Raw genomic sequence first — 57,671 nt, 5'->3', positions numbered from 1 at the left:
TTTGAAGAAAGAGGCTATTAGCATGAAGAAAATACTTGTTCTTGTCAATATTCATACAACTCCAGATAAAGAAGAGCAATACGCCTATGATACATTATTTCACAAAAAAGAGGGAAAGATAGGATATTATATTGGGGTGATTAATTATCCAGCCGATTTCCCTAAGATAATTATGTGGGGCACTTTTGGGGTTCAAAAAGCAACTGACATCTAAACTTGGAGTAGCTGTACTTTCAGGATAACATAGCCATCAAATGCATTCTTGTTGTTCAAGCGCACAAACTACATGGGACGTATTTCGACAAGGAATTGAATATAGCCTACGGTAAAACAATACTTATATGAGTAAGACTATAATGTAGAGGCCTAGATTTGAATGTTATATATTTCAGTAGTGTTATTCTAGGATGTCTGAGAAATATATTATAGAAAAACTAGTGAGCAAATATTAGAAGAATGTTATCTTCTGAGCAGCAAAGAATAGCAAGGAATGCAATTGCAACTGCAAACATTGGCTGGCACTAAGGTAGTAATAATGTATATAGAAGTAGTAGAGGCTGTTTATAACTGATAGATAAACTAAAGTATAACATATTCTATGAATAAGAAACTTTTGATGCTTGGTGGAGGATTCCTCCAGAACTTTGTAATTGAGAAGGCAAAATCAATGGACTATTATGTCTATTGTTTGGATGCAGATCCTAATGCTCCAGGTTTTCAGATTGCCGATGAGTATGCAGTGGTCAACATCGTTGATGAGGAAGCTTGTTTGGCATACGCAAGAGATAAACAAGTGAATGGTGTGTTGACAGCTGCTACCGATTTTGGTGTGCTTACCATGAGTCGTATAGCAGAGGCAATGTATCTGCCAGGTATTAATTATCGTTCTGCTAAAATTATCAAAAACAAGGCTTCTGTTCGCAAGCTCCTGTTCGAAGCTCATGCTGATGATACTGGTTATGCATACGAGATTGGTTCAATGGACGAAATTGCTGAGATACTGCCTAAGATGAAGTTCCCTATCATGATGAAACCTGTGGATGGTAGTGGTAGCCGTGGAGCGTCGAAGGTAGAAAAGGCTGAGGATTTTGCTAAAGCTGTTGAATTTGCCATGAGTGGAAGCATTACCCATCGTGCTGTTGCAGAACCATTTGTTGATGGTAGGGAGTATGGTGTAGAGTCGTTTGTGGATAATGGCGAGATTCATGTGCTAGCTGTTATGCAGAAGGATATGACACTTCCTCCATATTATGCAGAATTGGGACACGCTATTCCCTCGGGGTTGAAAGAGGAACTGGAGATAAAGGTGAAGACTTGCGTATATCGTGCCGTTTGTGCTTTGGGTGTGAACCATGGTTCGGTGAATATGGACTTGCTCATCACAAATGGTGGTAATGTACACATTATAGATATTGGTGCACGTATGGGCGGTAATCTAATAGGCTCACATATTGTTCCTATAGGTACAGGTATTGACTATATGGGTAACATGATACGTGCTGCTGTAAGTGATCCTACTTGCTGGAAGCCGGAGTGTCAACCAAGAACTGTGGCTACAAAGCTGTTGGCTCTTACTCCTGGGAAAGTGAAAGAATTGCCTGACTTTGATCTGATTTCCTCTAAGTATGATGTACAGATAGAGCATCACTTGCATGTGGGTGATGTCATCACACCGTATCGTACTAATCTGGACGGATGTGGTTATGTGGTAGCATGTGGCTATGATGTTGACAACTGTATTGTGTTGGCTACCGATGTTAGAAAGGTTATTGATGAATCAATTGTAAGAGAATAATGAAAAAGATTCTGATTATAGGTGCCGCAGTCTATCAGTTACCTGCAATTCAAAGAGTCGTAGAATTGGGGTATGAGGTTTATTGCGTGGATTATAAAGAAGGACAACCCGGATTTGAGTTTGCCACTGGATATCGTGTGGTAGATGTTAAAGATAAGGAGAATTGCTTGAAATATGCTCAGGAACTTGATGTGGATGGAGTTATGTCATGGGGATCTACTCTTACATTACCTACAGTGAGTTATATTGGAGAGAGGATGAATCTCCCTTGTATGCCAATATCAACAGCTGAGATTTCTACTAGTAAATATTTGATACGTAAGAAACTGACTGATTGCGGATTGAATTCTGGAGGCGAAGTGTTTGATCTTCATTCTTGGGAAGAGGTTGACTCAAAACAGTATGTGGTTCCTTTTGTTGTCAAACCATGTGATGGTTCTGGCAGCAGGGGGGTGTATATTGTGAAGGATGAAGCTGAAATCAAGAAAGCTATCCAATATGCATTTGATGGAGCTCGCGACAAACAGATATATGTGGAACCATATATTGAAGGTGTAGAGTATAGTGCAGAAGCATACGCCAGCAACGGAGAGATACATGTGTATTCGATAGTCAAGACGGAGTTCAACTGGACAAAGGATTATCCTGTATATAAGCAAACCACCTACCTTGGCATTTCTAAAGAGACAGAGGCTCTCATTACCGAGGAAGTACGAAAAGCTACATCGGCATTAGGCTTGAATTTCGGTCCTATTAATTTTGATATTATTATTTCGGATGCTGACGGTAAGCCATATATTATAGATGTGGGTATTAGGAACGGTCAGAACTTGATAGCTTCTCATATTGTGCCTTATTCAAGAGGGGTGGATGAACTGAACAATAGTATCAATATTTGCATAGGCAATAATATGGAAATTAAACCTAAGCGAAAGGAGTATATTTCGTCAAGACTTCTGATTTACATTCCTGGAACGATTGAAGAGATCAAGTCCTATCAGAATCTAATAGGAAAAGATCATATAGTGGACATTATTATGCGTAAGAAAGTTGGTGATGTGCTGCCTCATTATCAGACCAAGTCTGATATATGTGGTTGGGTACTTTCTAAAGGAGAAACTCCAGAGGAGGCAAGCATGTATGCGGACAAAGCTTGGGAGCGTTTAAAAGAGTATATAATTATTAAATAATTTCAACAGTTGTATGTATGTTCATTTCATCAAACCAGTATGTGATTGGCTAATTGCATTGATTGCGTTTCCTTTCTTTTGCATTATTTGGTTATGTGTAGCTACCGCTATTAAGTTGGAAGATGGTGGTCCGGTATTCTATATGGCAGAACGAATCGGTAAAGACAGCAAGAAACTGATGATGTATAAGTTCCGTAGTATGAAGGTGAATGCAGAAAATATCACGAATCCTGATGGTAGTACATATAATGCTAAGGATGATTCACGTGTAACCAAAGTGGGCAAATTCCTTCGCGAAACGAGTCTTGATGAAACCGCTCAAATTTTAAACATGCTCAAGGGGGAGATGTCGTTGATTGGTCCTCGCGCCAGTGGTTGGTCTGCATTAGAAAGTTATCAGCCTGATGAAGTTCATAAGATGAATGTTCGTCCAGGGCTTTCTGGATATACTCAGGCTTATTACAGAAACAGTATTGGGGTTCGCGAAAAGCGATTAAAGGACGCATGGTATGCTGATAATATCTCGTTTTGCCTTGATGTAAAGATTTTCTTTAAGACCATTGTGACCGTTTTGAAACACGATAACGTTTATACTAACTAATATGAAAGTCTTATTATTACCATCCTATTTCCTACCTGAAGGTATTTCTAGCCCCTATATTAGTTGGAATAGAAATCAGGCCTTTGTTGAAGAGGGATGGGATGTCGTGGTTTATACTCCAGTTCCTTGTAGAGGTATTTCGGATGATGTAAGGAAAGAATATAAACACAAAAAGTTAGAAATGATGTTAGATGGAAAAATGACCGTCCACAGATTTAGTCTCATTCCAGAAAAGAAGAATCCTTTGTTGAGGGCTTTCAGATATTTTGTCCAGAATATTAAACAGTTTGATAGAGGTGTGTTCTTTAAGGATGCAAGAAGTTGCGATGTAATGCTGATTGCAAGTACTCCTCCTACTCAGGGTGCTATGGCTGCTCTGATTAAGAAGTGTACAGGAAGACCATTTGTTTATAATCTTCAAGACATCTTCCCGGACTCGCTTGTTGGTGCCGGTTTCAGTAATGAGGGTTCGATATTATGGAAGATTGGTAGAGTGATAGAGAATTTTACCTATAAAAATGCTGACAAGATAGTGGTAATTTCGGAAGCCTTCAAGCAGAATATTATGGCGAAAGGGGTGCCTGAAAATAAGATAGAAGTAGTCTATAACTGGGTAGATCAGAAAGCTGTGGTGCCAGTGGAAAAGGAGTATAATCCTCTCTTTGAGGAGCTTGGCATTAACAAGAAGAAGTTCCATGTGGTGTATGCTGGTAACCTCGGTAATGCGCAGAATATTGATGTGATTATTGATTCTGCTAAGGAGATGGTAGGAGACAAGGAGGTGGAGTTTCTCATCTTTGGTACAGGTGGATTGAAGGAGCAGTTTGTGGAAAAGGTGAAGAACTACGGCATTAATAATGTAAAGTTCTTTCCGTTGCAGCCTATGGAGCGTGTGTCACAAGTGTATGGATTGGGCGATGCATGTGTAGTAAGTTGCAAACCTGGATTGGGAGGAGCAGCAATGCCAAGTAAGATGTTGTCCATTATGTCGGCAGGTAGAGCTGTAGTAGCCAGCTTTGATGAAGGTGAACTGACCTATATTCTTAACCACTATAACTGTGGTAGGTATGCACCAGCTGGTGATATGCAGGCCTTTGTAAAGATAATTCGCGAGATGGTTGCCGACCGTAAGGCTTGTGAGGAGATGGGGCGTAATGCCCGTCAGTTGATTTTGGACCAATTCACCCGTGAGTACGGTACTTCAAGATATGTAGATATTATCCGTAAAGTAATTGAGAATGGCAGGAACTGACAATCTGTTTTTTCGCACAAATTAATGTTTTACGATATGGCGGATAAGTTGGTTCTCTTGAGTATCTGCTTTAATGATGTGTGGAAGGTTTATAAAGGATAATCCGAAGTGGCATCTAAATTACCGATGCAGAACTAGTCGCTATTCGTTCTTTTAATATGGAGCGATTTACTAAAGGCGTTATGTGGATTATGCAGGAGGTGTTTGGTCTTGGCGAGGAACATCTTTTTAGTGAGTCTAGTGTGGGTGCAGGAGAGTATATGTCCTTTCGTATTATATCTTATGAAAGTCGCCTGATGGCATGCTATTCATCTAATGTTATTTTATCACTTGTTTGGATGGTATAGTATTGGGAATGGAAGAAAAGATAAATTCATTTATTGGATAATAGATAATCGAGATTATAATAAACATTTTTTATATGAGTACAGATTTGAAAAGAAGAAGCATTCCTTTCAGTCCCCCAGATATGACCGAGGCTGAAGCAAATGAAGTACGTGATGCAATAGTTTCAGGTTGGATTACTACTGGTCCTCGTACAAAGAAGCTGGAATCAATCATTTCTGAATATGTGCATACAGAGAAGGCGATTTGCCTGAACTCTGCTACTGCTGCTATGGAGATGGTTCTTCATGTGTTAGGCGTAGGTCCAGGTGATGAAGTGATTATACCGGCTTATACTTATACTGCATCGGCTTCGGTGGTACAGCATATTGGGGCTACTATTGTGATGGTGGATTCGCAGAAGGGCAATGTGGAGATGGATTACGAACAGCTATTGAAAGTTATTACTGAGCGTACTAAGGTGATTGTGCCTGTGGATCTAGCTGGTATTTGTGCGGATGTGGACAAAATCAAGGAGATTGTGACTCGCCCGGAGATTCTCGCTAAGTTCCGTCCTGCTAATGATATTCAGAAGTTGATGGGGCGAATCATTGTCTCTAGCGACTGTGCGCACTCATTTGGTGCTGTTCGTCATGGTAAGATGGCTGGTGAGATTGCTGATTTCTCTTCATTTAGTTTTCATGCCGTTAAAAATTTCACAACTGCTGAAGGTGGAGCGATGACTTGGAACTTGCCTTTTGGTAACGAGAAGGTAGAGCGTCAGCAGGTGTACTATGGGAGCCCTGTACCGTTCATTGAAGGTGAAACTTGGAATGAATTTATTTATCGTATTTCGCAGCTCTTCTCGCTTCATGGTCAGAACAAGGATGCGTTGGCAAAAACGAAGTTAGGTGCTTGGGAGTACGACATCATTGGACCTTGGTACAAATGTAACATGACCGACATTATGGCAGCCATTGGTCTTGTACAGTTTGAGCGTTATTCAGAGATGCTGAAGAAGCGTGAGGGATACGTTGCTATTTATAATAAGGCTATTGATGCCTTGAATACGTGTCTTGATACAGAATATCAGGTAGCTTATCTTGACCATAAGAGTGATAACCATTGTTCTTCCCATCACCTTTATCTCGTTCGTCTGCAGGGACGTACCCGCAAGGAGGCTAACAAGGTGATTGAGAATATGGCTGAAAGGGGTATTGCTACCAATGTACACTACAAGCCACTGCCTATGATGACCGCTTATAAAGCTCTTGGTTTCGATATTGCCAACTATCCTAATGCATATCATCTCTTTGAGAATGAAATAACTTTGCCTCTCAACACTTGCATGACGATGGAGGATGTGGAGTATGTAATTGAGAACTTTATTGAGATTGTAAAGTCACTATAAAATCATTAGCTCTAGTTTAAAAAATGAGACACTTCTTTAACGATATTTACTAATTTTGTGCATATATCTTTAGAGCGCATGCGCAGAAAACAGACAAATCACGTTACAACAATACTAATTGATGAAAAACTAATATCCAACTTGTTAACAAGCATCGGTTAATCTTCGTCTTCGTCAGAATTATGACTTGCGAACTTTATCTGATGAGGGTGGTTAATATATGTTCAATGCGCTCATACCAAGAACTATTGTACTGATTCATTGATATCCAAAGGGTAATGAAAGCATTATCTTGCTTGTGAGGAAATAGTTGCGATAATGTGTGGCTTCATCGGCATAGTCTTTATCATGTTGCTTCTGTTTGGCAATGTGATAATCAAGACCATAGATGTAATATTGTTGCATATGGTTATGCAACTAGTGATTTCTCTTAGATTTATCCATTTCTGTCCAAATACAATGTTTGTTTATTGGCTGTATTTGCTTACTGCATTGGTTGTATTGGCTATTGCCTACATCTTGTTTATGAAAAAGTACTATCATTTACATGAAGCATATCTTGCATTATTGAAAAAACATGGAATTTGATAAAGAATTTTTGGGAAAATTATTGGAACAGGCTATGGAGAATTCACGTTTACGTCAGAACTTCGACTTGCGTACTTCATCTGCTGACACCAGCCAACGTATGCTCAATGCTTTGCAACCACAAACAGAAGTGCCTATTCATCGACATGAAAAAACATCAGAAACTGTAATATGTCTTGTCGGTAAATTAGAAGAAATAATCTATGAAGAAGTGAATGAATACGTTCATGAGGCAACTTCCTGTTGTGATGATGTGATAAGACAAAAAAGCTTTAAAGAAGTTTCACGTCAGATACTATCTCCTGCAGAAGGTAAATTCGGTATCCAAATACCTGCAGGGGCATGGCATACAATAAATGTTATAGAACCTTCTGTTATATTTGAAGCAAAAGATGGGGCATATAGGAGAGATGATTGATAAAAATGATTGAGTTTTAATGAAGATAGAATAAAAAACAATAGAAAGAAATATATGAAGAGAATGAAACAACTAGGATATTACGTATTGGCAGCATTTTTGTTGACAGCTTGTCAGTCCTACAAAAAAGTACCTTACCTGCAGGATGCGGAAGTCGTACTGTATAGTACTCAGAACGAACAGTTGTATGATGCAAAAATTATGCCAAAAGACTTATTGACTATTGTAGTGTCATGTACCAGTCCTGAATTGGCGGCACCTTTCAACTTAACAGTGGCCACACAGAACAATGCCGCTTTGAACTATACAACTAGCCAGCCTGTCCTTCAACAGTACCTAGTTGATAACGACGGTAATATCAATTTCCCCGTATTGGGTGAACTCCATGTTGGTGGCCTAACCAAGAAGGCAACCGAACAAATGATCGTTGAAAAGCTGAAACCTTATATTACTGAAACTCCTATTGTAACAGTACGTATGGTAAATTATAAGATTTCTGTGATCGGAGAAGTTGCCCGTCCCGGTACATTCACGATTTCCAATGAAAAAGTGAATATCCTGGAAGCTTTGGCTATGGCAGGTGATATGACCGTCTATGGTTTGCGTGATGATGTAAAACTAATACGGGAGAATGCTAATGGCAAGCAGGAAATAATTCCATTGGATCTGAATAAGGCGGAGACTATTCTTTCCCCTTACTATTATCTGCAGCAGAATGATATTCTTTACGTAACTCCCAATAAAGCGAAAGCTCGAAATTCGGATATCGGAACTAGTACGAGCCTATGGTTTTCTGCTACTTCCATCCTTGTTTCCATTGCCAGTTTGTTATTTAATATCCTGAAATAAAAAGAAAGAGTTATGAAAGAAGAAAAGCAATATGAGAAAAGTCATGCTACTAATGAAGAACAGATAGATTTTCAAGCATTACTTTTTAAATATATTATCCATTGGCCTTGGTTTGTAGGGGCAGTGTTACTATGCCTTGTTGGTGCGTGGTTTTATCTGCATTGGGCTACACCTATCTATAATATTTCAGCTACTGTCTTGATAAAAGATGAGAAGAAGGGTGGAGGTGCAGGGCTTTCTTCGGAATTGGAGGATATGGGATTAAGTGGTCTGATGACTTCTTCCAAGAATATTGATAATGAGTTGGAAGTTTTGCGTTCGAAAACGCTCGTTAAAGAGGTGGTTAATCAATTGGGGCTGTATATAACTTATGCAGATGAGGATGAATTTCCTGCTAAAGGTTTATACAAGACGTCTCCGGTGCAGGTGAGTTTGACACCTCAGGAGGCTGAGAAACTAAGCTCTCCGATGGTAGTGGAAATGACACTACAGCCTAAAGGTAGTATGGATGTGAACGTGACTGTAGGTGAGAAGGGATATCAGAAGCATTTTGAGAAACTACCTGCTATCTTTCCGACTGATGAGGGTACTTTGGCTTTCTTTCAGGAAGTTGATTCGGTAACTCTGCAGGATGGAACGAAAGTACCTCGGATGGAGAAGAACGTACGTCATATAACTGCGACTATCAACAAACCAATGAGAGTGGCAAAGGGGTATTGTAACAGCCTGTCTATTGCTCCGACTTCTAAAACTACTTCTGTGGCCGTGATTTCGTTAAAAAATTCTAGTTTGCAACGTGGGCAGGATTTTATCAACCAATTACTAGAGATGTATAATCGCAATACGAATAATGATAAAAACGAAATTGCTCAGAAAACAGCAGAGTTTATTGATGAACGTATTAGTATTATTTCAAAAGAATTGGGAAGTACAGAAGCGGATTTAGAGTCTTTTAAGCGTGATGCCGGTATCACGGATTTGTCGAGTGAAGCTCAGATCGCCTTGGCTGGTAATGCTGAATATGAAAAGAAAAGTGTGGAGAACCGTACTCAAATCAGTTTGGTGAATGACTTACGCAAGTATCTGAGAGGCAATGAATACGAAGTATTGCCGAGCAATGTGGGTTTACAGGATGCTGCTTTGATCGGAGCAATTGAACGTTATAATGAAATGTTGGTGGAACGTAAACGTCTGTTACGTACATCAACAGAGAATAACCCTGCTATTGTGAATTTGGATACAAGTATCCGTGCTATGAAAGCCAATGTACAGGCTACTCTTGAAGGAACTTTGCAAGGGTTGATGATCACTAAATCCAACCTTGACCGTGAAGCAAGTCGCTACTCTCGTCGTATCAGTAATGCTCCGGGGCAGGAACGGGCTTATGTAAGCATCGCCCGCCAGCAAGAAATCAAAGCTGGTTTGTATCTGATGCTGTTACAGAAACGCGAAGAGAACGCGATCGCACTAGCTGCTACAGCGAATAATGCAAAAATTATTGATGAAGCAATAGCTGACGATACTCCGGTATCTCCTAAAGGCAAAATGATTTATCTGATTGCATTGGTGTTAGGTATTGGAATCCCTGTTGGCATCATCTACCTGATTGACCTGACGAAATTCAAGATCGAAGGTCGTGCCGATGTAGAGAAACTAACGACTGTCCCTGTTGTCGGTGATATTCCATTGACAGACGAAAAGAATGATAAGAATGGCTCTATTGCCGTATTTGAGAATAAGAACAATCTGATGAGTGAGGTTTTCCGTAATGTTCGAACCAATCTTCAGTTTATGCTCAATAATGACCAGAAGGTAATCCTTGTGACCTCAACCGTTAGTGGAGAAGGAAAATCGTTTGTTTCGGCAAACCTGGCTATCAGTCTTTCTCTTTTGGGAAAGAAAGTGGTGATTGTCGGTCTTGATATTCGTAAGCCGGGACTTAATAAGGTATTCCAGCTTTCGAACAGGGAAAAAGGTATTACCCAATATCTTTCCAATCCTGAAACGGATCTGATGGAACTGGTACAACCTTCGGATATCAATAAGAACCTATATATCCTTTTGGGTGGCACTGTTCCTCCTAATCCGACCGAACTGCTGGCTCGTAACGGACTGGACAAGGCCATAGAAACCTTAAAGAAGCACTTCGACTATGTAATAATGGATACTGCCCCTATCGGTATGGTAACCGATACCTTATTGATAGGCCGTGTAGCTGACTTGTCCGTCTACGTATGCCGTGCCGACTATACTCATAAAGCCGAATATACATTGATCAATGAGTTGTCTATTGAGAAGAAACTTCCTAATCTTTGTACCGTAATCAACGGTGTGGACTTGAAAAAGAGAAAATACGGTTATTACTACGGCTACGGCAAGTACGGTAAGCACTACGGCTATGGCAAACGCTATGGTTACGGCTATGGATATGGAGAATAGTGATAGATAAATCTGTGATATATGAAAAAGACGGTAGTCGAATATATCACCAATACGCTTGAAGATATTCCCAAGCAATCTCTTCAAACCAATAAAAGGCGTTTACATGCTTTTTTCTCAGAACAGGAAACAATAGAGAAGCGGGGAACCCATTATGTATTCAGGTATGCTTTCTATTCTGTTGAAAAATTACGAAGATCTACGAAACAAAGTCTCTTTAAAGAATATAATATGTTGTGTTCTGACTTGAAAAGCGCTCCTTCTGGGGAAATATCGGATATGGAATATAAAGATGTTGTATTATATGGTAATACTTCCTCTCCTGTAGTACAAGGACGATTGACAGAATATTTAGAACGGAATAATTCGTTAAAGATTCAATTGTCTTTTTGTGATGAAAAAAACTCAGAATGTAAAACAGGAGAAAATATTGCCTATGCAGAACTGCAGAAAGCATTGTTTTATTGTAAAAGGAAGAAGTATTTGCTTCTGTTCATTTCAGTTCGTGAGTTGATACAGGATATTCGTTTTTATGATCTGCTTGATGAATATCGTGTTGATTTCCGTTGTATTGACTTTCCTTGGTTTTGCAGGGAGAATCTACGGTTGATAAAAGCAGTTATGTTATATGAGAAGCTATCTTCTTAAATAGCATATTGATTTGAATATTAGTATTATATGTTACATTTTATATTGAATTGCTATATGTAGGTCCCTAACTTCATGCTACAGGATGAAGAACCCTACATCTTTCGTTGGTTAAGAAGGGCACAGCGGTGTATCTTAACCGGCACTTTCATATCGGTTGATTTCCGATATGCTTTTTTTTACCCCATATATCAACTGTCTGTGAAGATCGTTGATATATATTTTCATAGATAATTCGAAATAGACTTTACAGGGGAATTTTTGTTGTTGAATAGGAGAAGGTGAGATATGGATGCCTATGAAGAGAATCAATCTTGTAATTTCTAGTACCTCTATAAAACAAAAAAGCAGAGAAGACAGCTATCTCTAACTATCTTCTCTCTTGCTTTAAAATGTCAATCTCATCACTACTTTCTCCGGTTGTGCTGTGATCTTAACTCTCTCTATCTGATCCGTCCCAAGTAGTACAGCCGAATTCTTATAACACCTCGTGAATTCTCTCTTCGGCATGAAAAACGTGTACCCGAAAGGAACGCCTCCCCAGTAATCCGGTATCCTGAAACCATTAAAACTATGCCCTGTGATTATGTTAGCATCAATATTATAGATCAACTTTGGATCATAATTTAGCCAATCTATTTCACCAACCTTGTACTTACGGAAAAATGTCAATTCCAATGTTTTCCCCGATACTTCCTTTAACCGGAATCTGACTCCACCGGCATTAAAGACCTTATCCAGATCCGCCTGAACAGCATTTTCAACTTCATTGACTCCCAGTGTACCCAAATCATACACGTTGCCCATAACGAATATTTTCTTTTTCATATTACTCCAGGTCTCTTTCAATTAATATTTTAACTTTCCCCGTTCCCCTAGTCTGTATATAGATGACACTCGATATCCCCAAAGTAGCCAGAGCATCATTATACCAGTCCCCAATCCACCGGACCGGTACAAACAGGTTCTTGTCTTCGTCCGAATACAACTTATTATCCCTTCTTGCCTCTTCTATGATATCCTCCTCCTCTACATTCAATATGTCGGCTGCAATAAGAATGGACAGATATTTGGGATCGTCCGCTTGTGGTATCTCCTCTGAATAGGTATAAAGCAGATACAATGCATCCTCAAAACTGCTGACTTTGTGTCTGCTCAAATTTCTGGTTTGTATTCTTGTATCAAGCATCAGTTCTACAACGGAATATGAAAAGTACTCCTCATTGCCGGTATAGTATTTCTTCAGTTCGTTCTCACTGGTGAAACTTAGGATAGCGAGGTCTCGTAATGGCATCTGCGCTAATTTAGGCAGTACCGTTTTTCCGTCCGGAGTTACATAGTTCTCGCTGTCTATGTCTTTCACACGGTTATAGTCATTCTCTTCTATTGTACCTTTATAAATTATCTTCTTCATGATCGTTTGGTTTAGTTTTTTGTGAATAAATGGTTAGTATAATTCCATACTCTTCTTGCAGATATCTGGCCAGCCCGTCATATGCGTCAACCCTTTTTCGGTTACGTGGCATCATCCCTAGTGCTTCCTTCAGTGTGATCCTGATACAGAGTCCGGTTATAAAAGAGTTTCCGAACTTCTCCCTAAGTGCTGTAATATCCTGTTCGTACTTCTCGTTATGCCTGCTTCCCGTTTTTTCGCTAACATCAGGACCGGAAGCCTTTTCTCCAACCTGACGCTTCAGTGATTCCTCCGGGGGACCACCAAAGAATAAATTCATAATATTCCACATTTTAGATATGTTGTTTGCCGTTTTTTCATCATTAGTTAGGAATTGGCGGGATACTAAGAGTGTTTTGTCATTTTTTGAGTGAGAAGAAAAAAAGAAAAACGCACCAAGATTTTTTATCTCTTAGTACGTTATTATAATATTATCCTGATGAATAACGCAATTCATATATCAGACATGAAATGGTATTTTGATTTGATTCTTTGTTCTATTTTTTATAGACCTTTTTGAAATCATTTATGAATTTTGCAAATTTACCAGTCCCGCATATAACTTCTTTACGTTGATATTTACCAGGAATAGAAATAACATAGTAGCTACTGTATTTACCACATTCGGATAATGTACTTAATATATTGAATGTGCTACTCAAAACATTAAAGCTAAAATAAATGTCGGCTCTCCAATTTTTCTTTTTGGGTACATTATAATAATCTTCATGTACCATGATTAAGGTGCTACATTCAGAATCCTCATCAAAAATAGAAGAGTCAAATGTACTCTCTACTATAACAGTTATTATATCAGGACTATTATAATTACAATCCACTTTCCTCTTTAAATCTATCAAATAATCATTTCTATTCTTGTTCCGATTTCTATAATAATGAGGATCATAATAAAGAGCCTTATTGTCTCTTCCTGTAAGACCTAATTTTTCTTCCAGTTCATGAATTTTTAGATCTCGTTCTTTCTTTTCTTTAGCTTTTTGAGGAGTATGATTATAAATCCATTTGGCACCATAATAAACACCCAAAAATGGACTGCATATTATCAAACCACTTATAAGACCATATATATAAAGATCATCCTTGTCTATATTCATAATTGTTTTTATTAAAATTCCGGTTATAATAATCCAGTTTTTTACCAATCATGTTTCCAGTACATTCTTAACGATATTCTTCAATTCACACTTCTTCCGATAGAGTAATTGTATTCCCGCTCCTCCATAGTTCATGAGAGTATCTATGATTCTGGATTATGTCTGAAAATAAAAATGAAAAATGCACGTAACCATTTCTATAAAAGCCATCCAATACCCCAAATGAGAGTTATACCTAAAATAATAGAGAGTATCATTTTAAAAAGGCCGGCATATGTGTCTATCCACCAATTGCTGAAAGCATTCCAGGATATAAGATATTCCGGTTTAAAATCATGAAATGCCAGTTTAAGCACAACAATCCATACGATAAGAATTATACCATATTTAATTATCTTATAAATCATTTTTTTTCTGACCATTGTTTCCTTTTTGTTAGTTTTTAATAGTATGGCATTATGAATATCTCAATAATGTGTATCTAATCATTTTTTCCATATTTTTCCATTTCTTTTTATAAACAGAAGTGAATATGCTATGCAAAACCGGTAAAGTTCTTATACCACCACAACGTTTACGAGGCTGAGGGAAAGAATAGATAGTAGCATCATATTCAATATCTGTTGCTACGAAAATTCGACCACATAAAAAATGTTTTTCCTCTGAACATGATTGATATTGATTGTAATTTGTCTTTTCATAACAATACTCTGTAATTATCGTATTATTTCTCTCCTTTTTCATGGGGTGAGAACTTTTCCGGTCTATATATTTTGTTTTTCAGTCTGCATCTTACGTCGCATATAGATGATTAATACAACCCCTGGAATCGTTACCCTATATGCCGCTCCCGTTAGGTCTTTTAACAGCCATGCTCCCATAATGATATTTATGGCAGGAACAAGTATCCCTCCGATTCTGCTTACCAGTCCCAATCCCACCGCTATATCTAGTGCCACTCTGGGCACCAGCACGCTTGTTAACAATGTCAGAATCTGTGAAACGAATGCCGGGGACATGCAAGCCATCAGGACAGCGTTTTTCATAGCATCCTTGCTTTGATATGTATTGGCATCCAGTTGCAAATCCTTAACCAATTCCTGCAATTGCTCATCATCCATTTCTTCCAGTACATCATCCATTAACTTTTGAATCAGATACATCTCAATCCGTTCCGTAGATGAATTTTTGTTATAATTGACTTTCTTCTTATCGCAGACATCCATCAGGATTTCACGATACGGCACTCCGTATCCCCGAAAGAAGTTGGCAAAACTATCCCCGCCATAGAGTTGAAATTCATGTGCAATCTCTGCCCATGCTTTCTGTAATTGGTTAGGGTATGACTCTTTATACAGGCGTGTTCTGGATAATGTTTCCGAATATCTCGGATTATTGTCCTTGTCATATACCAGTAAATCAGCCAGTACTTTTAAATCTTCATTGGAGCATTCTTCCAAGAATTCCAAATCTTTGTCCTTCAAAAATTTCTTTTCAAACATAATTGAATTATTTTATGATGTTAATAAATATTTGATTCATATCCTCTTCTGACATATCTATCCGATCAAGTTCGTTTATAAGTTGCTTTTCGGTTGGAATGATAATCTGTTCTCTTTTATTGATGACATAGAGGAAGCAACCTTTTAATCGTGTATACACATAAGATTTCTGTGCTTTATCTGTTTCTCTAGCTTTGATATGTGTGATAAAGTCCTCATTAATAATATCACGTTTTTGAATTTCTTCCATACAAATGTCAAATTCTCCTTCGTCAATTATCATGTAGTCATTACATAAGTCCTGTATGGCTTCTTGTATGATATTGTATTCTTTCCTTTCCTTATCGGTTTTAAGTAATCGGAAAACAATATCACTGGCAGCAAGGGAAGACAAGATTCCAGAGAGAGTGGGAATAATTATTTTCATGGGTACAGGCAGCGGAAATCTGGATGCCACGCTGAATCCTGCTGTAAATGCGGCAAATCCGACTATGGATTTAGTTATAGAAGCAGTCAGCTCTTTCCATGACATTCTATTATCCATGAATTTAATGAAATCAGGCACAGTATTGATCAATATAAGTGTGGTATTCACTATGACATTTGTTCTGAAAAATTTGATTACTACATTCTTGGCGGCAGCTCCTGTTACATGTTTTTCACAAATTACCGCTGCAAACTTATGGATCGTGTCCTTCCCCAAAGCATAGTTGTATACCGAATTAACAGCTGATTTTGACGCTTGGGTGGACGTGGTTAATAATCCTCTCCCCATAGCTGTTTTAAAGAACTGACGTACTAACACACTACTAATAAAAACAGAACCTCCGGTTTTAATGCTTTCTACAAAAGAAATCTTCAAAGCGTCCCCTGTATCTATCTTCTTGTATTTAAGTATTGCAAAGTTGATAATGAAAGAAATGCCTAATGATGATGCGGTAGATACCACTGATTGTTTGGCATCAAACAGTAATGAGTCTATATTGCCTGCCTTGGCTATATTTCTTGCCTGTTTAAATGTTACACATCCGGCTTTTACTAATGTTTGGGCTTCCTTGGGATCGGTGACTCCGGCAACTTTCCCTTTTTTTATTTTCTCTCTCATCAGGTTTACCGCTTGCTCATACTGATCTTTGGGAACTTCCAAGAGCATCGGTTTACCGTCTGTCTTTTGATAATAGCGGTACATTCCGGTCTCCACATCAAATGCAGAATTTATGGTTTTAGCTGCCGTATCATAATATTTAGTTTGGATATACACTCCATCCACGATTCGGTCCGCACCATTCTTTTCGTTGTTCCGTCCTATGTCTTCTACCTGTTTATGCCGCCAACGATCGTGAAGTGAATTGGCATCCTCAGCCATGAATCCCAATCCTCCTTTTGTATGAGCTTTCATGAGCTGGGTATCAAATTCTATATTCTGCGTAATTTTGACAGCTCCGACAGGATCTATAATATGACTATCGACAGGGATATTTGATTCTTTGGGGTCTTTCATGAGGCTTTGTTCTCCTATACGCCTATAAGCTCTCTCGAATTCAGCAATCTTTGAAAGATTAACTTAGGTATGGACATAAAAAGAGAGGCTTTGCATTTGATCCTACTACTAAGGGCTACCACACCCCTGCAAAGAGAACCAAAGCATCACCTCTCATCTTGAATATGTCTGATAAGTATATAAACAGCAAAATGCCGTATATACTTGGGCATATACAGAAACAAAAAAGTGAGTGCATGTTATTGGCGTTCTCTTTGCTTCTTAATGTGGTAGTTTAAGTAGTAGAACTTTTAACGCACTTCTTATGTCTGCCAGAATTTTTCCAGCGTTACAAAGATAAACGTTTTCCAATATTTAGCACTCACTTATGAGTATTTATTTTTCTTGTTTCCTTTCCAAATATAAGGCTATTAAAGTTTTTAGGACGGTAAAGATACACGTAAAATGGTATTAAAACGGAGAAAACGGTTCCTTATTTTTTATTTTTATTCCCCTTTCAGCTTCTGGTTCCTATAATTCCTACCGGATTCTTTTTTCAGGTACAACCTCATTCTGTCCTTTCCGAAGTCTCCTCTGTTGGCGTTATAGTTATTGATAACCATTCCTTTTATATCAGCTTTATCAATCCCATGTAACCCGAATGTCCCGGTGAGATATGCCAATGCATTTTCATAGAGCACACCATACCTGCATAACCTTTTAGCTCTGGCCAGGATAGACTGATGCCTGTGACCGTCCTCATAAGATTCAGGATATTCCAGGCGCCACTTCTTATCTATGTAATTGATCAGTGTCTTGTCCTTCCATTGTGCCTGAAAACAATTATTCTGGATTATTTCTGCCGAGGTGTGAGTAAAACTATTGCTTACGTAACCCTGATTGTAACTTTTCATGGGAGTTGCCCTCACTGACGGGGAATGCTCAAAGTGGTAAGGAGTAAGAGAATCCCGTTGCGGATTGATATAGATCTCCGGATCCGAACTTAGGAAAAATGTCCGGCTAAGATTACCGCATTTATCATCAAACTGTGCTACTCCTGGGTAGAGTTGTTCTCTAATACATCTGAAGAGTTCATTATGATACATCGGGGTTGTGTTATCATGGAGCATTACCACTTTTACTCCTAATCCACTTGGTGAGAACCAAAGTGCATAGATATGAAGACGGTCTGCATTGTCGATCAGGTTTCTCTTGAATTCTCCGGCATCAAGGTGGCTTTGGAAATGGTCAAAATCCAGAACCAACACATTGGAATACTCCTTGAGATTTTCCGGAGCATCATTCCGGTAATCAAATACGCCAGAGGGAGCAATCATTGGTAACAACTTCTTCGCCTGCTTGTATTCTTCTTCTGTCGGCATAGATCTAAGTCTTACCGTTTGCTGGAATAGTTCCTGATTATTCCTAATCATCCCCAGGACATAATCAAGGTTATAACGGATTTTACTCCTGGAATCATCCGCATTATTGTAGTAACTGACTGTTTTGTTAATCATCATATTTAGGATTTTTATTATTGTTATTCTCTCTACACATAACCACTCTTTTTCATTGGAGGTGCTATGTTCAGTATTTATGGTAATAGAATGGAATAAAAGTAATATGGATAAATAACAAGATCAACAAGAGAGAGACCACTTCGTGCTCTTCCTTTAGTGATAAGAGAAGGGAGATAAAATGTTTTAAGTTTTTCTCTGTATCACTTTGAGAGACAGCGTAGCATGTCTTCTCTCTTTATACTATATACATTTGCCATAATTTGCATATACACTTTTATCTGTTTATCTATCTCAATCTATTATATGTTTTTATTTATATCTACCCGCTTTTTTTTACTTCTCATATATATAGCTAGACCATCAAAAAAAGGCGGGTAAGGTATAGTATGGTTTTAGAGAAGAGTGGGCAGGCTAAAACACCATACCCAATCCTTCTTATTTTATTATCAGGGTTATTTTTATCTTACCTAATGTCTCTATCAGTTTATTATATTTACGCCTTTCCCTCACATATCTCTTTACCCCCAAATTTTCCAGATAATCAAAACTGACCTCTTTAGTGTATTCCCGATCCATACCGATAGCATTCCTCATATCCTCATCATCCATAGCCAATAGCACAATTTCATTTTTAAGGTTCCCCCGTATACTCATTGTATCCAGCCTGTTTTTCCAATCCGGCAGTTTCTTGTTGTATGGCTTTAATATCCTGCTTTCATTCAGGTATACTTTCATTCTTTCTATAAAGTCATCATCAAAATCTTCCGTGTAATATACCGTATATGTACCCGGCTGATGCTTTCTTATGCCAATTCTTGTGATCAGTTGACTGAAGAACCAGTCCTTATGTTTCTGCGGGTCAGTCGTTGTACCATAAGCCCGTCTTATTTTGGCTGCTTCGGTATTAGGCAAGGACCAATTCCCACATAATATAATCTGCTCGATATCCCTGTAGTCATTGGTACTCTTGTTATCCGAAGAACCATAATAGGTAACATATGGTAACTCTTGGGCAATACCTTTCTTTAATAACGCTTCCTTAATTTTATCTGCATATTCCGATTGTCCGGCAACACCATTCTCCCCATTTATGCCTTTCCAGCATACGATCAGTGTCTTTTTATTGATCACCCCGGCTATGGCGTTTATAAAATCTGTGAATCTGTTTTCATCAAACTCCTCCTTACGTGACAGGTTGAACCCCATCTTCTTGAACTCAGTCACGGAATTGTATTTCTGTCCGACATCAAGAAGGGTGAAGTGTTTAGATTCTCTGAGTAGAATATCTCCTGCCCCTTCGAAGACAAGAATATGGGTACCTATGGTTACTCCAAGAGGACACAGATCGACGGGGTAGAATGTAATACCCGATTTTTCGTTATCATCCAACATCCATGAGTCATAATACTTCGGAATCAGATTTAGCACAACATCCCTTTTTATTCTGTTGATCTTGTACGCCTGATTGAAAAGATCATTCCTGGTATTTCTCATAAAACGGTTGTAATACCGGGTTATCTCTTCCGGTGACATACAAATGATATTACCCGTATCATCGGTTTTACTGAATACTCCCAGAATTGTTTTATCAAATTCCACGAAAGGTCTGATAAAGGTGGGAGTCTCGTCAAACAGGATATACCGTCTAAGATCCGGCCTTACCATTAGTTTCCTGAAATCCCCGTCAAATGAATCTACGGGTGACTTTGGACGGTAAATGAGGAAATAATTGATCAGGTCAGTCCAGAAACGTACATGTGTGATCAGGATAATCTTTTTCTCCATAAGAATTTCGGGATTGTCCCTGTATTGATTCAGAAAGGATGAACGCTCCTTATCACTGGATATGATCATAACGTCGCTTTCTCTCAATATATCACCATAGCCCAATTCCCTGTTCACCAGGTTAGCCAGAATCCAGTCATACATCTTACCCAGTTCGTCACGGGTATCAACACAATACAGAATCCCCGAGTTATATTTCTGTCGGATCAGACTCTTGATTGACTCTGTTTTACCGCTACCACAACCTGAGGAAATGATATAGCCTCCGTTATCATCCGAGACATCGATTACGCCTGTACTGAGTTTCATTCTAAATCCCTCACCAGTGATATGTGGGGTTATATTAAAAAGCTCTTTCATACATCACCTCCTTCCTGTATATCATCTATGACAATCCATTCGTCATGATATCTTTCTATCAGGAAATTCAGATAAGACTGTACGTCCTCTTCATCAAAATAGCCTTCGTCGATATCCGGTGACATTTCTTCCCAAAGTTTGAAATCCTCTCTGATCTGTTCTATGAGTTCCGATCTCTTAATAACTATTGTATCCATTTGTGTATCTATTATTTTAGTGTTATGTATCTGCCCAGTTCGTTATTAAAGGCAAGAATATCCTTTTAATGTTATTTTATGCATTGTTTCACTTTTAAGATTAATGGGGAAAGTTGGAGACAGAGAAGTATACGAAAGTAGTGAGTATGTAATACATAACCGGTAGGATAATGTAGATGTTATAAAATATACTACAAAAAATGTACTTCTATTATAAAATGTACACGATTTGCAAACTTTTTTATAACACTTTATCTCCCTCCGGGGAGTTATGTATGTCACTTCACTCCGTTCCATAGCTATTTGCCTCCAGCTAACTCCGGTTATACAAAATTTATGGTTCATCTGTATTTTTATCGAAATCACCCTTAGTCTTTTGTGAGTGTATATTCAGGGTTACTCCGAAAGTACGCAACAGGTATTTCCTTAATCCCAGGTAGGCTTCGATTTTGGGATAATCCCTTTCACATATTCCTCTGAATTCTTTGAGAGACACATTAATGACCAAGCCTTCATGTAGATCGTATCTCCCATGTAATCTCTTGATATCCTCTTTGTATCTTCTAGGGATTCTCTGTGGAACTGTTTTTTCGATGACATCAGGACAATCCTTTACCTGACGGTCTGATATAGAGCTATCGTTCATATCTGACAATATTATATTTGGTTTCATACATATATCAAGCTTTCGAGGGATTTGAACGGCAAAACAGATATTTTTTTGAAGGAAAAGAAATGGTCAGGCTAACCCTGAATCTCTTTTTATCCGTCTGTCCCGGGAAGGTGTCCCAGAAAATATGTATATTTTGGGATTTTATCTATGTGATGTAAATAATACGAAATAGATATTTGTGTGTAATCTATTGATAATGTTTGTAACTATACAAATACTTACTATATCATGTCTGTAATTACGCTTATTCGCAAATGATAAAAAACATAATTTTGGAGGGTATTTTATATAAATTTCATGCCTAAAATACTGAAAAATGTGATATCCGGGACAGTGGGATCGTCAGTTTCGGGACAAAGGGACAGTGGATAACTCAAGGGAAACTTAGGAATCTTCAGATAAACAAAAAGACTGAAACTCATTATTGAATTCCAGTCTCCATTGTATGATTACGTAAAAGTCTTACAGGATATGGTCTTTTATATCAGGCTGCGTTGTCGGGTAATTGTGCATCCTTAATGGTATCCACGCTGGATTCTCCACTGTCCTTATGCTTTTGAACCACACGGTCAATAGCAGATTTTGACAGTTTCATATGATCTGCTATTTTCCTGACGGAGTATCCTTTTCCACGCAGGGTGAGAATCTCCTGTTCCACCTCTGGTGTAAGCTTGCTTTTACCCTGTGCCAGCAGATCCTCTTCCTCACATTCCCGAATGAATTCCAAATGGAGATAGCCGTCACTGCGAATCTTAAAATACCGTACTTTATCAGGAATGGCATTGCTGCGTGACTTGAGAACTTTGACATACACCTCAGTAGCATTACATTTGGCCATTGCAAGCACATTATCCGCCAAGTCAGTCAGTTTGGCGGAACCGGCCAGGTCCTGCATCTCAATAGGTTTGGATTTGTCCCGCTTTCTTGTATGCATCAGCGTTATTACCGTTACATTATAGCGTCCACAGATTAATTTCAATCTTTTCATCAGCTCCTTTGCAACTTTGGCCGTGATACTTCCTGTTGCCGCCACTGTGATACTGTCCAATATGAACAGCACCTTTTTTTTGTTCCATTCTTTTGCAATGGTTTCTATTTCGGAAAGAATCTTTTCAAGGTCCCAGGCAGTAGCATCGATGTATTTCATGCGGTCACTGATGGTTATACCTCCGAAACGCTGCCCCAACTGGGTAATGCTAAGTTCCGTGTCAATGTACACCACTTCGTCCACCACAGGCTTGACAGGAGCTGGAAAACCGAGGGTATTCTTACCTGAAGCCGCATCCAACCCCATCTGGTAGGTAACTGAGGATTTACCGGCATTCGTATCACCGGCAATCACCGTAACCTCTCCTTCCACAACCCAGGTACCATACAGGTTGTTTACTTTCCCTTTCTTGGCCCCTTCTTTCACAACCTTGCTAAGGGGAATGACATGGGAGAGGGCTTCAGCTTCAGTTCCGGTGCCCGCTGTTGTCGTTTTCTTTGTCGTACTACGTTCTTTCTTCATTTCTTTATCCTTTTTCTGTTGCATATTCATTTTTTCCAGTTCTTCATCAGTATTTTTCAGGATTGTTCTTATGACTTGGGGATACTGGCGGTAGGAAACGCCTTTTACCAAGTACCCGTGTTGTGCTTTGCTTTTTACCACCCCGTCCACATTGTTTCCGAGCTGCTTTACATATATAGCGGGAGGTATCGGCGCGGATTCGGCCTGTTCTATGATAGACTGTATCCATTCCGTCCTTACCATGCGCGCATTACCCATGGGGCGGGTTGCTTCACCTTCGATGAGTACCCAGACAAACCTGCCGAAATTAATATCCTTCATCCCACCCAAAAGCGGGGCAAAAGAAACTACCAGGTTGTCTGAAGCGATCTTGCGAAGTGTGTCCATGCGTGACAGGTACGCTTCCGACTCCACACTCACCCCCAGAAGGCAGTTGGAAGGAACCGGAATATTCTCGAACAACTGTACAAGGGTTTCCGGACGTTTGGTCAGGATAAGAAATACCTTTGTCTCATCCGCCTGGATGACTTCGATGGCTGCCCTGCGCTGTTCATCCGTAATATCGGCATGTCCAAAATCCCCGAGCGGACTGACAAATACAATGCCTTTTCTGGTATCATGAAGGGGAGTATACAGTAATCCTTCATTAAAACCAGGTTTGAAACCATCCTTGAAACGCCTGGTATCCGAACGTTTGGACTGGTTCTCGGCTATGACTTGCGCATAACAGTGTTTGCACCCGGGCGACAGTTTGAGGCAGCCTTGTGTCACACTCCAGTTGTAGGTGGCATAATCAATATCCGTATAGGGAAGCCTGCGTAGCGAAAGTATGTCCTCACGCTCTCTGCAAAGAAGCTCTTCAACTGTCGGGAAGCAGTATTCTTCCTCCCCCTTTTCCACATGGCTATTTCCGGGAGTCAGAACCTGTGTTTCAGCCGTCTGTCCGTTTTTATCTTTGCCGTTTTTATCCGGCTGCATGTCTTCCGTTCTCATTTCTGTTTTTTCTATATTGTTATCTACTTGATTCATCACTCTCGTGAAATCGTTAACATTCTCGTTGATAGCACTGTTTATAGTCCCGCCATCCAAAGACTTCAAATTATTTGTTTCCATATCTAATTCTTTTTATTTGTAAATATTTCCGCAAATATAAGGCCTTTTTTTTGCATTTAGGTAGACGGGAATAGAAGGAGTGAGATAAAAATGAAGAATAAAAAAATGTCGTTATAACATATTAGAAAGCAGGATGTTATAACGACATTAACAGAGTGGGCGGGAATAGGCGGAAAAAGAGGTGGACGGCTTCTCTATAATTTTAAAATTGACCGTAGTTGTGAAAGGAAATCCTGGAGAGATTGGCTGCCCTTGCTAACCTTGCTGGCTTTGTCTTCCAGAGAGACGTTTTTGCCGTCCTTTCCGATAAAAAGTGATTCATAGTATCGCCTGTGCTCCTGGTCCAGCAAATTTTTCTTTGTTTTTTCACCAAGCACGAGAAATAGAGTACGGAGCGTTATGTTGGAAGTCATCTGGCTTTTCTCTGTCGTCTTTATCCAACGGATAGGATTGGCATTACGTTTGAATACGCTGTTATTGAACAGCAGCTTGAAGTCTCTTTCCGTATAGTCATCCTTTTGCAGGCACTTTTCATCTACCAGAAAAGCATATAGATCCTCCACCAGCGACTGTTCCAGAATAATGTTGTATGAATTCTCCGGTATGAAGCAGGAGTCAAGTTTTAATCCCAGGCGGCTCTCTGAAAGAAGGTAATTCAGCTTTTCATTCAACTTTTGCAGGTAGGTGTGGTAGAATTGTTTATGCGGGTGTGAACCGAATCTTTTATAATGCTTCAGATAAGGGGCATCCAGATTTATAGGTCGGTCATGGGCATCATAGTCCTTCAGAGCGGTTGAAAATAGTTCAAAACTTTCAAGGATTGAATCCTGGAAGGCCCGGGTCATTACCCTGTCGAAATAATACTCGGGAGTAACTGTTCTGTAGCATTCGTAAAGACTGTTAAGGCAATGTAAAAGACTGGACAAGACATTCCTGTCGTTTCTGGCATAGTCTATGAGAAGTTTAAAATGCCTTTCAAAAGAAAGGTGCAATGGCACGTTCACGGATTCCGTCTGTACAGCCGTTCTGAAATGAAAGCATAATTCATCAATGGATATGACAGCCGAGGTTGTTATGAGCTGCTTCATCATTTCCATCTGTTCCGATAACTTTATTTCCATATTTTCCAGAGTTCTGGCCTGACGTTTTTCTTCCTGCATTTTCATTGCGTCATTTTTATTAGAGTCCATGATATAGGAATTTATTTACCGCAAAGATAATGAAATATGATGATACATGGCATATCCTAAAAATGGAAAGGTCTTCCGATAAAGAAAAAAATAAGAGAAACTATTCTGCATAGTCTCCCTTATTTCGATCAAGTAATTCCTTTAGATTCATGTTTTCTGTGGCAATTCAAGTCCTGCCCTGACGATCAGCCTTTTTACCTGGGTTATCCGGAATCTGCAACCTTTGGAGGTTACAAAGCCCTGCCTGTTTAAGATTACGGTCATTTCGGACAACGACTTCCCCTGCATGAGCAATGAATGCAACATGGCAATGGCTCTCATATTATTGGGGTTATTGTCCGCCTTGTTCTTGTTGGTCTTTACGCTTTCCCCGATAGCCCGTTCAAGGTTATTCGTCAGGTTCTCGGATTTACCAAGCCGGCATCCTCTCGCTTTCTTGGCCTGTAGCGATTGTCTGGTTCTCTGGCTGATCAGTCCGGCTTCATATTCTGCTATGCTGCTGATTATATGCAGTACGAGTTTATTTGCTTGAGGAAAATCACAGAACACAATCTCCACATCACTCTCCAGCAATTTACTGGTGAAAGCTACATTCCGGCTTAACCGGTCCAGTTTGGCTACAATTAAGGTAGATCCTGTTTTTCTGCATTCTCCCAAAGCCTCTATAAGTTTGGGTCTGTTGGATTTACGTCCACTCTCTGTTTCAATATACTCAGCAATCGGCTTTTTATCCTTCAAGTGATTCTGTATAATTTCTCTTTGCGCCTCCACTCCCAATCCGGAGATTTCCTGTTTTACCGTGGACTGTCGGAGGTAGGCAATATAAGTTTTTGCTTTCATTTTTACATATTTTAATAGTCGGTCACAAATACCAAACGAACGTTCAATATCTGTCACCTGAGGTTTATGAAAAAGAAATCCTGTGAGATTTTAGGTTTTCATAGATTCCAATTTCTCTCATAGGATTCCAATTATTTCAGATTTGATTATTTTTGAAAAGTACTATTTTCTTATAATTCTGTACTCTTCAAAAATCTTCTTCTCATAATCATCCGTTTTCTCTACATTCCTGTCTGTTACAGAAACAAGCATGTCCAGATAAACGTCTTCTATTATTTTTTCTTCTCCTTCAGAGTCGGGGATAAGATGAACCTCAAACAAGTCCTTCCCTTCATCGAGGATAACCTGTACCATTCCCGTATGCTTGAATCCCTGTACATGAAATTCCAGTCCGCCTTTAACCGGTTTTATCGTATCCATATCTACTCCCCATGACATGACTATAATGGGCTGTGTCTTTAAGATTGACCATATATATCTGGCCAGTTTCAAATCATAATTTTTGTTCTCCATATTCGATTGTATTTAAGTTGTAATATTCTGTATATATTCTCTGATAGTCTTCCATGTCCAGTTGTGGGAAAACGGAGTGGTACATATAATAGAGGTCTTCCGCACTCCATAACTCCCCATGGTCGAGCAGGGCAAATATTTCATCCGTCGCTTCATCGAATTCATCATAGATACCTCTTCGTCTTCCCGGTATTTCAGCCTGGTGTGGATAAGTGTCAGTACAATTCTCAATAATATGTTCTACCAGTGACAGGCAGTTCATGAGGTCTTTCTTTATCGTAAACTCATGGTCCGTATGCGGTTCGTAATATCCACAGCTAAGATTGGTGCAACTGACCTGAAGCCCCCGTTCTTTTAGTTCCTGCACATCTGTCATCATTCCATGTGTTTCCCTGTATCCAAACTGTTTATATCCGGACGCTTTCAGGAATCCGGGAGAACATAGTGAGGTCCAGCCGATTTCTGTAACAATGTCCTGATAACCCCGTCTGTCAGGCTGTATAACAAATCGGCAGTCATTGAAAAAATCCATCACCGCTTTTCCTGAACCTATACATCCCACCTCTTCACTGACAAAGAATGCCAGTTTTAAGGTATCATACTTTTTCAGACATTTGAGTGCTATCCAGATTCCATTCTTGTCATCCGCTCCGAGTCCTTCCTGTCTCTTGTTCCGGGAGCTGTATCCGAATATAATTTCCTCCGTCTCAATAGCCGTGAAGTCTTTTGAATGTAACCTCTGCACCTGGTCAAGATGTGCTGCGATACAGGGATATGATTCCGCGTCTCCCTTTGTTATATACAGATTCCCGATTTTATCAGTTTCAAGTTTTACACCGGGAATTCTTTTTACATAATCCCATATAAACTTTGTCATCGCCCGTTCTTTTCCGCTCGGGCTATAAATCTGATATAATTTCTTAAGTAATTCCATAATTTTTCTTTTTTGTGGGTTAAACAGTCATTTCATTCATTTCGTATGCATAAGGCAGTCCGGTCTCTTCATCTATTATGTCATAGAGTATACCGTCCAGTTCATGAAGTTCTCCTCCCGCCAAGAGTTTATTTCCGGACTCAACCGATATGTTTTTCTCCTCATATTCACAGAGAATATTGTTCCATACCCGGTATACGGTTATGTCTCCTGCATGCTCATAGTATTCCTCATCATAGTCGGAATAATGCCAGTTTTCTTTTTTGTATGTCTGTTCCGCTTTCTTCCGGCATTCTTCACAACAATAGTCCTCCTCTGTTATGTCTGAATGGAAATTGTCCTCTTCCAGAAAAAGCCCGCTACATTCCGGACATTCTGTAACATCCGACTCATGATGGTATTCCCCGAGATTTTCTATCCATATGAATTCATCCAGGTTCTCCACGTCACAGTAATACTCGCATCCATGGCAATATACGGAGCGTGTTTCATGACAATGGTAGCCATGAAAATCATCGTATTCCTCCTCTTCTTCACCATTTATAGAACCGTCAGTAACATCCAGTCCAATGTCTCCATGTCCATAATTGTCAGCTACTCTATCGTATTCATCATACCACTTGAATGAGTCCTGATAACTTAGTGAATCACCATAGTCCAGGTCACATTCTATTCTGAATTTCCTGTCTGACAATGAATTCTCCTCAAGGTCAACGAACTCTCTTGCATCACCTGCACCTGCACCGACTTTTTTGTAACCGTCAATGTATCCCCCTTTGATCAGGGCATCTATCAAGGCACGCTTCAGGATATCATTTTCATCACTGGCATATTGTCTTTCAGCCAGTCTCCATTTGTTACCATCCTGATCCTTGACTTCATTATAGATAATACATCTTGCAATCACCATATCATCCTCATCGGTCAGGTACGCTGCACTTGCATTGACGGAGTCCATATAGAAATAGTAATAATCCTTGTCCGTCATGCATGAAGAGAAATCCCCTTTGCAGCAGTCTGATGAATATATCTTCTCAAAGTCTTTATCAATGTGCAGTGTGTTCTTCGGGAGTCTGCTCTGAGTATACACTTGCCAGTCTGCCGAAAATTCCTCACATAGATAGGTCACTACCTGTTCTGGAAGGGTTCTGCCAAATTCCGTTTCCTGTATGATGGAACGATAGAGTTTTCCCGCTTTCATTTTAAACACCTTTTCTCCGTTCCCATGATTAATGTAGCGGATTGCCTTAGTGTCCCCGTCTTCACAGAGCCCTTTCAGACTGTCCGTTTCAAGGTTTCTGGAGTAAAAAAAGTCTCCATCCAGTTCCAGAACATAACGCAGGGAGTTATCCGAGTGTCCGCTTATAATTATTCTTTGGGTAACGGTCTTTTTCAGTTCCGCCATTGAAGAGATATGAAGCAGCGTATAATCGTTTTTCTCTACCGCCTCATGTAATAATCTCTTGTCTTTCACATATGCCAGCAGTATCTTGTTCTTTCTGCTGCATACTCCGTTTCCATGCTTGATAATACCAAACATGTTTTTGAATTCTTCGTAATTTTGAAATTTATAGTATAACATAATCTTTTGTATTTTAGGTAAATAAAAAAAGGAGGACACCACGTTGATTGTGATATCCTCCTCAGATATAATTCCGGTCTGTTTCAACCGTTTCTCAAATGATCGGTATAGTCTCGTCAAGTACTCCTGATTCAACTATTTTCCGGGCTATCCTGTGTGAAGCCTCATTTCTCAGGTCATATCCATAGTCCTCTTTTCCCATCATCTCTATGACCTTTACCATAGTGCTGAACAGCTTTTGTTGGAGTGTCCTGTGATAATACCCCACTGACTCCGCAAACTTTTCACTGTTCCATGACATGTTGTTCAAGGCGTCTTCCAGTTCCTGTGCCGCCTTGAACTCTTTACTGTTTTCAAGTTCAAATCTTTCCATATTTCTTTCTGATTTGTTTTTAGTTAAAATATAGTTGTATTGGCCGGCCATTTTTCCGCGTCAGTATCAATGAACTGGTGCACATATTTATCTGACGGATATGCTTTTTCGGCTTTTAAAGTGGCTGCAATATAATTTGTTGCTTGTACCGTCAGCGAGGGCATCATTTCTATGAAGTCCTTGTACGTTTCCCCCTCTTCGGTAATTAAGGTATATTTGATTATATCGAAGGTGTAATGTGCCATACTTTATTCCTTTCCATTTTATTCAGAACCATTCCCGTTTTACTCACCGGTGTGCCCTGTCCGTTCATTTTCTTTTCTTAGCAACTGAAGTTCCATCTTCTCCGCATCAAATTCATAATTCATGCACTTTTTAAAGTTTCCCATTAAAAGAAGCAGGGGGAACAATATCCCATGCCTGCAATTCCTTCCGTGCTCGTCTAGTGCTGATTTACAAGTGTCACATTTGTATATGTCCTGTATGCATGTTATTTTCATATGTTTTTCTCCTTTCTGATTTTAATTTAACAAAAAAAGGGAGAAAGACCTTGTTTGTTATTTTTAGATCTTTCTCCCTTCATAGGATTTTGGGATGTCCCTGTCTATCCTAGGAACCATCCGTAATTTTCAGTGTCTTCTCCTCTCAAGGCTTTCTGAATGCCCACTGCAAAGTCTGTGGCGTTCTGATTCCTTTCGAGAAATTTGTCAATATAGGACTGTTTGGCTGCCTCGTTAAGAAGTTGCATCAGGTCCCAGCATGAAATTTTTGCTCTTCCGCGTAAGCCGAAGTTAGGGTTGTCAATATAGCCTTTGGTGGCTGCATTGATGTTTGAATCACCTAAGATAACTTTCGGCAATTCTTTCATCTGTAATGCCGGTAAAACCTGGTAAAGCCGTAAACGTCCGATTATCTGGCAGAATTGTTCCTGTGAAATCATCGTTCTTCCCAGATTCTCAAGAAGTCTCAAATTTTGTTCGGGGTTGAATTCCCGGAACAGTTTTAGGGCGGCTATATAGATATCCGTATCGCCCATCACTTCCAGACGTCCTGTCAAGCCGTCACATGTCAGCATAAGATTGCTGCATACCCTGACTCTCCATCCGATAAAGATTTTAAATTTTTCAGGGGATTTTTTCCCGTACAGGTTCTCTTCGTTCAGGCTTCTTACGCCGCCGATACAAAGATGCACTTCCTCACCGTTCATTTCCCGACATATGGTTCGGATATGAAAACAGAATGCCATCCTCTGATAATAGATGGTTTCGTCTTCAGGTTTGAGTTCTTCCTTCCTTTTTGTCAGTGCGGAAGGATGTCTGCCTAAAATCTTGTGTGAGACTCTGATTTCCGTATTACCGAAAGTTTCTCCTGCAAAAAATATGCTTGCCGCCTCCTCAATACGGTGTATAAAAGTCTGGTGGCTGATTGTAAGCTGGTTGTCTCCAAAGCTGGGTACAATACAGTTCGTTTCCAGTTCTTCAAGTGTAATGCCTGAAGTGTTTGATTCAATAAAATTGGGATGTTCTTTCTCCTGTTTCTTTTCCGATACAATTACTGCATCTTCGATAAAGGTTGGGTTGATTATGCCCATTTTTGTCATCATTCCTTGTTGTGGAACGACAGACAGTTCTCTTGTAGTTTCCATATTTTTATAGTTTTTAATTGGTTAATAAAATCCGATAAAAGAAAAAGCCAAGAGGTTTATTTCTTTGCTTTTACAAATATTCCTCTTAGCTTCTTTATTCCCTTGAGTATGGATGTTGTTACCTCAAGGATAGTTATAATTACGTCCTGTGCATTATCATAATCCATTCACTAGACGTTTCTATGGGTTTTCAGTTGCTACATTGCCTGTATCAACTTTACTTGCGGCGGATTTACGTTTGCTCCTACCACTATACTTCTCTACAAGTTCCACAATAGTTGAACCTGCCACGATGATCTCAGCAATGTATGCTGCGATTCTGATTCCTTTCATTAAATGTTTCATTTTTCTCTTGCTTTTTGTTGTTGGTTAATAATATGTTCTTGTTCTCTTGTCTTTTATTCTTATTTCTTATTCTTGTCATATATAAGGGTTTAAGGTGAAGAGAGGGGGAGGAAGAAGTGTAAAGAAAAGGAGAAGAAAAAAATAAAGAGCCGTTATCAAGACTCTTCGTCCTGACTTGGCTCTTTGATAGGCTGTCATACTTTCATTACCCAGACTGTAGCTGTGATAATTACCGATACCGCTGCTATCCTTCGAATTGAATCGCCCAATGATCTTCTAAGTATTGGGGTCAACCCGGAAATTGTTTAATCTTGTTTGAAGCTTATGTGCACCATTTACTACCGGTGCAATCTCTACGCTTCAATTTATTCTCATCTATAAGAGTTTGAGGGGGTGAGAAAGGGAGAAATTACTATTTGTTATTGAGGTCTTTTTCCTCCACAGCTAAAGTCTTTAATTCATCCAACACTCGTTCATTCATATTTTGCATCGGGAAATATTGACCGCCTGTCATTGTAACACTAACTGACCCTATGATACCTGATGCCTCTAACATGTTGATGATCGTTTGGGCGGGAGTATTGTCTTTTTCTAAAGAAACCACCATAGCAATGAGTCTACGAGCATTGACAGGCCGTATACTTCTTTTATTAATGGTTATATACTGCATGACTTCTTTTATATCAGATAGTTCTTTATTTAATGGTTTTAGGCCTTCTTCGATTCCTTTCTTTATCACTTTGAGTACTTGATTACTATTTATTGGAATATTACTTTGGAGAGATGTTTCTTGGGATATCTTATTTTTTGCTCGATCTGCTTCCGTTTTAAGTATAAATGATGCAACATCTTCTGAACGAACTTTAATATATCTCTTGAACGCCTCTTCAGTAGTATGTCCAGTGATTTTCATCAATAAGTGACTATCATAGCCACGTTTGAGCATATTGCTTATGTAAGATCGCCGTGCGGTATGAGTACCTATTAGTTCCCAACGTTGTTTGATTGAATTAGTAACTTTGCCCCCTCTATCTTCTGTTACAATATGTTCTTCTGTAAGGCCGGCTTTTAATCCTATTTTCTTTAAATATCTCAACATCGTATTTTCTGTGATTTCAGGTAAATTGAAATCATATTTCTTCAGTATTTCCAAAGCTATAGGGAATAATGGAATAGTAACTCTACGGGTCTTTTTAAGCTGTACAATTTCTAGTACTTTTCCGCTGCTGGTTTCTTTTACGATACCTTCATTTAATGATTTTATATCACTAAATCGTTGTCCCGTCCAACATTGTAGGATAAAAACATCTCTGGCAACCCCCTCTTTATAAGGGAGTTTAAGGGAATATATCTTACTGATTTCTTCCTCATTTAAATAAATCTCATTTTCATCTCCTTGTCTGCTTTTGGGTTTGGAGTATTTGTCTAATTTAGCTTCGTGTATGTCTATCAGGTTATAAGGTTCTGCTCTTTTAATAATACCAATTAGTTGAACACATTTATTGCCTACAGTACTTGTTGCAGTTGTTCGTTCACCTTTTACTTTTTTATTGAATAGGTATGTTTCATACTCTTTAATTAATGCCAGATTTATATCGTCAAAACTGATAGTATCTTGACCTTTTTCTTTTAGAAAGGTTTGGAAATCTTTTAATACAATTAAATACGTTTCCATTGTCGATCCTCTCTTATGTTCACCTGAGGTTTTGATAGTTTTGTCATTGGCAATAATATCTCGTAGCCAATGTATAGCGTTTATTTTATTAGTTCTTTGCATATTATTTTTGTATATGTATTTCCTTAATAAGTCCCAGCAATTTTTTAGTTCGCTTGGATTATCACAAAGATAACGCTTAAATTCTTCAAATTGACTTCTTAACTCTAACAATTTTTTATTGGTAATAGTATTATTTATATTGTCTGATTCTGTTAGGCGACAACTTATATACGCTTCTTGTTTTTTGATATTCCAATGTTCAGGATATACTTTTACTCCAGTCGACAATTTAGCCTGCTTCTGATTTATACGTACTATCAAATAAATATTAGTTGGTCTCTCACTTTTGGGTTGACGGAGGTTAAAATTAGCTTTTACAATTTCATTAATAAAGACTTGATGTGTCATAACCTTGTTCTTTGAATCGGTTCTTTAATTTGGTTCTTAAAATCCGTTCTTTTGGACTAAATATGATACTTTGTATAGATTAGAAGTGCTCTTATACCCCTTCTGAGAATATCTACGCAAATATTAGGTAGTTTCCGACAAATCATGTAAATTTGCGACAATTTAATAAGCTGATTTTTATGTCGTGTATACTGAATATTGAAACCTCTACCACTGTTTGCTCGGTAGCGGCCAGTCAAGACGGACAGACGATTTTTGTGAAAGAAGACTTGAAAGGCCCTTCACACGCTGTGTCTTTGGGAGTGTTTGTAGATGAAGCGTTATCGTTCATTGATAGTCATGCCATACCTTTGGATGCAGTTGCGGTGAGTTGCGGACCGGGTTCTTACACCGGACTCCGGATCGGTGTTTCGATGGCGAAAGGCATTTGTTACGGACGGAATGTGCCCTTGATCGGTCTTCCTACGCTCGAAGTGCTGAGTGTGCCCGTATTGCTGTATCACGATTTGCCGGAAGATGCGTTGCTCTGTCCGATGCTCGATGCCCGCCGTATGGAAGTATATGCTGCCGTCTACGACCGTGCATTGAACGTGAAACGCGCGATCGCCGCCGATATTGTCGATGAAAATTCCTATCTGGAGTTTCTGAATGAAGCCCCTGTCTATTTCTACGGAAATGGAGCTGCCAAATGCCGTGAGAAGATCATCCATCCGAACGCGCATTTTATCGATGATATCCATCCGCTGGCAAAGATGATGTATCCGCTGGCAGAAAAAGCAGTTGCCGGGGAAGATTATAAAGACGTGGCCTACTTCGAACCTTTCTACCTGAAGGAATTTGTAGCCTCGTTGCCTAAGAAGTCACTTCTTGGATGATCCCTTGAGTGAGTGATCCTTTTTTGTGAGTGATCCTTTTTAGCAAGAAGCTGTGACTTATGAGTGACCGTCGTCCTCCGACTTTTAATTTTTAATTTCAAAACTTTTAATTTAAAAAATGCAATACAATACCCAACAGAAAAGAATGCCGCTCCCCGAATACGGTCGCAGCATACAGAACATGGTAGATTATGCGTTGACCATTCAGGACCGTGCCGAACGTCAGCGTTGTGCTAACACGATTATCAACATCATGGGGAATATGTTTCCCCATTTGCGTGATGTTCCTGATTTTAAGCATAAACTCTGGGACCACCTGGCAATCATGTCCGGTTTTGAGTTGGATATTGATTACCCCTACGAAATCATCCGTGAAGACAACCTGGTGACCAAGCCGGAACCGATCCCATATTCCACTACCCGTATGCGCTACCGCCACTACGGCCACACGCTGGAAGTGTTGATCAGAAAAGCCTGCGAATTTCCCGAAGGAAACGAAAAGAGGAATCTGGTAGCCATGATCTGCAACCACATGAAGAAGGACTACATGGCATGGAACAAAGATACGGTAGACGACCGTAAAATAGCGGAAGACCTCTATGAACTTTCCGACGGCAAACTCCAGCTGACAGACGACATCATCCGCCTGATGGCAGAACGTCTGAACCAGAATTATCGCCCGAAAGTGAACTACAACAATAACCGGAACAGTAATCCGCGGAGAAGATATTGAAGTATTAGGTATTAAGTATTAGCGCGGCGATGTTGTTCGCTGCATGAGGTTTTGCACTTGCGGTCTAATACTTAATACCTAATACCTATTACCTATTACTTAATACTTAAAAAAAATGGCTTCATTTGTAATTGAAGGAGGACATCGGCTGGGCGGGGACATTCATCCGCAGGGAGCCAAAAACGAAGTTTTGCAGATTATCTGTGCCACGTTGCTGACTGCTGAAGAAGTGACTGTGAACAATATACCTGACATTCTGGATGTCAATAACCTGATTCAGCTCATGCGGGAGATGGGGGTAACAGTTGCAAAGGAAGGCATTGATACTTATAGTTTTAAGGCAGAGAATGTCGATCTAGCCTATCTGGAGAGCGATGAGTTCCTGAAAAAGTGTTCCAGTCTTCGGGGGTCGGTGATGCTGATCGGTCCGATGGTGGCGCGTTTCGGGAAAGCGTTGATCTCGAAGCCGGGTGGAGATAAAATCGGTCGCCGTCGTCTTGATACCCACTTTGTGGGGATTCAAAATCTGGGAGCCGATTTCCGCTACGACGAGGCGCGGGGAATTTATGAGATTACTGCCGACAGGCTTCAAGGTAACTATATGCTGCTCGATGAAGCGTCCGTGACAGGAACCGCCAATATTCTGATGGCTGCCGTGCTGGCAAAGGGGACCACCACTATCTACAATGCCGCTTGCGAACCCTACTTGCAGCAACTCTGCCGCATGCTCAACCGGATGGGAGCAAAAATAAGCGGCATCGCTTCCAACCTGCTCACCATTGAAGGGGTGGAGGAACTGCACGGTACGCAACACACCGTATTGCCCGACATGATTGAAGTCGGAAGCTTCATCGGTATGGCTGCCATGACCAAAAGCGAAATCACCATCAAAAATGTTTCTTACGAGAACCTCGGCATCATTCCCGAAAGTTTCCGCCGTCTGGGCATCAAACTCGAACAGAGGGGAGACGACATCTACGTTCCCGCACAGGAAACATACGAAATAGAATCGTTTATCGACGGCTCCATCATGACCATTGCCGACGCTCCCTGGCCGGGACTGACACCCGACTTGCTGAGTGTGATGCTCGTGGTAGCCACCCAAGCCAAAGGAAGCGTACTGATCCATCAGAAGATGTTTGAGAGCCGCCTGTTCTTTGTGGACAAACTGATCGACATGGGTGCGCAGATCATCCTTTGCGACCCTCACCGTGCCGTAGTAATCGGACACAATCACGGCTTCAAGCTGCGCGGCGCCCGACTGACTTCGCCGGATATCCGTGCCGGTATCGCCCTTCTGATTGCTGCCATGAGCGCCGAAGGAACCAGCACCATCAGCAACATCGAACAGATAGATCGTGGCTACCAGAATATAGAAGGACGACTTAACGCCATCGGCGCCAGAATTACTCGTATATGATAAAAAAAGAAGAAGTATATAAGATCGGACTATTCAATAAGCCGCACGGCATTCACGGCGAGTTGCAGTTTACTTTTACGGACGATATTTTCGACCGTGTGGACTGCGATTACCTGATATGCCTGCTCGACGGCATTTTTGTACCGTTTTTCATCGAAGAGTACCGTTTCCGTTCCGACTCTACCGCTTTGGTGAAGCTCGAAGGAATTGATACGGCGGAACGTGCACGTATGTTCACCAATGTCGAAGTCTACTTTCCGGTGAAACATGCCGAGGAAGCGGAAGACGGCGAGTTGTCGTGGAACTTCTTTGTCGGTTTCCGGATGAAGGACATCCGTCACGGCGATCTGGGAGAAGTCGTGGAAGTGGATACTGCTACGGTGAATACGCTTTTTGTAGTCGAACAGGCGGACGGAGAAGAACTGCTCGTCCCTGCACAGGAAGAATTTATCGTGGAAATAAATCAGGAAAAGAAGCTCATCACAGTCGAGCTTCCCGAAGGATTGTTGAATTTGGAAGATTTGGAGGAAGAATGAACAGATTGGTAAGCGTTTATGGGATCACAATTTATTGATAAAATATACTTTTAGCACGGATTACACGGATTTCACGGTTTTAAGAAATTACGCAGCTAAAACCGTGAAAACCGTGTAATCCGTGCCTAAAAGATACTTAATTGGATATAGTAACTTAGTAATTAATAAACAGAATAATGGCAAGAAAACGGAGTAAAGCTTTCTGGAACAATTTCAAGTTCAAGTATAAACTCACTATCATCAATGAGAATACACTTGAAGAAATCGTAGGGCTTCGTGTATCCAAGCTGAACGGTCTTTCGGTACTGTTGTCCGTGCTGGCGGTGCTTTTTCTGATTGCTGCCTGTATCATTGCCTTCACCCCTTTGCGCAACTACCTTCCCGGCTATATGAACAGTGAAGTCCGCAGTCAGATTGTGGACAACGCCCTCCGTGTGGATTCCCTGCAGGAACTGCTCGACCGGCAGAACCTTTACATCATGAACATACAGGACATCTTCAGCGGAAAAGTGCCGATAGACAGCGTGCAGACACTGGACTCGCTGACTGTCGCTCGCGAAGACACCTTGATGGAGCGTACCAGACGGGAAGAAGAGTTTCGCCGTCAATACGAAGAAAATGAAAAATATAATCTGACTACGATTGTCTCGCAGCCAGATGTCAACGGATTGATTTTGTATCGTCCGACTCGTGGAATGGTCTCCGACCATTTCAATGCCGATAAAAAACACTTTGGAACAGATATTGCAGCCAATCCCAATGAAAGCGTGCTGGCTACGATGGACGGCACCGTCTTTCTGAGCACATACACAGCCGAAACCGGTTATTTGATAGGCGTGCAGCACAATCAGGATTTCGTTTCGATCTACAAGCACTGTGGCTCGCTGCTCAAGAAAGAAGGCGACCGCGTGAAGGGAGGCGAGGCCATCGCCTTGGTTGGCAACAGCGGAACGCTCAGTACAGGACCGCACCTCCACTTCGAACTGTGGTACAAAGGGCATCCAGTCAATCCGGAGAAGTACATTGTGTTCTAAAAAAGTAATCATGTGAAGTGGGATATACGATTATAAGTGACAGAGGAATTAGATAAATAATGGATTCAGAAAATAAGAAGAAAAAACAAATAGCTATTTTAGGCTCTACGGGCTCTATCGGGACGCAGGCGCTGCAGGTCATCGAAGAACATCCCGACCTGTACGAGGCTTATGCCCTGACAGCCAACAACCGGGTCGAACTGCTGATTGCACAGGCACGCAAGTTCCAGCCGGAAGTGGTAGTGATAGCCAATGAAGAAAAGTATGCCGAACTGAAAGAAGCACTGAGCGACCTTCCGATCAAAGTATATGCCGGAATCGATGCGGTCTGTCAGATCGTGGAAGCCGGACCGGTGGACATGGTTCTTACGGCAATGGTAGGTTATGCCGGACTGAAGCCGACCATCAATGCCATCCGTGCGAAGAAAGCCATTGCGCTTGCCAATAAGGAGACGCTCGTGGTGGCGGGAGAACTGATCAACCAGCTGGCACAGCAATACCGCACCCCTATTTTGCCGGTGGATTCCGAACACTCGGCAGTCTTCCAGTGTTTAGCGGGAGAAGTTGGCAATCCGATAGAGAAGGTGATACTGACAGCTTCGGGCGGTCCGTTTCGCACCTGCACGCTGGAGCAACTGAAAACTGTGACCAAGGCACAGGCTTTGAAACATCCCAACTGGGAGATGGGAGCCAAGATAACCATTGATTCCGCATCCATGATGAATAAAGGCTTCGAGGTGATCGAAGCCAAATGGCTGTTTGGTGTGCAGCCGAGCCAGATCGAGGTGGTGGTACATCCGCAGTCGGTCATTCACTCGATGGTGCAGTTTGAGGACGGTGCCGTCAAAGCACAACTAGGCATGCCGGATATGCGCCTGCCCATCCAGTATGCTTTCTCGTATCCCGACCGCATCTGCTCTTCATTCGACAGGCTCGACTTCACGAAATGTACGAACCTGACATTCGAGCAACCCGACACGAAACGTTTCCGCAACCTTGCCTTGGCTTACGAAGCGATGTACCGGGGCGGAAATATGCCTTGCATCGTCAATGCCGCCAACGAAGTGGTGGTAGCCTCTTTCCTCAAAGACGGCATCAGCTTCCTCGGCATGAGCGATGTGATTGAGAAGACGATGGAACGTGTCGCGTTTGTGGCGGCTCCTGCTTACGATGACTATGTAGCTACCGATGCCGAAGCGCGGAGAATAGCTGCGGAGTTGATTTCATGAATATAAATAAGTAATATAAATTAGAAAGTGCCTCGGTTTCCTCTGATGAGCAGAGGGTTTGGATGAGGCTTTAAATTGTAAATAAACTGTATGGAAACATTTTTGATTCGTGCCCTGCAACTGATCATGAGCCTTTCGCTGCTTGTCATCATTCATGAAGGCGGGCATTTCCTTTTTGCCCGGTTGTTCAAGGTGCGTGTAGAAAAATTCTGCTTGTTCTTTGACCCCTGGTTTACATTGTTCAAGTTCAAACCCAAGAGAAGTGATACGGAATATGCCGTAGGATGGCTGCCGCTGGGCGGTTACGTCAAGATTGCCGGCATGATAGACGAGTCGATGGATACCGAACAGATGAAACAGCCCGAACAGCCGTGGGAGTTTCGTTCCAAACCGGCTTGGCAGCGCCTTTTGATCATGGTGGGCGGTGTGCTGTTCAACTTCCTGCTGGCGCTTTTCATCTACTCAATGATTCTTTTTGCTTGGGGCGACCAATATATAAAGGTACAGGAAGCTCCTCTCGGTATGGACTTCAATGAGACGGCGAAAGCAGTCGGTTTTCAGGATGGCGACATCCTTTTGTCTGCCGATAATGTGCCTTTCGTGCGCTATGACGGCGATATGTTGAGCCAGATTGCCGATGCCCGTGAAGTCAGTGTGCTTCGTGAGGGTAAGAAGGCTTCTGTCTACATTCCCGAAGATATGATGCAGCGACTGATGGCGGACAGCGTTCGTTTTGCTTCTTTCCGTTTCCCGTATGTGATTGACAGCGTGATGGTTAATTCTCCTGCTGCACAGGCAGGCATTCAGCCGGGCGACAGTATCATCGCATTGAACGGAGCCTCCATTTCTTTCTCTGATTTCAAGCAGACGATGGCGGAACGCAAGAAAAACGCAGAAACCCTGCTGAAAGACAGCATCGATCCCCGTCTGATCACCCTGACGTATGTACGTGGCGGCGTGACGGATACGACTTCCCTGCGTGTGGACTCTGCTTACCTGATGGGTGTCACTGCTTGTGTGACAACAGATCGCCTGCTGCCTATGGTGAAGAAGGAGTACGCATTTTTTGAATCTTTCCCCGCAGGTGTTTCTCTGGGTGTGAAGACATTGAAAGGATACGTCGGCAACATGAAATACCTCTTCTCGAAAGAAGGAGCGAAGCAGTTGGGCGGCTTCGGTACCATCGGAAGCATCTTCCCCGCAACGTGGGACTGGCATCAATTCTGGTACATGACTGCCTTCCTCTCCATTATCCTTGCTTTCATGAACATCCTTCCGATCCCTGCATTGGATGGCGGACACGTGCTCTTCCTCTTCTATGAGATGATTGCCCGTCGTAAACCGAGCGACAAGTTTATGGAGTACGCTCAAATGACCGGTATGGTTCTTTTGTTCGGCTTGCTGATCTGGGCAAACTTCAATGACATATTGAGGTTCTTCTTCTAAAGCGGAAAGGCAAGCGGGGGAGATCTGTGTCGTCCGGGACAACCGACAGGATGAGGCCGACGTTGGCGGAGATGCCGGCGGGCTTTAGAAGGGATCAATCCGAAACCCCGGCTTTTCGAAGTTGCCGAAACAGCAACTCCACCCGAACCGGACCGCTTGCCGATAGCAGGGAAGTAGTAACGATGAAGTGATGTATGTCATTGAAAAACAGTAAAATAGAGTGTGCTATTTATCCTATATAGAAACGGCGCTTTAACACAACGTTAAAGCGCCGTTTCTATATGCGATAAATGCCTTAGTCTGCCGGTGAGAAAGCGCCGTTTCTCCAATTGACATCCTGCATGCGCGGAGAGAAAGGTTAAATCATTAACATTTTCTTTTCCCGTTCCAAGTCCGTAGCATCCAGTTTTGGGGAGGGCACTGTGCAGGTTTTAATATAATCTCCTTCCTGACAGGTGTAGTTGTAGTACACTTCCAGTTCCGGTGTCAACTCCGCTTTCGGCACCAGCCTGCCTTCCATCGTCAGGAACTCATTGACATCCGTACTGTCCGACTGCTTCACCAGCACAATTCGCCGGGCTATCGGGTTGTGATTGTAATCCAGACAGAGATACAGCCCTTTCAGCATCGCGGGATATTCATAATGCGGAAGTTGCAGGTAAATGGTGACGAGGGCGAATTGCGGCAAATCCCTTTCGTTGAACATCAGATAAGAGTTCTGATGGTTGCTGATGATTCCGCCTCCCCAATGCACCGATTTATAGGCATTTATCATTCCTACCTTTACATATTCGCTGTTTTCGGAAGCGTTGATCAGATACGGTTCTATTTTCAGGCTGTCGGTAGAAGAAGAGAGGCTGTAACTGAGATACAGTCCGCTGTAGTTGAAAACATCCTGTACCGAGTCCTTCATTTCCTTTCCCAGCAGTTTTACCAGCGGGTTACCGCTTTCCGCTTCGCTTTGCTGTTCGGGTTCCATTTCGAGCAGCAGCAGTTTCATCGCGCCTACATTATTTAATAAGCGTTTTTTGGAGACATTGTTGACCAGTGCCAGCGCTTCGTCCAGTGCGTCGTCCGGTGTGCGGGTTTTCAGCAGGTCGATGTAGGCGGGAAGTACGCTGGAGTACAAAGCAGACAATACGCTGGGCGCCATGTCCACCCGGTCCGCTATTTCTTTCATCTTCACTCCGTTGTTGCGCAAGTATTCGATTCGCTTGTATATTTCTGTCAGTTCGTTCATGATTTGTGGACTGTAAAATTGATTTCGTTGCAAAGGAATGACTAATGTATTATGAATATGTTGCATGAATATTACATTAATATTACACCCTGCCGGAAAGCGAATATATACGATATGATTCATTGAAATTCATTTTTTCACTCGTCGGGACGTCCTACTTTTGCACCGGAAACAAAAAATAACGAATCATGAATTTCAAAGAAAAACTGTCGCCTTCGACTCAAAAGAAACTTTCCGATCTACTTTTCATTCTCTATGCGGGAGGAGCGGCACTGCTGTCTTATTCATTGGTCTATGCACTCCGCAAGCCGTTCACTGCCGCCACATTCGACGGCATGGAACTGTTTGGTATGGACTATAAGATAGCGACCAGCATCATCCAGATATTCGGATATATGGTGTCCAAGTTTATCGGGATCAAACTTATTTCAGAACTGAAGAGAGAAGGCCGCCTGAAATTCATTCTTGTCTCCATTTTGGTTGCCGAGCTCTCTTTGGTTCTTTTCGGATGCCTGCCCCGTCCGTTCAATGTACTGGCATTGTTCTTCAACGGTCTGTCTTTGGGATGCATGTGGGGAGTCATCTTCAGTTTCCTCGAAGGAAGACGGGTGACCGACTTGCTCGCCTCCCTTTTCGGACTGAGCATTGCAGTGAGCAGCGGAACGGCGAAGTCAATCGGACTCTTTGTAGTAAATACACTGAACGTGAGTGAGTTCTGGATGCCTGCGTTGATTGGTGCGGTCGCATTGCCCCTGCTGGCCGCGTTGGGCTATTTCCTTGACCGGCTCCCCCGACCGACAGCCGAAGACAAGGCTTTGCGCGTGGAACGTGTGACGCTCGACAAACAACAGCGCTGGAACCTCTTTCGCAGCTTTGCCCCCGTGCTGACGATGCTTTTCTTTGCCAATCTTTTCCTGACAGTGCTTCAGGATGTAAAGGAAGATTTTCTGGTGAAGATTGTCGATGTGAATGCCGCAGGTTTCTCCTCATGGATATTTGCCAAGGTGGACGGAGTGGTCACGCTGATTATTCTGGCGGTCTTTGCTTCGCTGGCACTGATAAAGAGTCATGTGAAAGTGTTGTCCATCCTGTTGGCGCTGGTCATTGCCGGGGCGTTTACTCTTAGCTTCGTCGCGTTCAATTATGATGCATTGCAGCTTTCTCCGCTGGCGTGGCTGTTCATTCAGAGCCTCTGCCTTTACTTCTCGTATCTGAGTTTTCAGACGATCTTCTTCGACCGGTTTATTGCCTGTTTCCGCATCAGGGGAAATGTAGGCTTCTTTATAGCCATGATCGATTCTATCGGATATACAGGCACGGTGTTGGTATTGCTTTTCAAAGAATGCTTTAACCCGGATTTAAACTGGCTGGAGTTTTATAATACGATGGCGGGCACGGTCGGCATTGTCTGCTGTACGGCATTTACGCTTTCTCTGCTGTATCTGATACAACGCTATCGGAAAGAAAAACGTGGAGAGGTGATGGATAAAGAACTGGCTCCGGGCTTGATTCCCGTTGCCGAACCTGCCATACAGCCGCTCAGGGCACAGTGAAAAGTCTCTTGCCGGACCTGCATTTACCGGCCCGAAGAAGGAGACAAGTAGAACAGAAAGAAAATTGAATCAATAAATTATATAAAGCAAGAATGAAAAAGATTGAATGTATTATTATGGATTGGGCGGGTACGGCTGTCGATTACGGATGTTTTGCTCCTGTTGCCGCCTTTATGGAAGCCTTTGCGGAAAAAGGGCTGGTGATTGACGTCGTACAGACCCGTAAGCCTATGGGATTGCCGAAAATTCAGCATATCCGCGAGCTGCTTTCAATGCCCGAAGTGAACGGACAATTTGTGGCCCGCTATCAGCGTGCATGGACCGAAGAAGACGTGGTGGAACTGAACCGTCTTTTCGAAAAGCACCTGTTTGCCTCGCTCGAAAACTATACCGACCCTATCCCGGGTGTCATTCCGACATTGGAAAAGCTGCGTGCCGAAGGTCTTAAAATCGGCTCCACTACCGGATACACCCGTGAAATGATGGATGTCGTTCTTCCGGCTGCACAGGCAAAAGGGTATCGCGTGGATTATTGCGCTACTCCGAACCTCCTTCCTTCCGGTCGTCCGGCTCCTTACATGATTTTTGAGAATCTGACGAAGCTGGCTGTCCCCAGTCTGGATGCCGTAGTGAAAGTAGGAGATACGATTGCCGATATCAAAGAAGGGGTGAACGCGAAAGTGTGGAGCGTAGGCGTGATTCTCGGCAGTAACGAGATGGCACTTACCGAAGAAGAAACCCGGTCGATGCCTGCCGGCGAACTGGAGGCCCGCATAGCGGAAGTGAAAGAGCGCATGCTGGCCGCAGGTGCTTCTTACGTCATTCGCACGATAGAGGAACTGCCCGCTTTGATCGACAAGATCAATGCCGGAAGATAAGGAAAAGAACATTATTCATTTTAAAAAGAACATCACATTATGAAACCATATTTATTACTGACCCCCGGACCTCTTACTACCTCAACCACCGTTAAAGAAGCTATGATGACCGACTGGTGTACATGGGATGAAGACTACAATCTCGGCATTGTGGAGGAACTGCGCAAAGAACTCGTATCCCTCGCCACTCAAAAGACGGAAGACTATACCTCGGTTCTTCTGCAAGGCAGCGGCACCTACTGCGTGGAAGCTGTGCTGGGCGCAACCATCACTCCCAAAGATAAACTGCTGATTTGCAGCAATGGAGCTTACGGCGACCGCATGGGAAACATTGCGGAGTACTATCATCTCGACTACGACATGTTGGCTTTTGAAGAGACGGAGCAGGTATCTGTGGAGTATGTCGACGATTACCTGAGCAATAATTCAGATGTGACTCACGTTGCCTTCGTACATTGTGAAACGACTACCGGCATTCTGAATCCGATCAAAGAACTGTCACACATCGTCAAGATGCACGGCAAGAAACTCATAGTCGACTGTATGAGCAGCTTTGGCGGTATCCCGTTGGATGTAAACGAATTAGGTATTGATTTTCTGATCAGCAGCTCCAATAAATGCATTCAGGGTGTGCCGGGTTTCGGATTCATCATCGCCCGTCGTTCGGAACTGATGCGTTGTAAAGGTGTTGCCCGCTCGCTTTCTCTGGATATCTACGACCAATGGGAGGCGATGGAGAAAGGACACGGCAAATGGCGCTTTACCTCGCCGACCCACGTCGTTCGTGCTTTCAAGCAGGCTCTGACGGAGCTGATCGAAGAGGGTGGGGTAGAGGCCCGTTACCGGCGTTACTGCGAGAATCACCGTATTCTGGTGGAAGGCATGCGCTCTCTCGGCTTTGTCACGCTGCTTGACGACAGCCTGCAATCGCCCATTATTACCTCTTTCCTCTATCCGCACGACGGTTTTGACTTCAAGGCATTCTATCTGGCATTGAAGAGCAAGGGCTTTGTCATCTATCCGGGAAAGATATCGAAGGCAGATACGTTCCGTATCGGTAATATCGGCGACGTACATCCGGAGGATTTCCGCCGCTTGGTAGAAGTGATTCGTGATACGGAATATTAATCCGTATCCGATAAGAGATTAGTTGTCATTCAGTACGTAGTGAAGAGTCTGCTCTCTGTGTGTATGGGAGAGGAGATTCTTTGCTGCGCTACGGATGACATCTTTTTTGTCATGGCCGATTCGTTTCCCTCTTCAGCGTAGATGGTTGCGACAGCCGCAGGCTACTGACAACAGCCGCCACAGCGGCAAACCCGCTTCCAACCATCAGGCAGACAGCCGTACTCCGGTCGTGCACGACAAAACTGAAAAGCAATGCTACCAATGTAGTACCGAACGTTTGCCCCAGCAATCGTGCCATCCCCAGCATTCCGCTGGCACCGCCCGAGCGCTGTGTCGGAGCGGAAGAGATGATCGTGCTGTTATTGGGAGTCTGAAACAGTCCGAAGCCCGCTCCGCAAAGCATCAGACGAAGAATAATACTGATATCGGACGACTCGGCGGTAAGCCCCGAGAGCGAGAAGAGTCCGACGGCAAATAATACCATGCCGATGCTTCCCAATATCCCCGGATGGATGCGCTCTACCAGATAACCTGCCAGCGGAGCCGTCACAAGAGTTGCCAGCGGCCACGGAGTCAGCAGCAATCCCGTCATGACTTCGCTATGGCCCAGCGTATTCTGAAGGAAGAACGGAAGAGACACCATCGCTGCCATCTGAGCGATAAACGAACAGATGGATGTCAGAATGGACAACCGGAAAATCGGTATCCGCAACAGGTCCAGCGGCAGTAACGGAGTGGTTTGAGTGAGCTGCCTCCGTACGTAAAACGTTCCGACGATGGCCAATATAATCAGCTGCAAGACAAGGAAATCCATCTCTTCGTGATGCGCGAATCCGTCCAGTGTATAAATCAGTAATCCGAAAGTGATGGCATTGGCTATGGCACTTACGAAGTCAAACTTCCGCTTCGTGCGCTCTTCCTGTCTCGGCAAATGCTTGATGCCCAGCAGTAATGCTGTAATTCCCAGCGGTACGTTAATGGCGAACAGCCAGTGCCAGCTGGCTATCGAAAGAATACCGCTTGCCACCGACGGACCTGCTGCCGCTGAGATCGCCACTACCATCGCATTGATTCCCATTCCCCGTCCGATCTGGCTTTTGGGGTAGACGTAACGTAGCTGCGCCGTATTCACACTTGTGATAGCCGATGCGCTGAATCCCTGGAAGATACGTGCGATTGTCAGCGTCCAGAATGAATCGGACAAGGCACAAATCAGTGAAGTGATACAAAATAGACCGATGCCTGACAGAAACACTTTCCGATAACCGATAATCTCTCCCAAAGAAGAAAAAGACAGCAAAGAAACAACGATGGCCAACTGATAACCATTGATAATCCAAGTAGTTACGGCAGGTGAGGTCCCGAAATCGTGCGAAAGCGTGGGGAGTACAATATTAATAATATTGACATCGAGCACCGACATACAAAGAGCGAAGCCGATGGAGACCACTGCCCAGATACGTCTCGGCATTGGCAGTCCATCGGTTTCATCTATAGGAGTGGTATTATTTGTTTGTATCATAAAAAACTTATTCTTGTAGAACTTGATTTTGTCTGTAAATGTAAACAAAACAACGAACTACGTGTTTCAAGTTTCTTTGAAATATAAGTTTTTTTAGCGCGGAAGGTCCGGTTGTAGCTGTTCAATTATCTGGCTTTGTTCAGTTTCAGTATCCGCTGATTGCTGCTTCCCCGAAACTCCAGATAAGGGGAGAAGAGCGCCTGTTCGAAACGCCCGTCCACCAGTACATCTATATATGGCAGACTGGCATTCAAACGTGGATTGGCTTGGATCTCTTCATAGGTATATCCCGTATAGCACCAGATATTCATTCCCGTTTCCTCCTTCACCCGTTTGACGAAAAGCAGGAACGCTTCCGGATGATAAAAAGGATCTCCCCCGGAGAAAGTCACCCCGTCCAGCAGCGGGTTAGCTTTGATTTCCCGGATGATCGATTGAATCCGTTCCTCCGTCAGCGGTTTCCCGGCCTCCGGATTCCAACTTTTCGGGTTGTGGCAGCCGGAACAGTGATGGGAACATCCGGCAAGGTAAATAGAATACCGAATGCCTTCACCGTCAACGATTGTTTCGGGATAAGTCCCTAATAAATTCATAGCCTCAAAAAATGAAGAATTAAAAATGAAAAATTAAGAATGAAGCGCACAAAGAAATGAAGAATTAGGAACGAAGAATGAAGAGAACAAATTAATTAAGAAATTAAGAATGAAGAATACCCCTTGATAAACAGTTTAATACCATTACCCTGCAAAGTAATTCTTCATTCTTCATTTCTCCGTTTTTTTGTTCCTTATTTAATTCTCCTCATTAGTTTCCTCCGTGTTTTACGCGGTCCTTCTCTTCCGCCCGTTTGGCAGAGTTCCAGGAGCTGAGGTCTCCTGTCAGATAACCGGTGATGCGGCGCATACGCAAAATATTTTCGCTTTGGCATACCGGACACTTGTCGAAGATAACCCCTTTGTATCCGCAGTTGTGGCAGGTATCTACCGGGTGGTTGATGGAGCCGTAGCCTATGTTCTCATCGTGCATCACCTTTACAATTTTGGCGATGGCGCGTACATTCTTCTGGGCTTCTCCGTCCAGTTCCACATAAGTGATGTGGCCGCCGCCGGTGATAGCGTGGAACGGGGCTTCACGTCTGATTTTCTCCACGATGCTAATTGGTTCCTTCACGTCAACGTGGAATGAGTTAACGTAGTAATCACGGTCCGTAACTCCCGGAATTTTACCGTATTTTCTGCGGTCCATTTTGGTGAAACGTCCGGAAAGTCCTTCAGCAGGGGTGGCTAGCACAGAATAATTCAGGTTGTATTTCGCTTTATATTCGGCCACTACTTTGTTCATTTCCGTTACAGCTTCGTACAGCGTGTCCCAAGCCTTCTGGCTGTGTCCGTGACCTTCGCCGTAGAGGGCGACCATCGCATTGTGTCCACCGATAAAACCGATTCCCAGCGTACCGCTGCGCAGTACGTCGCCTACCTGTTCGTTCGGATTCAGTGCGGCTCCGCCTTTCCATACGTCATTGCCCATCATGAACGGGAACTGGCGGGCCAGAGCAGTACGCTGATACTGATACCGTTCGTAAAGCTGGTCGGCTACAAGAGTGGCCATATTGTGCACAGATTCCATGAAGATCTCTTTCGCTTTCTGCTCGATAGCATCCTTGTTGCGTTCGTCCTCTATCAGATTTTCCGCTTTGATGCGGGCTTCGATGGCAAGACGCGGCATATTCAGCGTAGTGAATGAAAGGTTTCCGCGGCCCAAAGAAGACTTTTCTCCTGCCACATTTTCAAATACGCGGGTACGGCATCCCATGGTTGCCAGTTCGTAGATGTAACGTTTCGGGTCATTGGCTTTCCATTTCTCGTTTTTGTTGAAAGGAGTGTCGAGGAACATGAAATTCGGGAAAAGAGCTTTTGCCGTTGTCTGGCAGGCCTGTAGCAGCAGGTCGAAGTTCGGAGCCTCGTAAGTGGACTTCATGGCGTCTTCGATCTTTTCCATTTTCATCGCTTTCTCGAAGTCCTTTTCCGAGTAGGAAACTCCATCCTTCACCTTGAATATCTGAATGGGGAATACGGGCACTTCGCCACGTGTTCCGAGTCCTTCGATGGTAGCTTTCAGCAGCTCTTCGATCACGAGGCGTCCTTCGGCAGAAGTATCCGTTCCGTAGTTGATGGAGCTGAACACTACCTGGTTGCCGCCGCGTGAGTGCATGGTGTTCAGGTTGTGGATAAAGCCTTCCATGGCCTGATGCGTATCTTTTCTTGTTTGCTGATAAGCCTTTTCTGCGATGCGTGTCAGGTGTTCCTTATCTATAATGATTTGCAGGGCTATCAAGGCGATGCGCAGTGCTTCGCGTTCTGCTTCTGTTGACTTGATAGACGACAGATGTTCTTTTATCAAGGTACGGATCGCTTTTTCGTCCGCCTGAGTTCCGTTCTCCATTGCCACATAGAAGTTGATGAACGAAGCCAGATGTTTGCGGAATGATTTAGCTACTCCTTTTGCCATGAAGAAGTCGAAGGCGGGGATTGCCTGTCCGCCGTGCTGCTCGTTCTGGTTGGTCTGGAAGATGATTGTTGCAAGCGTAGCGTAGCTTTGGATGCTCTGCGGTGTGCGGATACTGCCGTTTTTGGTGCGGAAGCCGCGTTCAAAGAGGTCGTCCATGTCGTACTGGATGCAGGTCGTCGTCTTTGTCGGATAATAATCAAGGTCGTGGATATGGATGTCGCCTAACTGGTGTGCTTCGGCAAAACGCTTCGGCAACAGATACTTATAGGTATAATCTTTGGTAACTTCCGAGGCGAATGTCATCATTTGTCCGGCGGGCGTGTGGCTGCTCATATTGGCGTTGCTCAGGTTCACATCGTTCTTGTCGATAGCGACGATGCCGTCCATCACATGCTTCATCTGGGTTTTCTTGTCTCTTTCCGTGTTTCTCCATTCGCGGTAGATGATGTATTTCTTCGCCACTTCGGGGCGAACCTTCATCAATGCCTTTTCTACTAAGTCCTGTATTTCCTCCACGGTGATTGTGGGGTTGCTGAACTGACTGATCACACTCATCGTGACGTCAGCAATCAATTGCTGTTCGTCCTGAATGCCTGTTGCACTGAATGCTTTGCTGATTGCATTCTTGATCTTACTGATAGAGAAATCTTCTCTTTTACCATCACGTTTGATGATACAAATTTCCGCGTAGTTCATAACTTTAACTCCCGAAAGTGATTAATAATATGTTTATTTGATTCCGGCAGGTCTTCTGACTTATCTCTCCCTCGCAGCGCCTTCCCACATTAGCTGATGCAGTGGCATCGTGTGCGGATTCATCGAGAATTACAGCAGCGGGTACTGTCGCCGATTTGCACAGCGTTCCCTCATTGACTAAACCTCTTTTTAGTTCCGAAACCGGATACAAAGATAGAAGATTATCCAATAGCTTGGATGGCTTTTAACATTAAATTTTGGGGAAACTTTTCTTTCTTGCTGATACAGAAAGTTTTCCGTTTTGGATAACTTTTAAGTTTCATTTTTCGGAAAAGCTTCTGCTTTTGTCTCTTCTCAGATTGAAATAATTCGACCTCTTCCTTAAGTAAGGCGGTGGTTATGAGTGTAGTATATATAGACTCACGTCTTTTATGAAATTGAAAAATATAGATCTAATGGAAAGATTAAAAGATTTGCATACTGGTAGAAAGAAGTTTTCCAGAGTTGAGCGGATGCATTTTTTGCAAGAGTTGGAAGAAGAACTGAAAGTTTATTATCTCTCTTATACTGAGACAGTAAATAGGCCTTATTCCGAACAGGAACAAGAGATTATTGTCCGGATTATCAAGATGCTGATTCGTCAGCTTCGGGGTACATCCAAGTTTCAGTTGTTTAGCAGGAGAGGTGCAAGACGTAAGTCCGAAGATCCGGATGATGTGGAAGAGCGGGAAGAACGCCGGAAGGAGCAGACAGACGAGATACGTTTGAAACATACTAACCTTTATTCGTACAATCCTCTTTCCAAGAAATATAAAGCGAAGAAGGAAGAACTGCTCCGGAATCTGAAAAGGGAGTTCTAGTCTTCCGGATGTTTCATTGAGAACGTCTGGGAGGTAACAGGAAGAGTAGACCGGCAAATGCGTATGTATTGTGAGTCCCTTGCGTTTGTTGAGTCTGCTCTTCTTTGTTTATCTTCTATTTATTCCTTTTCTGTTTTTTATGTTCCTGCTTTTTCCGATAGGCTTCTTCTAATGTATATTTGTTTACTTTCATTGTTGTTTTATATCCAAGGAATAATCCTGTTAAAAGTAACATCAGATAATTGTATAATATAGACTTAAACTCTAAACTGAAGGTTATATATATTACAAAATACCAGCAATAAATTTGCGGTATTATTATTTCGGAGTTCAAATATAATGTCCGGATCATTCCTTTTTCTTTCAGAGGCTGTTTAGGTGTCTTTATATATGGAAACAGATAACTCATCATTCCACCTATTGCAATAATTGCTCCCCAAAGCATGACTACTATTACAATAGTATGCTTTAGGTAGTAATATTTATAAAAAAAAGAGGAAAACATGAAGCAAGGAATTATTATGACGCAAAACCATGAAGTAAGTTTCTCATATATTGCTATAAAAAGATGTCTCATATAACTATAAATTAATCGTTAAAACAAATTATTTCCATCATTCTTTTGTGATTTTATATACCTTGATATGGGTTAATTATGTTCTAATTGCCCATATCAAGGTAGGAGACTGGTAAATCCTAGTGCATAAGAGTTATTTATTTATTTTCTTTTTACTAACTCGATTTAAAATATATAAGTTGGCTTTTATTGCTATTCGATTTCCAAGAAATAATCCTAGTAAAAGTAGCATTAAATAATCAATATATATGGATTTTCGAGCGAAGAAAATAATATATGCTGCTGCACAGTAATAATATAACATATCAATGTTTTGATGAAACTTGAAACAAGCTGTTTGAATAATATCATTAGTTTCTACTTCCTTTCCCTTTGGATGTTTATTCCTCTCAAAGTAATTTAATATCTTACCTATCAACCATATTATCCATGAAATTAATAATAATATCATGATAATAAACATAAACTCAAATTCTCCTAAGTCAGGATGAAAAAAACAATAGATAATCATTAAAATGCTGTTGAGTATGGTTATCTTCTTGAATATTTCTATAAAAATATTTCCCATATATTGTTTAATGTGTTAATCTTTAAGTTGTTCTATTATCCATTCAAAAATATCTCTTATATAGTTTGTAGAATATTCTTCCTTTCCGACAACTTGATTAGTATGAGCATCATATGCATCTTGAGTAGGATCGGGAGTTGTTAATTCTAAAGCTGTTCTGGCTATACCCGAACCTATTAAAACTTTTTTTCCTGCTTTTCCTATTTTACTTTTATCATTAGGATCCCTTTTAGGAGCCGGATCGCCATTAGGCATCATTCCTGACACGTTGGTATCTATACTGTTTGCTACGTTTGCCTGATTCTTGTCTAAATTTTCTTTAGCTTTTCTGTCTCTTTTCCTCTGATGATTGTATTCAGGACTGACAGCGCTCTTTACCTGATAATACAAGAGAGAGCCAAAGGTATAAGACATCTTAGGCGCATCTGTAATCATTTGCCCTAACTCCGCGAACTTGTCTGATGTATGCCTCATTATTTGTTGATCTGAAGGCAAGTTATAGCTTTGAGTTCTCGTCAAAGGGTAATAGAACGGGAGAGGACCATAGGGTGTCGGGATCGCTACTCCTTGTTTGCCGTCCGGATCTATATGTGTAACTGGATTATTAAAGCAATACCCATAAGGAGTATTTGAATAATTCTTTTCACTTGACGGATCTGCTACATGCCATCTTCCCAACGCTGCATCATACATTCTTGCCCCATAATCATACCAATCCAATCCATTCTTTCTGTCCAATTCTTTGCTATTATACTTAAAAGGTTGGACAGATGAAGTCGAAGCGAATACTCCTCCGAACGGATAATAATGATTAACCTCATCTACATTATTATTCTCGTCTATAACCACCCGATTATTTCCTTGATGGTCTTGCAAGAAATAGTGATGAACAGCATCCGCAAGGGTTACATATCCTACCTCTGTCAGCAGTTTGACAGGAATTCCATTTTCATAGATCACGTTGCCGCAATAGTCTGTAATAAGTGTATCCTTATCTGTCACATGTGTAGTACGAAGTTTGGCTCCTTCCGGACTATAGAGATAAGAAATGTTACTTCCGTTCTCAAACTTTATGAGGCTTGGCAAATTTAAGTAATTATATTGGATATCAGTAATTTTTTTGTTTAAATCTCTTTTTAGATTGCCACTGATGTCATAGGAATATTCTACAGATTTGTCAGCACCGTTTGAAAATTCGAAGCTACCTGCGTATGCCGAATTTGCAGCATTGTCTTTAACAGAGAGCAAACGGTTGCCATTATAACTCAGTGAGAGATCATCTATTAAACCATAATCATTCTGTGATGTTTGACCGAAACGTTTCAAGCCCAGAATATTTCCATTTTTATCATAACCGGTTATTTGTTCGTTGAAACGGTTTAAATTCATGCTGAGATTATTCCCTTCTCCGTATATTGCATCTTTCATTCGGTTTAAACCATCATAACTAAATTTATACCCGGATATTCCTGACGAAGCAGTCTGCCAAGTCATACTACTGACATTTCCATTATAACAGGGGGTTCCTGCCCCGTCTGTATAGTGCAACTTTTGTTTGAAGAACGGACTGTCAATACTTATCATCCAATTACGAATGTTGTAATCGTAGGTTAAAGCTGTTGTTCCATTATTCAGCTTCACGCTTTTAAGCCGGCACAGATTGTCATATTCATTTTCTGATAATATGGTGTCTTGTTCGCCATTCAGACGATATATCACTTGTTTCAACCGTTCTCCATTGTCATATACATAGTCGTAATACTCTGTTATTACAGTGTTTTTGTCAGAATCGAGATGTAGATGAACGTGTCCTTTTGTTAATCCCGTGAAAGTATAAGAATAAAAATCGATATTATATCCTCCCAGATGGTTTGTTCCTCGTTGCTGAATTATACGTCCTTTTTTATCATAATAGAGGGCTGTTAATAGATAGTTATTGTTATCTAGATAGGAACGTTTCCCTGACTGTAATCCGACAGGATTTAAAGTAGGAACAGAAAACTCTTTTTCTTTATTCTTCAACCATGATGGGAAATCCTTAAAGCTATATTCTAGGGATAACCGTGTAGGCTGACTTTCGAAGTCTGCAAGAAAACTATAATCATCATAATAGTTCACCTCTTTAGGGTTAGTAGAAACCATTCCTAACAGATCATGAATAATATAGCCGGTGTCCATGGCACCTCCTCCTTGGTGTCGTTCGGCATATACTAATACATTTGAGATTGCCGGGGCGTTGAGTGACGAACTAATGCCAATTCCCTTTATCACCTCGCGTCCCTTTTGGTCGGGGACGGAGAATATCCATTCAAATTGCCGTTGTTGAAGTCGATTTTGGAGAAATATTAATCGGTCAGCTTTGTCATAAGCATAGCGGTTGGTGTCTCCGGGTTTTTTCTTCATGATACAGTGATTGCGGTTGTCATAACTATATTGATAGGCATACAAACTCAAATCATGAGATTCCTGATACATGGGAGGCAATACATAACATAGATTCCCTTTAATGTCATACACATAATACGTATCATACTGTTTTGATCCATCCATTTCCCGATTCAGAATAGTCCTGTCTTCTTTGTCTATGAATGTGTATAATGACTTTCCGTCTTCATCCGTAGTCTGTATTACTCGCAGTTCTCCCGGATCATATACACTTTCTTCAGATAAAGTCCCTTCATCATTAATTTGATAACGGATGCAGTTTAAGGCTGAAGTCGTATCGTTTGCTAAATATTGTGTATGAACAGGATTTCTTTTCCATGCTTCTCCCACATCTTGCTGAAGTATAATTCTGCTTTCGGGAAAGTGGTCGTACTCGGTATATTGATAAGGAACATTGTCTGCATACTGTTTTACAGTACTGTTGAAAGGATCGGAAAGAAAAGCTCCGTTGTTTCCTTGAGCATGAAGCGGTAACCATTTTTTGGATATCCGGCCCATAGAATCATACGCAGAAGTAGATATCAAATCTCCTTTTGTGGGAGAAATTCCTTGAGATACAGTTTGAATAGGCTTACCTAATCCATCAAAATACTGAAACTCCTGAAGCATGGAATCGGCATTGGGAGAAAGCATCGTTTGTGTATGGACAAAGCTCCTGTTGACATTCAGCGAGTCTGCGTTAGTTGTTGTAAAGGGAAGATTCTCATTTCCCGATAAAGCCGAGCAAATCGGCAATAAAAGCATTAAAGCAAATATATTCTTCATAATTCATAAGCTTTATTTAATTATTATTTTCTGAACCGTAATGGTAATCATACCGAGAGATAACATTCTTGTCATTGTCCTTCACACACTGGAGCCGTCCTGCTTTGTCATATTCGTAATAAGTCTTAATCCCTCTGATATCGGTCACAGAAGTCATTCCTATTAAAGGCTTATACTCATATCGGGTTTTCAATCCATCTTTTTCTATGGTAACCGGATAGCGGTTATTATATCCCCAAACGTAAGAAGTGACACTTCTGTCTTTAGCTGTTTGCCGTGTTAAGTTTCCCCATGAATCGTATGCGTCATTGTGGAAGTCGGAATCAACAAAATCCAGATTAAAGTCTTTCCATTGAGGAAGTTGGTCATAGGCGGTTTTTCTTATTTCTTCCAGTTTTATTAGCTTGTCGTATTTTTTATATTTGTTATATTCTCCGCTTATTACTGTTTCAAAACTATCTGATTCTTTTTGAATAGTGAGTGCTTTTCTTACTGGCATACTGGTGAGAAAAGAGTCCACCATCATTTTTTCTATATCCGAAGGAGTAGTCATATCTTCCGGATATTCTATTCGCTCTCTTAATATATCACCATTGCTCAAAGTGGTCAATATACAATTCAGCCGACCGAGGGAGGACTTGAATTCGTATTCCCTTTGGGTTGTAAAAACTTTCCCGTTTGTATATTCTTTTGTCGTTTTACTACCGATCTGTGCTTTATCTACCACTTCTATGGCATCAATATAGAATACGTCGCCTGCTGTTTTTACATTTTTGATATTTTCAGTTTGATAACCGAATATAGGATGCCATTTTCCTCCTGGGTTCAGATAAGTAAATTCTTCTGAATAAATAGTATCTCCATTAAATGTTGTATAGAGTGATTCGAGAAGACCTCTTTTGTGGGCATTCGAATGAAGGCGGGAGAGAATAAATCTTGCCATACCGGAATTGGAAGAATTTATTCGCTGACCAGGAATGAAGTGGAGGCTTAGTGCATCTATCTGCGAGTAATCACCAATGAAAGGGTCGAAAGAATTTTTATATTTATATTCCGTCATACTACCATCTGATTTTTTCTCTACTACTCTGGCATATTCTATATGAGGACCCTCCAAGGAATAAGTTGCCATATCCTGAACATTTCCTCTGTTTATATAATAGAGCTGATTGGATATCACTGTGGTATAATCTAAACGATATCTAGGCATCTTTAGTAAAATGCCTGAACTGCTTCCGTCTAAATTCTGATATGTAAACTCCCGGCGGTTGCACTCACCGGTTTCCGTATAATCGCTGATCGTTTTTACTCGTACCCCTCCTGTCTGCTTGTCGACTGGTACTGATCGAATGACGTACTGATCCATTGCACGTTTGGAATAAGTATTACCTTCATATTCATAAGTGGTATACCCACCAGTAGGATATGAAATCTGTTTGAGCATGCCAAGCTGGGAATATAGAGCATTCGCTTCGCGTTGACTGCTTGTTATCACTTCTTTTTTATCCTTATCTGTTGTTGTAGAAGGAATGAAGTTGTTGATGCCGATTAATAACTGTCCATTATAATATCCCCAATGATCTACGGCACATGTGCCATTGAAAGGAAATACCAATATTGATGGAAACTCATCTACTCCTATATAATTCATTTTATAAATCTTCCCTTCTCCGAAATCAACCTCCTTTAAGAATAAGACTTTATTTTTATCCGCAGAATACTGATAGCTTAAATCGCAATGTAGTATTTGTTCTGTAGTCGGAGACAGGGAGTTGACCGTCACGGATGACAACTTTAGCAGTGCAGGCAAATCATGTGGATTGCGATCTGCTCCATATTTTTCTGACTGTTTTGAGGTATAGTCTAGTTGAATACGGCATACATCCCC

The 57,671-nt window shown here is 41.6% G+C and carries 50 protein-coding genes, 1 pseudogene and 1 riboswitch (1 of these 52 running past the window's edge); of the genes and pseudogenes, 22 read left to right on the top strand and 29 right to left on the bottom strand.

Annotation, left to right across the window (positions count from 1 at the left end):
- Positions 1 to 22 precede the first annotated feature (22 nt).
- From K6V30_RS24435 to K6V30_RS24385, 11 genes and pseudogenes are all read left to right on the top strand, one after another.
- Entirely contained in the window at positions 23 to 214 is a 192-nt protein-coding gene (locus tag K6V30_RS24435) for a hypothetical protein (protein ID WP_130062088.1), read from the top strand.
- A gap of 384 nt (positions 215 to 598) precedes the next feature.
- The gene (locus tag K6V30_RS24430; RefSeq protein ID WP_224207227.1) at positions 599 to 1,795 is read left to right on the top strand and encodes an ATP-grasp domain-containing protein; all 1,197 of its coding nucleotides are present in this window, start codon (positions 599 to 601) and stop codon (positions 1,793 to 1,795) included.
- Positions 1,795 to 2,985: an ATP-grasp domain-containing protein gene (locus tag K6V30_RS24425; protein WP_109115612.1), complete on the top strand. Its 1,191-nt coding sequence runs from the start codon at positions 1,795 to 1,797 to the stop codon at positions 2,983 to 2,985. The genes K6V30_RS24430 and K6V30_RS24425 overlap by 1 nt, the downstream gene beginning before the upstream one ends.
- A gap of 13 nt (positions 2,986 to 2,998) precedes the next feature.
- On the top strand, positions 2,999 to 3,586 hold the full coding sequence (locus K6V30_RS24420; protein ID WP_109115611.1) for a sugar transferase: 588 nt from the start codon (positions 2,999 to 3,001) through the stop codon (positions 3,584 to 3,586).
- Between the two features lies 1 nt (position 3,587).
- A complete protein-coding gene (locus tag K6V30_RS24415) occupies positions 3,588 to 4,838 on the top strand; it encodes a glycosyltransferase family 4 protein (RefSeq protein ID WP_130062087.1) in 1,251 nt (416 codons plus the stop codon).
- A gap of 421 nt (positions 4,839 to 5,259) precedes the next feature.
- Positions 5,260 to 6,573: a DegT/DnrJ/EryC1/StrS family aminotransferase gene (locus K6V30_RS24410; protein ID WP_109115609.1), complete on the top strand. Its 1,314-nt coding sequence runs from the start codon at positions 5,260 to 5,262 to the stop codon at positions 6,571 to 6,573.
- A 324-nt stretch (positions 6,574 to 6,897) separates the two neighbouring features.
- Positions 6,898 to 7,161, top strand: a pseudogene (locus K6V30_RS24405) (UDP-GlcNAc--UDP-phosphate GlcNAc-1-phosphate transferase); the annotation flags it as partial.
- The gene (locus tag K6V30_RS24400) at positions 7,151 to 7,579 is read left to right on the top strand and encodes a WbuC family cupin fold metalloprotein (protein ID WP_224207226.1); all 429 of its coding nucleotides are present in this window, start codon (positions 7,151 to 7,153) and stop codon (positions 7,577 to 7,579) included. The pseudogene K6V30_RS24405 and the gene K6V30_RS24400, both read left to right, overlap by 11 nt.
- 54 nt (positions 7,580 to 7,633) lie before the next feature.
- Positions 7,634 to 8,428 carry a polysaccharide biosynthesis/export family protein gene (locus tag K6V30_RS24395; protein ID WP_109115330.1) on the top strand — a complete coding sequence of 265 codons (795 nt, stop codon included), beginning with the start codon at positions 7,634 to 7,636 and terminating at the stop codon, positions 8,426 to 8,428.
- Positions 8,429 to 8,440: 12 nt separating this feature from the next.
- Complete coding sequence (locus tag K6V30_RS24390) at positions 8,441 to 10,867, top strand: GumC family protein (protein WP_224207225.1); 2,427 nt, start codon at positions 8,441 to 8,443, stop codon at positions 10,865 to 10,867.
- Between the two features lie 21 nt (positions 10,868 to 10,888).
- Entirely contained in the window at positions 10,889 to 11,515 is a 627-nt protein-coding gene (locus tag K6V30_RS24385) for a hypothetical protein (protein WP_109115181.1), read from the top strand.
- Positions 11,516 to 11,902: 387 nt separating this feature from the next.
- Here the strand turns inward: K6V30_RS24385 and K6V30_RS24380 are convergent, their stop codons facing one another.
- The 22 genes from K6V30_RS24380 to K6V30_RS24275 all read right to left on the bottom strand — a co-directional run bounded on the left by K6V30_RS24380 (position 11,903) and on the right by K6V30_RS24275 (position 33,770).
- Complete coding sequence (locus tag K6V30_RS24380; protein WP_055269741.1) at positions 11,903 to 12,343, bottom strand: hypothetical protein; 441 nt, start codon at positions 12,341 to 12,343, stop codon at positions 11,903 to 11,905.
- Position 12,344: 1 nt separating this feature from the next.
- A complete protein-coding gene (locus tag K6V30_RS24375) occupies positions 12,345 to 12,929 on the bottom strand; it encodes a hypothetical protein (RefSeq protein WP_055269743.1) in 585 nt (194 codons plus the stop codon).
- Entirely contained in the window at positions 12,910 to 13,248 is a 339-nt protein-coding gene (locus K6V30_RS24370) for a hypothetical protein (RefSeq protein ID WP_224207224.1), read from the bottom strand. The genes K6V30_RS24375 and K6V30_RS24370 overlap by 20 nt, the downstream gene beginning before the upstream one ends.
- 217 nt (positions 13,249 to 13,465) lie before the next feature.
- Positions 13,466 to 14,083, bottom strand: coding sequence for a hypothetical protein (locus tag K6V30_RS24365; protein ID WP_130062106.1), 618 nt, complete (start codon positions 14,081 to 14,083; stop codon positions 13,466 to 13,468).
- Positions 14,084 to 14,539: 456 nt separating this feature from the next.
- Positions 14,540 to 14,827 carry a hypothetical protein gene (locus K6V30_RS24360; protein WP_055269751.1) on the bottom strand — a complete coding sequence of 96 codons (288 nt, stop codon included), beginning with the start codon at positions 14,825 to 14,827 and terminating at the stop codon, positions 14,540 to 14,542.
- A gap of 20 nt (positions 14,828 to 14,847) precedes the next feature.
- Entirely contained in the window at positions 14,848 to 15,585 is a 738-nt protein-coding gene (locus K6V30_RS24355) for a DUF3944 domain-containing protein (RefSeq protein WP_055269753.1), read from the bottom strand.
- A 7-nt stretch (positions 15,586 to 15,592) separates the two neighbouring features.
- Positions 15,593 to 17,086, bottom strand: coding sequence for a hypothetical protein (locus tag K6V30_RS24350; protein ID WP_109114927.1), 1,494 nt, complete (start codon positions 17,084 to 17,086; stop codon positions 15,593 to 15,595).
- Between the two features lie 485 nt (positions 17,087 to 17,571).
- Positions 17,572 to 18,585, bottom strand: coding sequence for a BT4734/BF3469 family protein (locus tag K6V30_RS24345; protein WP_224207223.1), 1,014 nt, complete (start codon positions 18,583 to 18,585; stop codon positions 17,572 to 17,574).
- A 435-nt stretch (positions 18,586 to 19,020) separates the two neighbouring features.
- Positions 19,021 to 20,730, bottom strand: a complete 1,710-nt coding sequence (locus K6V30_RS24340) for a hypothetical protein (RefSeq protein ID WP_130062107.1) — start codon at positions 20,728 to 20,730, stop codon at positions 19,021 to 19,023.
- On the bottom strand, positions 20,727 to 20,927 hold the full coding sequence (locus tag K6V30_RS24335; RefSeq protein WP_109115478.1) for a hypothetical protein: 201 nt from the start codon (positions 20,925 to 20,927) through the stop codon (positions 20,727 to 20,729). The genes K6V30_RS24340 and K6V30_RS24335 overlap by 4 nt, the downstream gene beginning before the upstream one ends.
- A 334-nt stretch (positions 20,928 to 21,261) precedes the next feature.
- Positions 21,262 to 21,573, bottom strand: a complete 312-nt coding sequence (locus K6V30_RS24330) for a hypothetical protein (protein WP_224207222.1) — start codon at positions 21,571 to 21,573, stop codon at positions 21,262 to 21,264.
- 511 nt (positions 21,574 to 22,084) lie between these two features.
- On the bottom strand, positions 22,085 to 24,223 hold the full coding sequence (locus K6V30_RS24325; protein WP_224207221.1) for a DUF5131 family protein: 2,139 nt from the start codon (positions 24,221 to 24,223) through the stop codon (positions 22,085 to 22,087).
- A 194-nt stretch (positions 24,224 to 24,417) separates the two neighbouring features.
- Entirely contained in the window at positions 24,418 to 25,413 is a 996-nt protein-coding gene (locus K6V30_RS24320) for a hypothetical protein (protein WP_109114883.1), read from the bottom strand.
- Between the two features lie 147 nt (positions 25,414 to 25,560).
- Positions 25,561 to 26,253 (bottom strand): recombinase family protein, encoded by a 693-nt coding sequence (locus K6V30_RS24315; RefSeq protein ID WP_109114884.1) that lies wholly within the window; start codon positions 26,251 to 26,253, stop codon positions 25,561 to 25,563.
- A gap of 162 nt (positions 26,254 to 26,415) precedes the next feature.
- Positions 26,416 to 26,766 (bottom strand): hypothetical protein, encoded by a 351-nt coding sequence (locus K6V30_RS24310; RefSeq protein WP_055269769.1) that lies wholly within the window; start codon positions 26,764 to 26,766, stop codon positions 26,416 to 26,418.
- The gene (locus K6V30_RS24305; RefSeq protein ID WP_055269771.1) at positions 26,747 to 27,700 is read right to left on the bottom strand and encodes a hypothetical protein; all 954 of its coding nucleotides are present in this window, start codon (positions 27,698 to 27,700) and stop codon (positions 26,747 to 26,749) included. The genes K6V30_RS24310 and K6V30_RS24305 overlap by 20 nt, the downstream gene beginning before the upstream one ends.
- Positions 27,701 to 27,719: 19 nt before the next feature.
- A complete protein-coding gene (locus tag K6V30_RS24300) occupies positions 27,720 to 29,282 on the bottom strand; it encodes a hypothetical protein (RefSeq protein ID WP_055269867.1) in 1,563 nt (520 codons plus the stop codon).
- Between the two features lie 94 nt (positions 29,283 to 29,376).
- The gene (locus tag K6V30_RS24295; RefSeq protein ID WP_010539196.1) at positions 29,377 to 29,655 is read right to left on the bottom strand and encodes a hypothetical protein; all 279 of its coding nucleotides are present in this window, start codon (positions 29,653 to 29,655) and stop codon (positions 29,377 to 29,379) included.
- A 23-nt stretch (positions 29,656 to 29,678) separates the two neighbouring features.
- Positions 29,679 to 29,900, bottom strand: coding sequence for a hypothetical protein (locus tag K6V30_RS24290; RefSeq protein ID WP_055269773.1), 222 nt, complete (start codon positions 29,898 to 29,900; stop codon positions 29,679 to 29,681).
- Between the two features lie 359 nt (positions 29,901 to 30,259).
- Positions 30,260 to 31,300 (bottom strand): DUF3871 family protein, encoded by a 1,041-nt coding sequence (locus K6V30_RS24285; protein ID WP_055269775.1) that lies wholly within the window; start codon positions 31,298 to 31,300, stop codon positions 30,260 to 30,262.
- 180 nt (positions 31,301 to 31,480) lie between these two features.
- Positions 31,481 to 31,645 carry a hypothetical protein gene (locus tag K6V30_RS24280; protein WP_008766378.1) on the bottom strand — a complete coding sequence of 55 codons (165 nt, stop codon included), beginning with the start codon at positions 31,643 to 31,645 and terminating at the stop codon, positions 31,481 to 31,483.
- Between the two features lie 412 nt (positions 31,646 to 32,057).
- Positions 32,058 to 33,770 (bottom strand): site-specific integrase, encoded by a 1,713-nt coding sequence (locus tag K6V30_RS24275; protein WP_010539192.1) that lies wholly within the window; start codon positions 33,768 to 33,770, stop codon positions 32,058 to 32,060.
- Between the two features lie 179 nt (positions 33,771 to 33,949).
- Between K6V30_RS24275 and tsaB the strand changes: the two genes are divergently transcribed.
- The 7 genes from tsaB (at position 33,950) to rseP (ending at position 41,043) form a co-directional block, all read left to right on the top strand.
- On the top strand, positions 33,950 to 34,645 hold the full coding sequence (gene tsaB / locus K6V30_RS24270) for a tRNA (adenosine(37)-N6)-threonylcarbamoyltransferase complex dimerization subunit type 1 TsaB (protein ID WP_010539191.1): 696 nt from the start codon (positions 33,950 to 33,952) through the stop codon (positions 34,643 to 34,645).
- 118 nt (positions 34,646 to 34,763) lie between these two features.
- Positions 34,764 to 35,378, top strand: coding sequence for a DUF4290 domain-containing protein (locus K6V30_RS24265; RefSeq protein WP_029425690.1), 615 nt, complete (start codon positions 34,764 to 34,766; stop codon positions 35,376 to 35,378).
- Positions 35,379 to 35,493: 115 nt separating this feature from the next.
- Positions 35,494 to 36,798, top strand: a complete 1,305-nt coding sequence (gene murA, locus K6V30_RS24260; protein ID WP_055269777.1) for a UDP-N-acetylglucosamine 1-carboxyvinyltransferase — start codon at positions 35,494 to 35,496, stop codon at positions 36,796 to 36,798.
- The gene (gene rimM / locus K6V30_RS24255; RefSeq protein ID WP_010539188.1) at positions 36,795 to 37,334 is read left to right on the top strand and encodes a ribosome maturation factor RimM; all 540 of its coding nucleotides are present in this window, start codon (positions 36,795 to 36,797) and stop codon (positions 37,332 to 37,334) included. The genes murA and rimM overlap by 4 nt, the downstream gene beginning before the upstream one ends.
- Positions 37,335 to 37,507: 173 nt before the next feature.
- Entirely contained in the window at positions 37,508 to 38,368 is an 861-nt protein-coding gene (locus tag K6V30_RS24250) for a M23 family metallopeptidase (RefSeq protein ID WP_162097096.1), read from the top strand.
- A gap of 59 nt (positions 38,369 to 38,427) precedes the next feature.
- Positions 38,428 to 39,597 carry a 1-deoxy-D-xylulose-5-phosphate reductoisomerase gene (locus K6V30_RS24245; RefSeq protein ID WP_010539186.1) on the top strand — a complete coding sequence of 390 codons (1,170 nt, stop codon included), beginning with the start codon at positions 38,428 to 38,430 and terminating at the stop codon, positions 39,595 to 39,597.
- Positions 39,598 to 39,687: 90 nt separating this feature from the next.
- Positions 39,688 to 41,043 (top strand): RIP metalloprotease RseP, encoded by a 1,356-nt coding sequence (gene rseP, locus K6V30_RS24240; RefSeq protein WP_055269779.1) that lies wholly within the window; start codon positions 39,688 to 39,690, stop codon positions 41,041 to 41,043.
- Positions 41,044 to 41,401: 358 nt separating this feature from the next.
- Here rseP and K6V30_RS24235 read toward each other — a convergent pair whose 3' ends face one another.
- Complete coding sequence (locus K6V30_RS24235) at positions 41,402 to 42,283, bottom strand: hypothetical protein (protein ID WP_055269869.1); 882 nt, start codon at positions 42,281 to 42,283, stop codon at positions 41,402 to 41,404.
- Positions 42,284 to 42,471: 188 nt separating this feature from the next.
- Here K6V30_RS24235 and K6V30_RS24230 point away from each other — a divergent pair, with 188 nt between their 5' ends.
- From K6V30_RS24230 to K6V30_RS24220, 3 genes are all read left to right on the top strand, one after another.
- Complete coding sequence (locus K6V30_RS24230) at positions 42,472 to 43,836, top strand: DUF5690 family protein (RefSeq protein WP_055269781.1); 1,365 nt, start codon at positions 42,472 to 42,474, stop codon at positions 43,834 to 43,836.
- A gap of 92 nt (positions 43,837 to 43,928) precedes the next feature.
- Entirely contained in the window at positions 43,929 to 44,714 is a 786-nt protein-coding gene (phnX, locus tag K6V30_RS24225; protein ID WP_010539182.1) for a phosphonoacetaldehyde hydrolase, read from the top strand.
- Between the two features lie 39 nt (positions 44,715 to 44,753).
- Positions 44,754 to 45,842, top strand: coding sequence for a 2-aminoethylphosphonate--pyruvate transaminase (locus tag K6V30_RS24220; RefSeq protein ID WP_055269783.1), 1,089 nt, complete (start codon positions 44,754 to 44,756; stop codon positions 45,840 to 45,842).
- 109 nt (positions 45,843 to 45,951) lie between these two features.
- Here the strand turns inward: K6V30_RS24220 and K6V30_RS24215 are convergent, their stop codons facing one another.
- The 3 genes from K6V30_RS24215 to K6V30_RS24205 form a co-directional block, all read right to left on the bottom strand.
- Entirely contained in the window at positions 45,952 to 47,364 is a 1,413-nt protein-coding gene (locus K6V30_RS24215; protein WP_022301360.1) for an MFS transporter, read from the bottom strand.
- Positions 47,365 to 47,489: 125 nt separating this feature from the next.
- Positions 47,490 to 47,957: an anaerobic ribonucleoside-triphosphate reductase activating protein gene (nrdG, locus tag K6V30_RS24210; protein WP_055269785.1), complete on the bottom strand. Its 468-nt coding sequence runs from the start codon at positions 47,955 to 47,957 to the stop codon at positions 47,490 to 47,492.
- A gap of 211 nt (positions 47,958 to 48,168) precedes the next feature.
- Positions 48,169 to 50,568 (bottom strand): anaerobic ribonucleoside triphosphate reductase, encoded by a 2,400-nt coding sequence (locus K6V30_RS24205; RefSeq protein ID WP_010539178.1) that lies wholly within the window; start codon positions 50,566 to 50,568, stop codon positions 48,169 to 48,171.
- A gap of 28 nt (positions 50,569 to 50,596) precedes the next feature.
- Positions 50,597 to 50,783, bottom strand: a riboswitch (cobalamin riboswitch).
- 240 nt (positions 50,784 to 51,023) lie between these two features.
- On the opposite strand from K6V30_RS24205, the gene K6V30_RS24200 reads away from it, so the two are divergent.
- Positions 51,024 to 51,428: a hypothetical protein gene (locus K6V30_RS24200; RefSeq protein WP_055269787.1), complete on the top strand. Its 405-nt coding sequence runs from the start codon at positions 51,024 to 51,026 to the stop codon at positions 51,426 to 51,428.
- Between the two features lie 710 nt (positions 51,429 to 52,138).
- On the opposite strand, the gene K6V30_RS24190 is transcribed toward K6V30_RS24200, so the two are convergent.
- The 3 genes in view from K6V30_RS24190 to K6V30_RS24180 are tightly spaced (at most 16 nt apart) and all read right to left on the bottom strand, a layout consistent with a single transcriptional unit that may run on beyond the window.
- Positions 52,139 to 52,573, bottom strand: a complete 435-nt coding sequence (locus tag K6V30_RS24190) for a hypothetical protein (protein ID WP_010539175.1) — start codon at positions 52,571 to 52,573, stop codon at positions 52,139 to 52,141.
- 15 nt (positions 52,574 to 52,588) lie between these two features.
- Positions 52,589 to 55,783, bottom strand: a complete 3,195-nt coding sequence (locus K6V30_RS24185) for a DUF6443 domain-containing protein (RefSeq protein ID WP_055269789.1) — start codon at positions 55,781 to 55,783, stop codon at positions 52,589 to 52,591.
- Positions 55,784 to 55,799: 16 nt separating this feature from the next.
- Positions 55,800 to 57,671: the 3' portion of a hypothetical protein gene (locus K6V30_RS24180; protein WP_224207220.1), read on the bottom strand. It continues 990 nt past the right edge of the window; only the last 1,872 of its 2,862 coding nucleotides appear in the window; the start codon falls outside the window, past its right edge — the gene reads right to left on this strand; the stop codon is at positions 55,800 to 55,802.

Origin of the sequence: Bacteroides faecis (assembly GCF_020091505.1) — a bacterium.
GTDB classification, from domain to species: domain Bacteria; phylum Bacteroidota; class Bacteroidia; order Bacteroidales; family Bacteroidaceae; genus Bacteroides; species Bacteroides faecis.
Note: the sequence above shows the minus strand (reverse complement) of the source record. Positions and strands in the feature narration are given on the sequence as shown.

Bases quoted from the DNA above. Each gene is read 5' to 3' on its own strand.
- K6V30_RS24190 (WP_010539175.1), bottom strand. From the start codon at position 52,573: ATGGGAAATATTTTTATAGAAATATTCAAGAAGATAACCATACTCAAC.
- K6V30_RS24425 (WP_109115612.1), top strand. From the start codon at position 1,795: ATGAAAAAGATTCTGATTATAGGTGCCGCAGTCTATCAGTTACCTGCA.
- K6V30_RS24400 (WP_224207226.1), top strand. From the start codon at position 7,151: ATGGAATTTGATAAAGAATTTTTGGGAAAATTATTGGAACAGGCTATG.
- K6V30_RS24215 (WP_022301360.1), bottom strand. From the start codon at position 47,364: ATGATACAAACAAATAATACCACTCCTATAGATGAAACCGATGGACTG.
- K6V30_RS24355 (WP_055269753.1), bottom strand. From the start codon at position 15,585: ATGTTTGAAAAGAAATTTTTGAAGGACAAAGATTTGGAATTCTTGGAA.
- K6V30_RS24205 (WP_010539178.1), bottom strand. From the start codon at position 50,568: ATGAACTACGCGGAAATTTGTATCATCAAACGTGATGGTAAAAGAGAA.
- K6V30_RS24360 (WP_055269751.1), bottom strand. From the start codon at position 14,827: ATGAAAAAGGAGAGAAATAATACGATAATTACAGAGTATTGTTATGAA.
- K6V30_RS24375 (WP_055269743.1), bottom strand. From the start codon at position 12,929: ATGAAGAAGATAATTTATAAAGGTACAATAGAAGAGAATGACTATAAC.
- K6V30_RS24380 (WP_055269741.1), bottom strand. From the start codon at position 12,343: ATGAAAAAGAAAATATTCGTTATGGGCAACGTGTATGATTTGGGTACA.
- K6V30_RS24330 (WP_224207222.1), bottom strand. From the start codon at position 21,573: ATGAACGATAGCTCTATATCAGACCGTCAGGTAAAGGATTGTCCTGAT.
- K6V30_RS24350 (WP_109114927.1), bottom strand. From the start codon at position 17,086: ATGAAAGACCCCAAAGAATCAAATATCCCTGTCGATAGTCATATTATA.
- K6V30_RS24395 (WP_109115330.1), top strand. From the start codon at position 7,634: ATGAAGAGAATGAAACAACTAGGATATTACGTATTGGCAGCATTTTTG.
- K6V30_RS24235 (WP_055269869.1), bottom strand. From the start codon at position 42,283: ATGAACGAACTGACAGAAATATACAAGCGAATCGAATACTTGCGCAAC.
- K6V30_RS24265 (WP_029425690.1), top strand. From the start codon at position 34,764: ATGCAATACAATACCCAACAGAAAAGAATGCCGCTCCCCGAATACGGT.
- rseP (WP_055269779.1), top strand. From the start codon at position 39,688: ATGGAAACATTTTTGATTCGTGCCCTGCAACTGATCATGAGCCTTTCG.
- K6V30_RS24365 (WP_130062106.1), bottom strand. From the start codon at position 14,083: ATGAATATAGACAAGGATGATCTTTATATATATGGTCTTATAAGTGGT.
- K6V30_RS24305 (WP_055269771.1), bottom strand. From the start codon at position 27,700: ATGGAATTACTTAAGAAATTATATCAGATTTATAGCCCGAGCGGAAAA.
- K6V30_RS24435 (WP_130062088.1), top strand. From the start codon at position 23: ATGAAGAAAATACTTGTTCTTGTCAATATTCATACAACTCCAGATAAA.
- K6V30_RS24290 (WP_055269773.1), bottom strand. From the start codon at position 29,900: ATGGCACATTACACCTTCGATATAATCAAATATACCTTAATTACCGAA.
- K6V30_RS24230 (WP_055269781.1), top strand. From the start codon at position 42,472: ATGAATTTCAAAGAAAAACTGTCGCCTTCGACTCAAAAGAAACTTTCC.
- K6V30_RS24410 (WP_109115609.1), top strand. From the start codon at position 5,260: ATGAGTACAGATTTGAAAAGAAGAAGCATTCCTTTCAGTCCCCCAGAT.
- K6V30_RS24390 (WP_224207225.1), top strand. From the start codon at position 8,441: ATGAAAGAAGAAAAGCAATATGAGAAAAGTCATGCTACTAATGAAGAA.
- K6V30_RS24420 (WP_109115611.1), top strand. From the start codon at position 2,999: ATGTATGTTCATTTCATCAAACCAGTATGTGATTGGCTAATTGCATTG.
- K6V30_RS24415 (WP_130062087.1), top strand. From the start codon at position 3,588: ATGAAAGTCTTATTATTACCATCCTATTTCCTACCTGAAGGTATTTCT.
- K6V30_RS24325 (WP_224207221.1), bottom strand. From the start codon at position 24,223: ATGGAAACAAATAATTTGAAGTCTTTGGATGGCGGGACTATAAACAGT.
- K6V30_RS24300 (WP_055269867.1), bottom strand. From the start codon at position 29,282: ATGTTATACTATAAATTTCAAAATTACGAAGAATTCAAAAACATGTTT.
- K6V30_RS24280 (WP_008766378.1), bottom strand. From the start codon at position 31,645: ATGAAACATTTAATGAAAGGAATCAGAATCGCAGCATACATTGCTGAG.
- K6V30_RS24385 (WP_109115181.1), top strand. From the start codon at position 10,889: ATGAAAAAGACGGTAGTCGAATATATCACCAATACGCTTGAAGATATT.
- K6V30_RS24275 (WP_010539192.1), bottom strand. From the start codon at position 33,770: ATGACACATCAAGTCTTTATTAATGAAATTGTAAAAGCTAATTTTAAC.
- phnX (WP_010539182.1), top strand. From the start codon at position 43,929: ATGAAAAAGATTGAATGTATTATTATGGATTGGGCGGGTACGGCTGTC.
- murA (WP_055269777.1), top strand. From the start codon at position 35,494: ATGGCTTCATTTGTAATTGAAGGAGGACATCGGCTGGGCGGGGACATT.
- rimM (WP_010539188.1), top strand. From the start codon at position 36,795: ATGATAAAAAAAGAAGAAGTATATAAGATCGGACTATTCAATAAGCCG.
- K6V30_RS24185 (WP_055269789.1), bottom strand. From the start codon at position 55,783: ATGAAGAATATATTTGCTTTAATGCTTTTATTGCCGATTTGCTCGGCT.
- K6V30_RS24335 (WP_109115478.1), bottom strand. From the start codon at position 20,927: ATGGATACAATAGTTATTAAGAGATCGGAACTCATAGAACAGATCAGA.
- K6V30_RS24220 (WP_055269783.1), top strand. From the start codon at position 44,754: ATGAAACCATATTTATTACTGACCCCCGGACCTCTTACTACCTCAACC.
- K6V30_RS24315 (WP_109114884.1), bottom strand. From the start codon at position 26,253: ATGAAAGCAAAAACTTATATTGCCTACCTCCGACAGTCCACGGTAAAA.
- K6V30_RS24370 (WP_224207224.1), bottom strand. From the start codon at position 13,248: ATGAATTTATTCTTTGGTGGTCCCCCGGAGGAATCACTGAAGCGTCAG.
- K6V30_RS24285 (WP_055269775.1), bottom strand. From the start codon at position 31,300: ATGGAAACTACAAGAGAACTGTCTGTCGTTCCACAACAAGGAATGATG.
- K6V30_RS24345 (WP_224207223.1), bottom strand. From the start codon at position 18,585: ATGATGATTAACAAAACAGTCAGTTACTACAATAATGCGGATGATTCC.
- K6V30_RS24340 (WP_130062107.1), bottom strand. From the start codon at position 20,730: ATGAAAGAGCTTTTTAATATAACCCCACATATCACTGGTGAGGGATTT.
- nrdG (WP_055269785.1), bottom strand. From the start codon at position 47,957: ATGAATTTATTAGGGACTTATCCCGAAACAATCGTTGACGGTGAAGGC.
- K6V30_RS24310 (WP_055269769.1), bottom strand. From the start codon at position 26,766: ATGGAGAACAAAAATTATGATTTGAAACTGGCCAGATATATATGGTCA.
- K6V30_RS24245 (WP_010539186.1), top strand. From the start codon at position 38,428: ATGGATTCAGAAAATAAGAAGAAAAAACAAATAGCTATTTTAGGCTCT.
- K6V30_RS24200 (WP_055269787.1), top strand. From the start codon at position 51,024: ATGGAAAGATTAAAAGATTTGCATACTGGTAGAAAGAAGTTTTCCAGA.
- K6V30_RS24430 (WP_224207227.1), top strand. From the start codon at position 599: ATGAATAAGAAACTTTTGATGCTTGGTGGAGGATTCCTCCAGAACTTT.
- K6V30_RS24295 (WP_010539196.1), bottom strand. From the start codon at position 29,655: ATGGAAAGATTTGAACTTGAAAACAGTAAAGAGTTCAAGGCGGCACAG.
- tsaB (WP_010539191.1), top strand. From the start codon at position 33,950: ATGTCGTGTATACTGAATATTGAAACCTCTACCACTGTTTGCTCGGTA.
- K6V30_RS24320 (WP_109114883.1), bottom strand. From the start codon at position 25,413: ATGGACTCTAATAAAAATGACGCAATGAAAATGCAGGAAGAAAAACGT.